This is a genomic window from Mesorhizobium sp. M8A.F.Ca.ET.165.01.1.1 (genome assembly GCF_004792065.1).
In the GTDB taxonomy this organism is placed as follows: domain Bacteria; phylum Pseudomonadota; class Alphaproteobacteria; order Rhizobiales; family Rhizobiaceae; genus Mesorhizobium.
Genome location: NZ_SRTH01000002.1, coordinates 450370 through 506032 on the forward strand (window position 1 = coordinate 450370; position 55663 = coordinate 506032).

The following is a 55663-nucleotide window of genomic DNA, read 5'->3' on the forward strand; positions in this document are numbered from 1 at the left end:
GCATGAAGGTGATCGACCTGGGTGCCGCCCCCGGCGGCTGGTGCCAGGTCGCGGCCGCGCGCACGAAATCGACGGCCGAAAACCCGCATGTCATCGGCATCGATTATCTGGAAATGGACGCCGTGCCCGGTGCGCCGGTGCTGCTGATGGATTTTCTCGATCCGCAGGCTCCGCAAAAGCTGGCCGAGGCGCTGGGCGGAGACCCGGATGTCGTGCTGTCCGACATGGCGGCACCGACAACCGGCCACAAGCGGACCGACCATATCCGTACCATGCATCTGTGCGAGGTGGCGGCCGATTTCGCGCTGTCGGTCCTGAAGCCCGGCGGCCATTTCCTGGCCAAGACCTTCCAGGGCGGCGCCGAAAACGAACTGCTCTCGATGCTCAAGAAGAATTTCCGCTCCGTCCACCACGTCAAGCCACCAGCCTCGCGCGATGAGTCGGTGGAGCTTTATCTCTTGGCCAAGGATTTTAAGGGGCGAGAGGCTGGTCCGCCGTCAGGCGGATCGGAACGTCCAGTGGACGTTCCGAAGGGCTCGAGCGCCCGGAGCCATGGCGAAGGGCCGGGGGACGCAGACGGCTGAGTTGGCCGCTTCACTCTCCAGGCGATCTCACCGGTTCCAGCGTCTTGGGCGTCGTCAGCCGGCCATGGCCTGACACGGCGTTGCCGGCATCGGGTGCCAGCCGCATGAACGACAGTGACGCCGCCGCCGATACCGCCGCCACGATGAAGAAGGCGGTATGGAAATCGCCCAGCGTCAGCGGGCCGCCATGGATCGAGGTCGAGACTTCCAGAACACCGCCGGCGAGCGCCACGCCGAGCGCGATCGAGAGCTGCTGGAACACCGCCGTGATCGGCGTCGCCTTGCTGGTATCCTCCGCCGAAACCTCGGCATAGGAGAGCGCGTTGACGCCGGTGAAGAACATCGAACGGATGAAGCCGCCAACCAGCAAAATGGCCAGCATCAGCGCGTAAGGCGTTTCGGGGGTGAAGAGGCCGTAGATGGCGATCGATGCGGCAGCGACCAGCGAGCCGACGATCAGCACGCGGCGGAAGCCGACCACGCGGAAGATCAGCGCGGTGACGAATTTCATGCCGATGGCGCCGATCGCGGAGACGAAGGTGATCATGCCGGACTGGAATGGGGTCAGCCCGAAACCGATCTGGAACATCAGCGGCAACAGGAACGGCACCGCTCCGATGCCGATGCGAAACAGGCTGCCGCCAAGCACCGACGAGCGGAACACCTGGTTGCGGAACAGCTCAAGCGCCAGCAGCGGATTTCTGGCGCGGCGCGCATGCATCAGGTAGAGCGCGCCCGACAGCAGCCCCACCGCGACCGTGATGAAGCCGGTGGCCGGCGGCAGATAAGGCAGGCTGACCACCGACAGGCCGAACACGACGCCGGATGCGGCAAGCCCGCTCAACACGAAGCCGATGAAATCGAGCGGCGGCGTCTCGGTTGCTTCGGTTTCCGGCAGGAAGCGTGTGGCCAGCCAGATGCCGATCAGGCCGATCGGCACGTTGATCAGGAAGATCCAGTGCCACGTAAAATAGGTGGTGATAAAGCCACCGATCGGCGGACCGACCAGCGGGCCGACGAGTGCTGGAACGGTCAGCCAGGACATGGCGGCGACCAGGTCGCTCTTGGGCGTGGCGCGCACCAGCACCAGGCGCCCGACCGGGGTCATCATGGCGCCCCCAATGCCTTGCAGGAAGCGCGACACCACGAAGGCCGGCAGCGAACCGGACAGCGCGCAGGCAACCGAACCGGCAATGAACACCGCGATCGCCGCACGAAAGATGTTCTTGGCGCCGAAGCGGTCGGCCATCCAGCCGCTGATCGGAATGAAGATCGCCAGCGACACCAGATAGGCGGTCAGCGCCAGTTTGAGCGCGATCGGGCTGGTATGGATGTCGATGGCGATCGCCGGCAGCGATGTCGCGATGACGGTCGAATCCATGTTTTCCATGAAAAGAGCGACCGCCAGTATGAGCGGAATGGTGCGGTTCACAAAAACGCGTCCGGGCTTGATTCCAGATGTTGCCGACCTTGCCGGCACGCAGGGCGGGTATCACGGCTGGACACCGATGTCGCATTAATTTGCTGTCACTTTTGTGCGATCGCAACCAGGGGTGGCGTTGCCGGGCTCGTCGTGATCCTGTTGTGCAACGCAATGATCGGCTTTTCATCCGTCCCGGGACGTGTTACCAGCCACCGCCAATCCTGAAAGGGAATAACGAGTCGGCGCTGCCCATTCCGGTCCAGCGCTTTTTCGCATTCAAAGGGCTGGCTATGGCAAAAATCATCGAAACGTCCACCGGCGCACTGGCGCTGACCTTTGACGACGTGCTTTTACAGCCCGGTCATTCCGAAGTGATGCCCGGCCAGACCGACATCCGCACCCGCATCGCCGGCGACATCGACCTCAACGTGCCGATCCTGTCGGCGGCGATGGACACGGTCACCGAGGCAAGGCTTGCCATCGCCATGGCGCAGGCCGGCGGCATCGGCGTCATCCACCGCAATTTCTCGCCCGCCGAACAGGCGGAGCAGGTGCGGCAGGTCAAGAAATTCGAATCCGGCATGGTGGTGAACCCGGTCACCATCGGTCCCGACGCCACGCTCGCCGACGCGCTGTCACTGATGCGCACCTACTCGATCTCGGGCATTCCGGTGGTCGAGAATGGCGGCGCCGGCGGCCACAAGACCGGCCGGCTGGTGGGCATCCTGACCAACCGCGACGTGCGCTTCGCTTCCGATCCTGCGCAAAAGGTCTACGAATTGATGACCCGGGAGAACCTGATCACGGTCAAGGAGAATGTCGACCAGGACGAGGCCAAGCGGCTCCTGCACCAGCACCGCATCGAGAAGCTGGTCGTGGTCGACAAGGCGGGCAATTGCGTTGGGCTGATCACCGTCAAGGACATCGAGAAGTCGCAGCTCAACCCGCATGCCACCAAGGATGCGCAGGGGCGACTGCGCGCCGCGGCCGCCACCAGCGTCGGCGATGACGGCTTCGAACGCGCCGAGCGTCTTATCGAGGCGGGCGTCGACCTTTTGGTGATCGACACCGCGCATGGCCACTCGCAGCGCGTGCTGGACGCGGTGACGCGGGCCAAGAAGCTTTCCAATTCCGTGCGCATCCTGGCCGGCAACGTCGCCACCGCCGAAGGCACGCAGGCGCTGATCGACGCCGGCGCCGACGCCGTCAAGGTCGGCATCGGTCCGGGCTCCATCTGCACCACCCGCATCGTGGCCGGGGTCGGCGTTCCCCAGCTTTCGGCCATCATGTCGGCGGTCGAGACGGCGCATAAATCCGGCGCCTCGGTGATTGCCGACGGCGGTATCAAATATTCCGGCGATCTCGCCAAGGCACTCGCCGCCGGCGCCAGCGCCGCCATGATCGGCTCGCTGCTTGCCGGGACCGACGAAAGTCCGGGCGAGGTGTATCTGCACCAGGGCCGCTCCTTCAAGGCCTATCGCGGCATGGGCTCGGTCGGCGCAATGGCGCGGGGCTCCGCCGATCGCTACTTCCAGGCCGAGGTGCGCGACACGCTGAAACTGGTGCCGGAAGGCATTGAAGGGCAGGTTCCCTACAAAGGACCTGTGTCTGGCGTGCTGCACCAGCTTGCAGGCGGGCTGAAAGCCGCTATGGGTTATGTTGGTGGCCGCGACCTTGCCGATTTCCGCGACCGCGCCACCTTTGTGCGCATATCCAACGCCGGACTTCGTGAGAGCCACGCCCATGACGTCACGATTACCCGCGAAAGCCCCAACTATCCCGGCGGAGCCTGATTCTTCCGGGCTTTGGCGCAACTTGGCCGCCATGGTGCTGCGCCTGTCGCGCCATGTCGGAGCGCTCTGCTTTCTCTCGGCAGCGGTTTTCATCGCCATGACCGGGATGGAGTTCTTCTATTTCCGCCAGTTGAGCGGGGGCTTGGCCTCGCTCGACATGCGCTATTTCGGATTCACGCCCGACGAAGGCATGGCCTGGCTGACGGCGCTTGGCCGGCGCGGCAGCGAGATCATCCTGGTCTGGCATTACCTGACCTTCGATCTTTTGTTTCCTGCGCTGTTGTCGCTGACGCTAGTCAGCCTGATCGTGGTAACTGGCCGGCGCTTGAAGGCTTTCCGTGTGCTGCCGGGGCAGATGCAGGCGATCTTCGCCTTGGTCCTGGTGCTGCCCTACACGCTCGCCGACTATGTCCAGAATATCGCCGTGGCGCGGCTTCTGTCCGATTTCCTCTATGCCAACCCGGACTCGCTGTCTTTCGCCTCGGCGCTGATCGTCACCAAATTCGCGCTTCTCGCCCTCCCGGTCATCGTCATTGCCGCTTTCTGGCTGGCGGGCCAAAGACGTCAGAACTGAAGCCGAAAAGGGCAGGGGCCACTTCATGAACCAGACCACCATCTTCTGGCCGGTCCTGGCGCATGTGCTGCTGATCTACATCGTCTACTGCGTCCTAGGCCGTCGCCGAGACGGTGCGGTCAAGTCAGGCGAAGCCAAGACCGGCCAATACAAAGTGCGTTCGACCGAGCCGGCGTCCAGCGTCACGGTCGCCGCCAATCTCAACAACCAGTTCGAATTGCCGGTTCTTTTCTACGTGCTGTGCCTGGCGCTGCACGTCACCAACGGCGTCAATTACCTGACCCTGGCGCTGATGTGGATCTTTGTCGCCTCGCGCTACTTCCACGCCTGGGTTCACCTGACCAGCAACGATCTGCGCCTGCGCAGGCGGTCTTTCTTTCTCGGTGCGGTCATTATCCTGTTGGGCTGGATCTGGTTCGCTCTTCACCTGCTCCAGGTGGTTTGAGCAGAAGCGGCGTTGGCGCTCTTCTCCCGAGGCGGAAGAAGAGAGGCCGATTTCTACAGATCGAACACGGCTATCTTGCGCTTGTCGAACTTGATGCCGATCTCACCGCGCACCAGCTTCAGCGCCTGTTCGCCGAACACGGCGCGCCGCCATCCCTGCAGTGCCGGCACATCGGCGTCCTCGCCCTCGGCGGCGATGCGATCGATATCGTCGCTGGACGCCAATACTTTCGAGGCCACGCCCTGTTTTTCGGCGACGATCCTGAGCAGCACTTTCAAGAGTTCCGCGGCCGCATTCGAGCCTTCGGGCGGCTGGAAGTTTTTCGGCAGTTTCGGCATCTGCTCCTTGGGCAAGGCGAGCGCCGTGTTGACCGCGCCGAGCAGTGCGGTCGCCGTCGAGGAGCGTTCCCAGCCCTTTGGCGTGGTACGGAGTTTGGCAAGGGCCGCCGCATCGCGCGGCCCTTGTTGCGCGATCTCGTAGATCGCGTCGTCCTTGAGCACGCGGCCGCGCGGCACGTCGCGCTCGCGCGCCTCGCGTTCGCGCCATGCCGCCACGGTCTGCACGATCGCCAGTTCCTGTGGTTTGCGCAGTCGCATCTTCAGCCGCTTCCAGGCATCCTCGGGGTGCGGATCGTAGGTCTCGCGCGAGGTCAGGACGTCCATCTCCTCATTCAGCCAGTGAGCGCGGTTTTCCCGCGCCAGCTCGGCGTTGAGGTGCTGATAGACCTCGATCAGATGGGTAACGTCGGCCAGCGCATAGTCGAGCTGCTTGTCGGACAGCGGCCGATGGCGCCAGTCGGTGAAGCGCGACGACTTGTCGAGCCGCGCCCCGGTGATGCGCTGCACGAGTTGATCGTAGGAAACGCTGTCTCCGAAGCCGCAGACCATCGCCGCCACCTGGGTGTCGAACACCGGGTGCGGAACGAGATCGCCGAGATGGACGATGATTTCGATGTCTTGCCGGGCGGCGTGGAAGACTTTGACCACCGCCTCGTTGGCCATCAACTTGAAGAACGGAGCCAGGTCGATGTCTGATGACAGCGGATCGATCAGCGCCGTCACGCCGGGCGCGGCCATCTGGATCAGGCATAGGATTGGCCAGAAGGTCGTTTCGCGGATGAATTCGGTGTCGACGGTGACGAAATCCGACTTTTCGAAAGCGGCGAGAACGGTCTCGAGTTCTTTCTGGGTGGTGATGACGTGCATCAAATCGCTTTTGGCAGGAGTAGGGTCTTCCTAGATTTCAGCCGGGAAGGCTTTCGTCAAGCTGTGCTGCCACCGTCACGGCCCTTCCGGACTGTCTGGATCACTATTTCTCCTGGCCAGACGCGCGAAAATGGTCGAGGTGCGCAACAGCGCGGTGAAGCGGCTGCGCTTGCCGGCCGGCACGCCGGACCGGGCCTGCATGCGGTAGAGGATAACGGCGATGAACACCGCGTAGACCACGGCACTGAAGACAAACAGCGCGCTTGGCCCGAAATACTGCATCGCCGTCGAGGCCGCGAAAGGGCCGCCAATAGCGCCGAAGGAATAGAACAGCATCAGGGCTGCATTGATCAGCACGAACTCGCCGGCATCCGCGCGATCATTGGAATGCGCCGCCGACAGTGAATAGAGCGGCATGGCGAAACAGCCGAAGATGAAGACGGCGATGAAGTTGAGCAGCGGATTGCTGCCGGCAATGAACACCAGCGCCAGTGCCGAAAGCATCGCGCAGCAAGTCGTCATCAGCAGCACCCGCCGCCGGTCCCAGCGGTCGGAGAGATAACCGAGTGGATACTGGATGATCGCGCCGCCGAAAATGCCGACGCTGACGAAAGTGACGACGTCGGCGACCGACATGCCGATCTGCTCGGCATAGACCGGCGACAAGGTGCGAAACGCGCTGTTGGTGACGCCGACGGCGATGCAGCCGAAGCAGCCAAGCGGCGAAATCCGCCAGACGCGTGCCAGATCGAGCTTGACCTCTTCCGGCGGCGTCGGGTTGGAACGGTCGCCAAGCGAGACCGGCACCAGCGACAGCGTGATCATGATCGACATGATGGCGAAGATGCTGAAGCCGCCGGCACCGAAGACCGGAATCAGGAACTGGGCTGATGTCACCGATCCGGTATCGACCATCCGGTAGATGGCCAGCACACGGGCGCGGTCGTGGTTGGTGACGCCTGAATTCAGCCAGCTTTCGACGATGGTGAACAATCCGGCGAAACAGAAGCCGCCGGCAAAGCGCACCGCGCACCACATCACCGGATCGAGGACCAGTACCAGGAGCAAGGTGCCGACCGAGGCGATCGCCGCCAGCGCCGAGAACGCCCTGATATGGCCGACCGCCTTCATGATGCGGGTGATGGCCAGGCAGCCGAGCAGGAAGCCGGCGAAATAGAAGGTGCCCATAAGACCGATGTCGGACGCCGAAAACCCTTCCTGCGCGCCGCGCAGCGCGATCAGCGTGCTCTGCAGCCCATTGCCGCCGAGCAGGATGCCTGCGGCGAGGAGGAGCGGAATCAGCGGGCGGATGGAGGACATGAAGCGGCGATCACGTATCGGTGATCCCTTCTTGAACCAAAGCGACCGTCAATGCCAGCGGACAATCCTTCGTTCTCGCGAAGGCGACCTGCCTTGGGCAGGCCGCGCCAGCGTCCGGTTGGACGGGTAGGCGAGCCGCCTATGCCTCGTTGGCCCGCGCCAGTGCCTCCTCCCGCGTCCCGCTGGAGCCTGCGCTTGCGGAGGTGGCGGAAGAAGATCGCCTGGCGCCAAGCGAGCCGACGGTCAGCAGGCTGAGTATGATGAATGGGATGCCGATGCCGAAGGCCGAGCGGATGCCCCAATGGTCCGAGACGAAGCCAAGCAGCGGCGGGCCGAGCAGGAAGGCAGTGAAGGAGATCTGTGACAATGCCGCTACGTTGATCGCCGCGGGGCGATCGTTTCGCTGCGCGGCGGCCGAAATCGCCAGCGGGAAGATGGCGCTGCTGCCAACGCCCAGAAGCGCGAAGCCGAGCATCGAGACAAATGGCGCGGGCGAGAAGAAGACCAGGAAAACGCCGGCGGCCATCGTCGCCAGGAGGACGCGCGCCACGCCGCTTGGCGAATGGCGGTCGACGAAGCTGTCGGCGAAGAAACGCGTCGTCGCCTGCGAGAATGCAAACAGCGCCACTGTGAAGCCGGCGACAAAGGGGCCGGATTCGAACACGGTGCGCATGTAGATTGCCGACCAGTCGATGCTGGCGCCTTCCAGCAGCATCGCCGAAAGCGTCACCGCGACGAGAACGAGAATCGGCAATGTCGGCCGGGCGAACATGGGCGCCTTGTCACTGGTAACGGCGAAGCGGGCAGGGGCCGGCTCGTAGCCGCCGAGAAAAATCGCCATCGAGATAGCCACTATGGGCACGACCAGCGCCAGATGGAGTTGCGGCGACAGGCCAAGATGCGCCATCGCGCCGCCGAACAGTCCGGCACCGAAGAAGCCCGCGCTCCAGAACGAATGAGCGCGGTTCATGATCCGGCGTTTGAGTTGGAATTCCGTCCTGTCGGCTTCGACATTCAGGATGATTTCGACGCTGCCGATCATCAGGCCGATGGGAAACAGCATCAGGAACAGTGCGACGGGTTCCGGCGCATGTACGGCGATGGCGTAGAGAAGCGCCAGCAGCGGAACCAGCGTGAGCAGCGCGCGGCGAAAGCCGATGCGCTCCAGGAGGGGCGTGGCCAGCGTCAGTGCGGTCAGGGTGCCGATCGGTGTCCCGATCAGGCTGAGCCCCAGCGTGCCGTCCGCGATGCCCATGGCATGCTTGATGTCGGGCAGTCGCGGGAAGATGTTGCCCATGGCGAACGAATAGGTCGCAAACCCAGCATAGACCCGGTGTTGAGGGGCAAGGTTGAGGCCAAAGCTCATCGCGGTGCTTTCAATGAAAAACGGGCGGCTGCCTTGTCCAGCAGCCAGACATGTCGACTTCTTGCATAAACGTGCAAAACATGCAAGAACGTGCAGAACAAGAAAACAGGGTTCGGCAATGCTCACCGATCAACGGCACCAGCTCATCCGTGACCGCCTTGCGGCGGAGGGGAGTGTCCTGGCCGGCGAACTGGCAAGCCGCTTCGGTGTTTCGGAAGACACCGTACGCCGCGACCTGAGGGAGCTGGCGAAGGCCGGTGAATGCCGTCGCGTTTACGGCGGTGCGGTCGCTTCCGCGCCCTTTGCAGCGGCAACGATCAGCCAGCGGGGCGGTCATGCGATCGAGGAGAAGGCGCGTCTGGCAAATGCGGCGGTGGCGGTGCTCTCCGCTGGACAAAGCCTGTTCATCGATGGCGGCACGACCAATGAGGCGATCGCCAGGGCCATCCCGCGCGACATCGAGCTGACCGTAGCCACCAATTCGCTTGGCGTCGCCTCGGTCCTGTCGGATCACCCCTTGGTCGAACTGATCGTGCTCGGCGGCAGGTATGTCCGCGACCTTGGCACCTGTGTCGGCGCCGATACGCTGGCCGCCGTGGCGCAGCTTGGCGCCGACCTGTTTTTCCTGGGATCCTGCGGCCTTGATGCCACGCGAGGCGTGACCGCCTTCGATTCGTCCGAGGCCGAGGTGAAGCGGGCCATGGCGGGAAATAGCGCCGGCATCCTCATTGCCGTCACCAATGACAAGCTGGCCACCACGGCGCCCTACCGCGTCGCTGCTGCCGGGTCGATCAGCCATCTCGTCGTCGAGAAGACCGCGCCCGCTGCCATCCTTGCCGATTTCGAACGTCAGGGCGCCCAAATCCACTTCGCGTGAACGGTCGAAGCCGCGAGCCTGTATGACCGCTTGCCTTGACAAATCCGGCCTCCCATGCGCTTTTCGCGCAAATTTTGAGGCCGGGCCGTAATGCTTCGGTCTGCCACCCAGCACCCCGGACTTTATCCATGACAATGCATCGTTACCGCAGCCATACCTGTGCCCAGTTGAGAAAGAGCGACGTCGGCAATTCCGTCCGGCTGTCGGGCTGGGTGCATCGCGTGCGCGACCATGGCGGCCTGCTCTTCATCGACCTGCGCGACCACTACGGCCTGACCCAGATCGTCGCCGATCCCGATTCGCCTGCCTTCAAGGTCGCCGAGACCGTGCGCGGCGAATGGGTGATCCGCGTCGACGGCGAGGTCAAGGCGCGCCTGCCGGAGACCACGAACGCCAATTTGCCGACCGGCGAGATCGAGATTTTCGCCCGCGAGATTGAGGTGCTGTCCGCCGCCAAGGAGTTGCCGCTGCCGGTGTTCGGCGAACCGGACTATCCCGAGGACATCCGTCTGAAATACCGCTTCCTCGATCTGCGCCGTGAGACGTTGCATCGGAACATCGTGGCGCGCACGAAAATCATCGCAGAGATGCGCAAGCGCATGGGCGAGGTCGGCTTCACCGAATTCTCGACGCCGATCCTCACTGCGTCGTCGCCGGAAGGTGCGCGCGACTTCCTGGTGCCGTCGCGCATCCATCCCGGCACTTTCTACGCGCTGCCGCAGGCGCCGCAGCAGTACAAGCAATTGATTATGGTGTCGGGCTTCGACCGCTATTTCCAGATCGCGCCCTGCTTCCGCGACGAGGATCCGCGCGCCGACCGTCTGCCCGGCGAATTCTACCAACTCGACCTCGAAATGAGCTTCGTCGAGCAGGACGACGTGCTGTCGACCATGGAACCTGTGATGCGCGGCGTCTTCGAGACCTTCGCCAACGGCAAGCCGGTAACGCAGAAGTTCCAGCGCATCCCTTATGATGTCGCCATGCGCAAATACGGTTCCGACAAGCCCGATTTGCGCAACCCGATCGAGATGCAGGCCGTCTCCGATCATTTTCGCGATTCCGGCTTCAAGGTATTCGCCAACATCCTGGCCAACGACCCGAAGGCGGAGGTTTGGGGCATTCCCGCCAAGACCGGCGGCAGCCGCGCCTTCTGCGACCGCATGAATAGCTGGGCGCAGGGCGAGGGCCAGCCGGGCCTGGGCTACATCTTCTGGCGCAAGGAGGGCGACAAGCTCGAAGGCGCCGGCCCGCTCGCCAAGAACATCGGCGAGGAACGCACGGAAGCGATCCGCCTGCAGCTCGGCCTTGCCGACGGCGACGCCGCCTTCTTCGTCGCCGGCGATCCGAAGAAGTTCGTTTCTTTCGCGGGCGCTGCGCGCACCCGTGCCGGCGAGGAACTCAATCTTGTCGATCGCGAACGCTTCGAATTGTGCTGGATCGTCGACTTCCCGTTCTTCGAATGGAATGAGGAGGAGAAGAAGATCGACTTCGCCCACAATCCGTTCTCCATGCCGCAAGGTGGCATCGATGCGCTCAACGGCGAGGACCTGCTCGGCATCAAGGCGTTCCAGTACGACATGGTCTGCAACGGTTTCGAGATCGCCAGCGGCGGTATCCGCAACCATTTGCCCGAAACCATGGTCAAGGCTTTCGAGACGGTCGGGTTGGACCGCGCCACGGTCGAGGAACGCTTTGGCGGCCTCTATCGCGCCTTCCAGTATGGCGCGCCGCCGCATGGCGGCATGGCGGCCGGTGTCGATCGCGTCGTCATGCTCCTGGTCGGTGCCAAGAACCTGCGCGAAATCACCATGTTCCCGATGAACCAGCAGGCCTATGATTTGTTGATGAACGCGCCGTCGGAAGCCTCTCCGCAGCAGCTTCGCGAACTGGCGCTACGCGTCGCGCCGACCAAGAAGGACTGACGGCAGCGTTGCGACTGCCGTTTCTCCCCGTCTCTATACGGGGAGAAATGTCCGGCAGGACAATGAGGGGCAGCGCGGACGCAGGCGATTGGCGAACGGCCTCAGCAGTTGACGCCTTCTGACAGGCAATCGGATCGGGCGTCGAATTGCAGTTGGCAGGGGGCGGCGCTGCCCCTCATCTGCCTGCCGGCACCTTCTCCCCGTATAATGACGGGGAGAAGGTAGCTAACTCCAATCAGTCCTCGTTCGCCTTGACGCTGACGCCGAGTGTCTTCGGCAGATCGAGCGGGTTGGACATGGCGCCCGCTATGATCAGCGCGAAGGGCACCGATGCCGGCGGCTCGGCCGAGATTTCGAGGCTCTTCGGATCGTCGAGATATTTGCTGACCGCCGCGGTCACCTGAGCCGTCAGTTCCGGATTGTTGAGCTGTGCCATGCCGAACGGCACGATCGCCTTGGCCTGGTTGGCGATGTCCTTGGCCGACATGCCTTGCTGCTTGCCGACATAGTCCAGCACCTTGCCGGTCAGCGAATCGTCGTCGAAGCGGATCGAGGCGCTGTTGAACGAAAGCTGCTGCAACAGGCCGAGCATGGCCATGCCTTGCGCTGAATTGTCGGCGCCTTCCGGCTGCGCGGCCATCTTCTTCTGCATTTCCTGCAGCGATTTGATGAAGTCGATCGTGTAGCCGCCAAGGTCGAAGGTCATGCCGAGCGTGCCGGCGTTCTCGACGGAGATGTCGTATTTCGACAGTTCCATCTTGCCGTCCGATGGCTGCCAGGTGCCGGCCATCTCGAGATTGCCCGAGATGTTCTGGTAGCCGAGCGCGTCGATGACTTCCTTGGACTTGGGATCGTCGACCAGCGAGAGATCGGCCGTGAACTTCTCGGTATTGGCGGTGAATTCCATCGCCTTGCCGTCGGCGGGCGGCGTGATCTCGATGGCAAGGCCGTCCATCGAGAAGGCGGTCTTGTCGGCGACCTTGACCGTCATGTTCGACAGTTCGGCGGATTTGTACATCATCAGCGAACCAAGCGGGCTGGTGGAGCCGTCGGCCGGTACCGTCATGTCGTGGATGACGAAGGGACTGAGATCGAGGGTGACGCCGTCCTTGCTGTGTTCGAAGGCCGAGGTCGACACGGTGCCGATATCATAGCCGCCATTGGCTTCGGTGACGTTCTCGAGCTTGACGTCGCCGATCGCCAGCGCTTCCTTTTCTGCGGCCGGTTTCACCGACACGCCCTGCAGCACCATGCTGGTGTTGTCGCCGGTCACGCCGGTCCAGGAGATGTCGACACCCTGTGCGGAGAGTGCTGCCTTCAGCCGGTCCGCGACCGCGGCATCCTGGGCAAGGGCCGCATTCAGCGGCAGTGTGAGCAAGAAAGTCGAAAGAGCGAATTTCCGGATAGTTGAGCGTTTGATTGTCATCGCAAGGTCCCTGAGAGTGTCCTGAAATTGTTTTTCAATTCTTTGCGCCATCACCATTCCGTGACGAACTGGACGGGAAAAAGGCGTGTTCCGGCACAATGGTCCAAAATCGCGGTGAAAGGCAAACCCGATCCGAGCGCTATTGGAGAATGCAGTGAATTTGGCATGAAGGTCGGGCCGCCAGCGTGCTTCGCAATAGATGCGGCATGTAACAGATTGATGTTGGACGGCAAGCTCGACCGTGCGGGTTCCTGTTGCAGAAACGAGCGCAAATCGATTGGTCGGGTGCGCGCCTCTTGCCGCGAATCACCCGCTCGGCTAGTCCCAGCCCATGGGAAAAAGGCTTTTGCCGCCTGACAATGGCGGTGGCGATCATATCGAACCGGTCGATCTGAAGAAGGCGCTGGAAGAGCGTTATCTGGCCTATGCGCTGTCGACCATCATGCACCGGGCGCTGCCGGACGTGCGTGACGGGCTGAAGCCGGTCCATCGCCGCATCATGCACGCCATGCGCCTGCTGCGCCTCAATCCCGACCAGGGTTTTGCCAAATGCGCCCGGATCGTCGGCGAGGTGATGGGCAAGTTCCACCCGCATGGCGACCAGTCGATCTATGATGCGCTGGTGCGGCTGGCGCAGGATTTTTCGATGCGCTACCCCCTGGTCGACGGCCAGGGCAATTTCGGCAACATCGACGGCGATAACGCGGCCGCCATGCGCTACACCGAAGCGCGCATGACCGACGTGGCGACCGAATTGCTTGCCGGCATCACCGAGGACGCGGTCGACTATCGGCCGACCTACAATGAAGAGGACGAGGAGCCGGTCGTGCTCCCCGGTGCCTTCCCCAATCTCTTGGCCAACGGCTCGTCCGGCATCGCGGTCGGCATGGCGACGTCGATCCCGCCGCACAACGCGGCCGAGCTTTGCGACGCCGCGCTGCACCTGATCGAGCATCGCGATGCGCCGGTGGCGAAGCTGATGGATTTCGTCCAGGGCCCGGATTTCCCGACCGGCGGCATCATCGTCGACAGCCGCGCTTCCATCCTCGAAGCCTACGAGACCGGCCGCGGCGGCTTTCGCGTGCGGTCGAAGTGGAGCCAGGAAGACCAGGGCAGGGGCACCTGGAGCATCGTCGTCACCGAAATCCCCTATGGCGTGCAGAAGGCCCGGCTGATCGAGAAGATCGCCGAGCTGTTGATGGCCCGCAAGCTGCCGCTGCTCGAGGATATCAGGGACGAAAGCGCCGAGGACATCCGCGTCGTGCTGGTGCCCAAGAGCCGTTCCGTCGACCCAGGCATCCTGATGGAATCGCTGTTCAAGCTGACCGAGCTCGAAAGCCGTTTCCCGCTCAACATGAATGTGCTGTCGCGCGGCAAGGTGCCCAATGTGCTCTCGCTGAAAGGCGTGCTGCAGGAATGGCTGGATCACCGCCGCGATGTCCTCATCCGTCGCTCGAAACATCGCCTCGGCGAGATCGAGAGGCGGTTGGAAATCCTCGCCGGCTACCTGATCGCCTATCTCAACATCGATGAGGTGATCAAGATCATCCGCGAGGAGGATGAGCCCAAACAGGTCATGATGGCCCGCTGGTCGCTCACCGACACCCAGGCCGAAGCGATCCTCAACATGCGGCTGCGCGCTTTGCGCAAGCTTGAGGAATTCGAGATCCGCAAGGAATTCGATGGGCTGACCGCCGAGAAGAAGCAGATCGAGGCGCTGCTGGCGTCCGACGCCAAGCAGTGGTCGACGATCAAGTGGGAAGTCACCCAGGTTCGCGACAAATTCGGCCCGGAGACCGAGCTCGGCAAGCGCCGCACCCAGTTCGCCGATGCGCCAGAGCACGACCTGACCGACATCGCCCACGCCATGATCGAGCGCGAGCCGGTCACCGTGGTGGTTTCGGAAAAGGGCTGGCTGCGGGCGATGAAGGGGCATCTGGCCGATCTCTCGACGCTGACCTTCAAGGAGGGCGACAGCCTCAAGCTCGCCTTCCATGCCCAGACGACCGACAAGGTGCTGGTCTTCACCACCGGCGGCAAGTTCTACACGATCGGCGCCGACCGGCTGCCGGGCGGCCGTGGCCATGGCGAGCCGATCCGCATCATCGTCGACATGGACAATGACCAGGACATCGTCACCGCCTTCGTCCACGATCCCAAACGCAAGCTGCTGCTCGCCTCGTTCGACGCCAACGGCTTCATCGTTCCGGAGGAAGAGGTGGTCGCCAACACCCGCAAGGGCAAGCAGGTGATGAACGTCAAGGCCCCCGACGAAGCCAAGCGCTGCGTGCCGGTCGTCGGCGATCATCTCGCTATCGTCGGCGAGAACCGCAAGATGCTGGTGTTCGCGCTCTCGGAAATTCCGGAGATGGGCCGCGGCAAGGGTGTGCGGCTGCAGAAATACAAGGACGGCGGCCTTCTCGACCTCAAGCCGTTCTCGATGGAGACCGGTCTTTCCTGGCAGGATTCAGCCGACCGTACTTTCACCCGGTCGCGCGAGGAACTGGCCGAGTGGATCGGCGCGAGGGCATCGGCAGGGCGTATGGTGCCGAAAGGTTTCCCGAGGACTGGGAAGTTCGGTTGAAGCTGCCGATCCCTCGTGGGGGAGATTGGCAGCTTCACCAACACCGTTTGGACTATCGTCACGATTGCTGCACTATATCGGCGCATAACTGACCGGATGGTCGGGGAGAACAGCGCGTTTGAAGGAAGCAAAGATCCAGAAACCGGAACGGCAGCAGCGCCTGTTCGGGCTGTCGACGCCGCTCCGTTCGGCTGTCATCCCGCCGCTGTCGGCGGCGCGCTGGTTGTTGGTGCTGATCGTCGCCGCCGGCGTCTATTTCTTCCACGGTTTCCTGTTCCCGGTGCTGGCGGCGCTCGTCATCGCCTTCGCCAGCTGGCCGCTCTACCGTCGCCTGCTGGTCGGCGTTGGCGGCAACCGCACCATCGCCGCCACATTTGCCATCCTGTTCATCCTCGCCTTCCTGGTCATACCGATCGCGCTCGCCGGCACCTATGCCATCAACGAGGTGCGCGAATGGGTCGGCTGGGCGATCGAGACCAACCGCCACGGTGCGGTGACGCCGCACTGGATCGCCACCATGCCTGTCGTGGGTGAGTGGCTCAACGAGCAGTGGACGACCAATCTCGGCCATCCCGGCGGCATCGGCGAACTGATCCAGCTGGTCAGCGGCGCGAATATCGGCAGCATCTACCGAGGCGCGCTCGCCGCCGGCGGCAGCGCTTTCAGCCTCTTTCTGACGCTGCTGTTCATGATGATCGCCCTGTTTTTCGCCTATCGTGATGGCGAGAATTTCGCCGGCCAGATCGACCGCCTCGGCGAACGCATCCTGCCGACCCGCTGGGAGCGGATCTCGCGCGTCGTGCCGGCGACCATTTCCTCGACCGTGACCGGCATGACCGTGATTGCCATCGGCGAGGGCCTGGTGCTGGGTGTCGCCTACTGGCTGGCCGGGGTGCCGTCACCTGTGACGCTGGGCGCGCTGACCGGCGTGATGGCGCTCATCCCCGGCGGGGCGCCGCTGTCCTTCACGCTGGTGTCGATCTACCTCGCGGCCAGCGGCTCGCCGATGGCCGGCCTGGCGCTGTTCATATGGGGGACGGTCGAGCTGTTCATTGTCGACAAGACCTTGCGGCCGAAGCTCGTCGGCGGACCGATAAAACTGCCCTTCCTGCCGACCTTTTTCGGCCTGATCGGCGGCGTCAAGACCATGGGTTTTCTCGGCCTGTTCATCGGTCCGGTCCTGATGGCGCTGCTGGTCGCGATCTGGCGCGAGTGGCTGCGCGAGGTGGAACTGGCCGATGAGACGGCGGCCGGATCGGCCGCCGAGATCGAGGCCGGTCGGCGGATCGAGGTCCTGCCCGAACCAGGCGCCGCGAAGAAAGCCAGCGCCTGACCTCGAACCCTACGCCGGATGATGCACCGCAAGGTCGCCGCGACGCTTACGTCCATCATGCAGCTGCCAGAGCGAATGGGCGACCAGCGTGACGATCAGGATGCCGCCGCCGATCAGGCTGTTGCGGGTCGGCGTCTCGGCGAAGATCATCCACACCCAGATCGGCGCCAGCACCGTTTCGAGCAGGTAGAACATCGCCACTTCCGGTCCTGAAATGTACTTCGGCCCGGCGGCGAGGCAGAAGAACGAGATCGGCATGATGACGGCGCCGTTGAAGATGATCCACCATGGCGCGTTCACGTGGAAGCCTTCGCCTGTCACCATGAAGGCGGCCAGCCCAAGCGGCAGAAGGACGCCGATGAGCGAGGTGAATCCCATATCCTTGCCGCTGGCGCGCGAGATGGTGATGGCGACCGCGATGAAGAAGGCCGAGCAGAGCGCCATGAAGTCGCCGAACAGCTTGCCGGTGCCGACCGAACCGCCGACGATGACCAGCACGCCGAGGATCATCACCAGCATGGCCACGATGGTCACCGTCCGCGGTTTTTCCCGCAGGAATATCCACGACAGAAGCGCCGCGAACACGGTGTTGAAGGCGAGGATGAACACCAGATCGGCGGTCGAGGTGTGGTAGACCGCGGTGACGAAGGTGATCGAGGTCAGCCCATAGCATATCGCCACGATCAGCCCGTCCCAACCGGGGATGAGCGGCGGTGCATTGCGGCTCAGCGCGCGCCAGACCGACCAGATGATCATCGCGGCGATGAAAGTGGTTCCGGTGCGCAGCAAAAGGATCGTCCACGCGCCGCCATCCGCAAGGCGGATCAACGGTATGTCGACAGTCAGTATCAGTCCGCCGATGGCGGTTATCAAAAGGCCCTTCTGGTGATCGTGGTGAGAGGACATGCAGGAACTTTCGCAATTGAATTGCAGGCGGTGGCCGATCGGCGCAAGCGCGCACTCTCTCCAACCGAGCGGCTGAAAGACCAGCATCCCCTGCCTTGAAACAGTTTAAGCGTGGATCGTGGGAAAACTCAGCGTCAGACCGCTTCGTTTGTATAGCGCTCCCAGCCTTTCGGGCCGAGATGCTCCTGCGGCATGAAGCGCATCTTATAGTTCATCTTGCGCGAACCATTGACCCAGTAGCCAAGGTAGACATGGGGCAGTCCCATCGCCTTGGCACGGGCGATATGGTCGAGGATCATGAACGTGCCGAGTGAGCGGCTTTCGAAATCGGGATTGAAATAGGAATAGACCATCGACAGGCCGTCGGCCATCTTGTCGGTGAGCGCCACCGCGATGAGTTCGCCCTGACCCTTGCCGGTGATGAAGGTATCGGGCCCGCGCCGCCGGTATTCGATCACCTTGGTGTCGACATGCGTATCCTCGACCATCATGGCGTAGTCGAGCACTGTCATGTCGGACATGCCGCCGCGGCGGTGGCGGGCATCGAGATAGCCGCGAAACAGCGAATATTGTTCGGTTGAGGGCTCGGCATTGTGCATCGCGCCGACGAGATCGGAATTGTGCTGCAGCACGCGCTTCATGTTGCGGCTGGCGGTGAACTCCTGGGCCAGGATGCGCACGGATACACAGGCGCGGCAGGTTTCGCAGGCTGGCCTGTAGGCGATGTTCTGCGAGCGCCGGAAGCCGCCTTGCGTAAGCAGGTCGTTCATTTCCGAGGCCTTGTCGCCGACCAGATGTGTGAACACCTTCCGCTCGAACTGGCCGTCGAGGTAGGGGCACGGCGACGGCGCGGTCAGGAAGAACTGCGGCGACTGGGTCGGATGCTGCGTCATCGAGCCTTGGAAACACTCCTTCGAATCGCTCTACCTTTGGCTCGGGCGGCGAAAAATTCAACAGGATTGTGAAGGTGTGGTTGCCTGAACACCTTCACATTTGCGCTCAAGGGGCTGCGACTTCTCTTGAGGGCCGGTTTTTAGCGGCCGGTGCGGCTGACCACGGTGCCGAGCAAAAGATCGTGCAGCGTGCGCTTGCGGTCCGAGAATAGCGTCACCAGCAGGACCAGCGGCGACAGGATGACGTTGCCGGCCCAGAACAATACGGAATGGACGACCGCGGTGAGGCCGTCGATCGGCCTGCCGTCGAGACGATCGAGGCGGATGCCCATCATCTTCATGCCCGTGGTGGCCTGGTCGGCGCTGCCCAGCGTGTTCCAGATGTAGAGGATGGCGACTGCCGGCACCAGGACGCCGAACAGCATCCAGCCAAGACCGAGGGTCAAAAGCCCGAGGAAGAACACCAGGATGGCGAACGGAATGGTGAGCAGGGCAACCATGATATAGTCGAGCACGAAGGCCAGGATGCGCCTTGTGCGCACGCCTTCATAAGCCCTGACATCGTCGAGCCGGGTGTTGATGATTTCGCCGTCGAGAACGCGAGCGTTCATGTCATTTCCTCGTAACAGGGTCCGACATAGGGTGCGGACCGCTCGATGATGAAATGGTGAAGGCTCGCCGCAGAATCAAGATTGGGCCATTCGCCGGCTCGCACGGCGGAGCCAGACGGCCGACAGTCCGAATCGGTTGAATTCGCGGCGCGGATGGCGTTAGCTTGTTGCGGCGCAACAAAATGGGCGCCGAGGGACGGGGACATATGGATTACGACATGCTGGTCATCGGCAGCGGCCCCTCGGGCCGCCGCGCGGCGGTGCAATCGGCCAAACTCGGCAAATCGGTGCTGGTGGTCGACCGCGGCCGGCGTCTTGGCGGCGTCTCGGTGCACACCGGCACCATTCCCTCGAAAACGCTGCGCGAAACGGTGCTCAATCTCTCGGGCTGGCGCGAGCGCGGCTTCTATGGACGCGGCTACCGGGTCAAGCAGGACATCTCGGTCGGCGACCTGATCGAGCGCCTGCACAAGACGCTCGACCACGAGGTCGAGGTGCTGCAACACCAGTTCATGCGCAACACGGTCAAAAGTGCGCGCGCGGCGGTAAAATTTCTCGGCCCCAACAAGGTCAGCCTGACATCGGACAATGGCGACTATAGCGAAGTCGGCTTCGCCAATGCGCTGATCGCCGTCGGCACCAGGCCGCATCGGCCGCGCGACGTGCCCTTCGACAAGACCCGTGTCTTCGACAGCGACGAGATGCTCGAACTCGACCGGCTGCCGCGCACGCTGACGGTGATCGGCGCCGGCGTCATCGGCGTCGAATACGCCACGATCTTTTCCGCGCTCGACGTACCGGTGACGCTGGTCGAGCCGCGCAACTCCATCCTCGATTTTGTCGACCGCGAGATCGTCGACGATTTCATCCACCAGATGCGCGACCGTGGCATGACCATAAGGCTGGGCAGCGCGGTCAAGGAAATCCGCTCCAAGCCGGAAGCCGCCGAGGTGGAGCTGGCCGATGGCCGCACCATCCGCTCCGAGGTCGTGCTCTATGCCGCCGGCCGCACCGGCAATGTCGGCAGCCTTGGCCTCGACGTGGTCGGCATCGAGGCCGACTCCAGGGGCCGCATCAAGGTCGATCCGCAGACGTTTCAGACCAGCGTGCCCAATATCTACGCCGCCGGCGACGTCATCGGCTTTCCGAGCCTTGCCTCCACCTCGATGGAGCAGGGCCGGGTGGCTGCCTGTCATGCCTTCGGCGTGTCATTGCCGCCGCCGCCGGAGACGTTCCCCTATGGCATCTACGCGGTGCCGGAGATTTCCACCGTCGGCCAGTCCGAGGAGCAAGTGCGCGAGAGCGGCGCCGCCTATGAGGTCGGCGTCGCGCGCTTTCGCGAGACATCGCGCGGCCACATCATGGGCGTCAACACCGGCTTCCTGAAGCTGCTGTTCTCGATCGAGACGCGGCGCCTGCTCGGCGCGCACATCGTCGGCGAGGGCGCCACCGAACTCATTCACATCGGCCAGGCGGTGATCAATCTCGGCGGCACGGTCGACTTCTTCGTCAACAACACCTTCAACTACCCAACGCTGGCCGAGGCCTACAAGATCGCCGGGCTGGATGCCTGGAACCGGATGGGGAGGGGGTAGGCTCCCGCCATCTGGGCGAGCAAAGCCAGCATCACGTCGGCTGATGGCATCGGCAGCACCGCCTGCCCTGATTGCCTATCGCGATGGCGCGCGCGTCCACGCCGATCCCGGCAGCCATCGCCCGACGATCGCGGCGTCCGGCTCGCCGATTTCGTGGCCCGATGGAACAATCCGGGCGTCGATCTCGGTGCCGTGCCGGCTGAGCAGCGTCACCAGCGCCGGCGCGAAAGACCCGTAGGTCTCGTCGGCGGCTCCGGCAATGATCAGCGTTCGCGTTCCCGCAAGGTCCGTCGCCGGGACCTCGTCGAGCACGGGCATCGGCCTCAACAGCGCAGCGCTGCGGACGATGCCGGGATGGAGCAGCATCAGGCTCGAAACCAGATTGGCGCCGTTCGAATAGCCAAGGAATGTCGCGTGATCGAGATCAAGCCCATGGCGCGCGACGGCTTCGTTTGCGAAGGCCGCGAAGGCGGTGGTTTCGAAATGGATGCTTTCCTGGTCGAAAGTGGTCGGCGTGATTCGCTCGAACCAGCGAAAACCGTCCTCCTGGGGGACACGGCCACGCACCGCGATCAGGACGGCATCGGGCGCCAAGCGTCTCGCCAGCGCCACCATGCTTGTCTCGCCGACGCCCGATCCATGCAGCAGGAACAGGCATTCACGGCTCTTTTCGCCGGGGCGGAGGAGGCGATACGGAAAGGTCAGATCCAGCGTTAGCGGGCCGCTGTCGACATTGTCGCCGGTCATCTCGCATCCCTTTGATTATATGAGGTTCCGCTCAATTTGCCGGCTTCAAAACGCAATATTTTCATGCTCCGCGAAAGTTGATCGAACCAGGCGCATTCCAGCCCGTTTCTGCGCCGATACACTCCGGTGGGAGGAATCGAAGCGGTGCGTCGGGGGTCGCATTGCTGGACATGAACAACCAGCTTTGAGGCCTTTTGTCGATGACTACCCCTGTTTTGCCGGATCGCAATTTGCGTATCCCCGAACGCGACACGCGTATCGATGTACTGCGCGCGCTGGCCCTGCTCACGATCTTCATCGACCATGTGCCGGGCACGGCTTTCGAGGCGCTGACCTACAAGAATTTCGGTTTCTCGGACGCGGCCGAGGCATTCGTGCTGATTTCCGGCATCTCGGTCGCGCTCGCCTACGGCACGAAGTTCCGCCCGGGTGGCCGGCTTCTCGCGACCTTGAAGATGTGGCGGCGGGCGGGCGTGCTCTATGTCGCCCATATCGTCACGACGATGGTGGTGATGGCCCTGTTCTGCGCCGTGGCGGTGTTTGCCAAGCGGCCGGAACTGGTGAAGCTGATCAACATCGAGCCGCTGATGAAGAACCCGCCGCAAGTGCTGGTCGGCATCGTCACGCTCGGCCACCAGCTCGGCTACAACAACATCCTGCCGGTCTATGCGGCGCTGCTTTTGATGGCGCCGGCCTTTGTCCTGTTCGTCAGCTACCGGCCCGTCGCGGCCCTTGTCGCATCCGGCACGTTGTGGCTCGTTGCAGGAATCTGGCAGATCGCGCCGCCCAATTATCCCGAGCCCGGTTTCTGGTTCCTCAACCCGCTGTCCTGGCAGTTCCTGTTCAACATCGGCCTTGTCGCCATGCTGCATGTCAGGCGCGGCGGTGTCATTCCGGTCAACCGCTGGCTGGTCGGCGCGGCCGCCGCCTATGTGCTGGCGGCGCTGGTCTGGGTGCACAGCCCGCTCTGGGGGCAGATAACCTGGTTCAACCTGCCGGTGGTGATCGGCGGCTTCGACAAGACCTTCCTGTCGCTGCCGCGGCTGCTGCACATCCTGGCGGTCAGCTACCTCGTCGTCGCTCTGCCGGCGCTCTCCAGCCTGTTCCGCACCAGCCCTGATCATCCGCTGGCGATACTGGGCAAACGATCGCTGCCGGTCTTCATCGCCGGCACGGTGATCGCAATGGTCGCTCAGGTGATGAAGCTGATCAATCCAGGCGGGTTCGTCTATGACAGCCTGCTGATATCGGCCGGCATCGCCATGCAGTTCGCGCTCGCCTTCTATCTCGAATGGCTGTCGACCATCGGCGGCTCGGCCAAGGCCCGCACGGCCCAAAAGGATCCCGCGCCGGTCCGTGCGCCTTTGGGCCTCTCCGCCATGGCAAGAGCCAACCGATAGGCGGTTCGGCGGCGGTTCAAGCGCGGGGCGGACCCGACGAGCCCCGCACGATCAGTTCGACCGGCAGTTGATGCCTGCTGACCGGCCCATCGCTCTCCAGGATCGCCCTGACGGCAAGGCGGCCTATCTCGGCAATCGGCTGGGCGATCGTGGTCAATGGCGGCTTGGACACCGCTGCTTCCGGAACATCGTCGAACCCGACGACGGAAACATCGTCGGGCACGTTGAGCCCGCGTGCGCTCAGCCATTCGAGCGCCACCAGGGCCATTCTGTCCGACATGGCAAGGATGGCGGTGGGCGGCGCGTCGGAGGCGAAGATGGTTTCGAGCCCCGCCTTCGTGCTCGCCACGTCGTTGGCGGTCTCGTAGACGGGCACTTTGGATATATCGACGCCAACCCGCGAAAGCTCCCGGAGATAGCCCGTGAGGCGGTTGCGCGTCCCTGCATAGGTAGCGGCCCGTACCTGTTCGGCCGAAACAATGCCCGTCCTGTCGTCGGCGAAGGGCAGCGCAAGGACGGCGAAGCGGCGATGTCCAAGATCGGTGAGATGGCGGGCCGCCATGCCGGCGCCGGCGATGTTGTCGACACCGATCGCGGCGACCGACCCGTCCTCGGAATCGAGGTCGAGCGCGACGAAGGGCAGCTTGCGCTCGCGTGCCAGTTCCACCAGGCGCGAACCGCCCTCGATGCAGAAGACGATGAAGCCGTCGACCAGCGCGCTCTGGATGTTCCAGGCAAGCTGTTCGTTGTTGGCGGCCGAGACCAGTGAGATGCCGGCTCCGGTTGCATCGCAAGCCTGTGAGATGCCCGCCATCATGACGCGCGCAAACGGATCGTCGAAGAAGTAGGAGAGGGGCTCTGCGGTGGCAACGCCAATGGCGTTGACCTTGCCGGCCCGCAGCAGCCGGCCCTTTGGATCGGGGCCGCCATACCCCATGGCCTCGGCGGCTGCGCGAACCCGTTCGCGAACTTCCTCGCGCACGATCTCGGGCCGGCTGAATACATTGGACGCGGTGCCGTGCGAAACCCCGGCGGCCTTGGCGATATCGGCCAGCCGGACGGGTCGTCGATTGCCTGCGGTAAGTGACGCCATTTGCGCGGGTCTCCTGACATGCATTTAGCACGTTCTTGGGCCGCATCTAGCACTTTCGTTGGATCGATTCAAATTTTGCTTGACCGTCGCCAATGAAAGGCCTATCTTTGAATCGATCCAAATTGGCGGATTTAGCCTGTTGATTGACCTCGGAGGGAATGATGCATCCCATCAACTATCTGTTCGAAGACATCTACCGCAACGACTGGAATATCGGGTCGGCGACAAACAGCCAGAAGCGCCGCGACAGAACCAGTCCGTGGATTCGCGACTTGCGCTTCCTCGTAGGGCGCAAGCGGAGCTGATCGGCATTGCCCTTTTTGTGCTTGCGATTGGATCGATTCAATTGGAAGGAGAAAAACATGCACCCCATCCAGCATCTGTTCGAAGACATTTACCGCAACTACTGGGGTATCTCGCCCGCCGCCGAGCGGCCAGAGTCCAGATGTCTGAAGAGGCCGGCCGCGCGCAATCGTGATCTGCTGATCCGACCCGAACGTCGGCGCTGATCCTGCTGGCTTGAATCTCAGGAACGTGGGCGAGCCAGGGCAGAAATTGCTATTGCCAGCCAGCCGACGATGAGCAAGGTGCCGCCGATTGGCGCCGACATCGGAAACAGTCTCGATCCCAGGAAATCGCGGGCGAGAAGATCGCCCGCGAAAAGCACGAGACCGACGAGCAGGACCAGGCTGGCCATTCGCAGCCAGCGGTTCGCGCCGACAAGGCCAATGGCGAGAAACACCGGCGCATGCATCAGAAGGAACGAGGCGGCCGTGCCGGTGAAGGCGCCGCCACGGTGCGCCGCCGCTGCCGACAGCGCCACGCCCGCGGCGCCGACGAGGCCGCCGGCAAGCACGAGGAGGCGGCTGCCGTTTGGATCGGCGAGGTTCATGGTCGGCGTGCTCCTTCTTTTTGCAGGTCGGCCAAGGGTCAGGGCTTGCCCGCTTCCAGCGCCATATGCCGCGTCCGCCGCGACTGGACAATCCAGTTGTAGACGGCACCGAGGGCCATCAGCACCGATGTGCCGAGAAACACCGACGGCATGCCGAAATGGCCGCCGACAAAACCGCCGGCCAGCGGTCCCGCGACCTGCCCGACATACTGCGCCGAGATCGCCAGGCCAAGCACGTTGCCGCCAACGCCGTCGGGGATATTGTGCCTGATGACACTGGTGATGCAGGGCAGGAGACCGCCCAACGCCAGGCCCATCAGGAAACGCAGGCCGATAAGCTGCCAGCTGTTGGTGACAAAAGCCTGCGGGATGAGCAGCAGCGCCGAGACGGCCAGCGCTCCCACGACAACGTTCCAGTGTCCGATCCGGTCCGCGAGCTTCCCGAGCCAGGATGCCGACAGGATGGTGCCGAGCGCGGCCGCCGACATCACAACGCCGGCGACGAGCGTCACCCGGCCCTGGTCCTCGATGAGCTGCTGCACATAGACGGTGATGATCGGCTCGATCGACATTGTGGCGAAGGCGAGCAGCATGCCGGTGGTCAGCATGGCCACGACCGGGCGCTTGTCCGGGATCTGAGACCAGCCGCTTTTCGGCTTTGCCGCCGGCGCGGCCTCGGCCGGCCTTGGGCGCGGGCTCTCCTTGATGAGGAACGTCGTCGCCAGGAAGGCGAGGAAGATCACGCCGCCCGACAACAGGAAGGTGGCGCGAATGCCGATTACCGGCGGCAGCACGCCGCCGAGCAGCGGGCCGACCAGCGAGCCCGCCGTGATACCCGCCGACAGGACGCCAAGCGCCCAGCCGGAGCGCTCCTTCGGCGTCTGCATGGCCACCAATATGGTTGAACCCGAGGAATAGCCGCCGGCGAAGCCGATCAGCAGGCGCAGCAGAACCAATTGCCAGACCGTCTCGACCATGCCCGTCAGCGACATGCAGATCGCCATGCCGAAGGAGGCGCGGACCAGCATCACCTTGCGGCCGTAGCGGTCGCCCAGGCGTCCCCACAGCGGCGCGACCATTGCCGCGGCGAAGAAGGTGGCCCCATAGGCGATGCCGGACCACTGCACGATGGCCGCATGACCCTGTGCGCCGAGCTGTTCGACATAGAGTGGCAGGAACGGCAAGAGCAGGGTCATGGCGATGAGCGTGCTGAACGAGCCCGCGAAACAGACGGCAAGATTGCGCCGCCAGTGAATGTTGTAGCCGCTCTGCCGCGTGTCTTCCTGTGTCATGTCCTGCCTGCCCGGTGTCGGCGCTTGTTGCGGATACCATTTTGGGATACCAATCTGGTATCCGTCATGAACTTCAAGCCCGCCGCTGTCAATGCGGCTTCGGAAAGGACGCGCGATGTCGCAGATGCAGAATGTCGAACGGCAGCTTCGCGAGATGATCCTGGCTCTCGAGGTCGGGCCGGGAGAGCGGCTGACCGAACGCTGGATCGAAGGCCGTTTCGGCGCCTCGCGCACGCCGGTCAGGGCGGCACTTCTGCGGCTGGAGACCGAGGGCCTGGTCGGCAGGGACGGGCGCGGCTGGACGGTCTCGCCCATCAACCTGGCCGAGCTCGAGCAGATCGCGGTCTATCGCGAGGCGGTCGAGGTCGCCGCGCTGCGGCTGACGTGCGGGCAAGCCGACAAGAGCGCGATCGATGTCATCGAGGCGATGCTCGATTCCTGCGACGAAAATACCAAGCGCGAGGAATGGCATCGTGTCGGCATGGATTTTCACATCGAGCTGGCGCGGCTCTCCGGCAACGAATTCCTGTTCCGGGCGGTTCGTGACGCCATGACGCGGCTGTCGCGCGCCCGCTGGCTGGAAGTGCGTGACGAAACGGCCCTTGGCCGTGCCTGGCTCGAACATCGCGCCATCCTTGCCGCGACACGCCTTGGCCAGGCCGATGAAGCCACGCGGCTGCTGTCGGCCCACATCGTCGGCAGCCGTAACCGGTTGGTGACGTCGCTTGCCAACGACCGACGTGGCCTTCGCGCCAGGGGATTTGCCGTCGTCGCCGCCTAGTGCGGTCGATGCAGGGCAGCATTCGCCGGAAAACAGGCCGCATCTGACGCGAAGCGCACTTTCGGCCTCGCTTCAAGCAAGCCGATGGCGTAAGAGCGGCAATGGAAAACAATCGGTTTGAAACACCCGTGACCGTCAAGTCCGTCACGGCGGGAAGCACTCAGCTCTTGCGTTCGGCAAGGGAAGCTTCCGATTACCTGCTCAACAGCTGGCCCGGCAAGCGCAGCGCCAAGCATCGTGCGGCGCTGCAGGCCTGCCACGACGCACTCGCCGGCGACAAGCCGGCGATGAATGCCCGACGCGCTTTCATCGCCGCGGCGCGGGAGGTGGATGTTTTCATCAGTGACAAGGCGCCAGCCTGACATAGGCTGATACCGACAATTCGGATTGAGGCACGGCCCGCATTCGCGGGCCGCATGCCGTTACTCCTCGGTTTCGGTCTCGGTCTCGGTCTCGGTCTCGGGCTTCGAACGTTCGCGGGCGGCAACCTTGGCCGCCAGCTTTTCAGCCTTCTTGGCCGCTTTCTGGCGGTCACGCTCCTTGCGTTCCTGATCGTAGTTGGGTGCTCGCGCCATATCGGCTCCTTTTATCACTGCCTTGCGGCCCTGAACCTGCCTAGGAGCATTAGCCGTCAAACACAACAGCTGAAGCGACAATGCTGGATGCTTGCTGGAAGAGATGCGGGGGCTTGCCAGATGGGCGCCACAATGATGTAGGAAATGCGGGGCGCCAATGAATTGAGAGCTGCCTGTTTGTTTTGATCAAGTGACCGATGGCCACAATTTCGCGGACCGCCGCAAGAGTTTTCTATTATGCGAGAAACGTCGTGCGCGATGTCGCTCCGCAAACGCTGTTTCGCGCAAGGCTGGCCGGCCGGCTCGAAAGGGCGAGGCTTTCCGGTGAGGCGGCACGCCGCAGGCTGAATTACTACAACAAGCTGCAGGATTGTTTCGCGCCAAGCGCCAATGCCAAGCGCATCAGCAAGCTGCCGTTCACGCCGACCATGTACTATTACGACCTGAAGGAATTCGCCCGCTATTTCGATCCGGATTTGTTCATCGACCTCGAATTCGGCGACGTCAGGAACGTGCCTAGGGTGCCCGCTATCGTCAAGGATCGGCCAATCTGCGATGACGACCGGAACGCCGTCATCATGAAGCTCGACAAGTTTCGTCACTTCCAGATGCCGGCTGACGCTATTGCGTTCGCCGACAAGCTGCCGACCGTGGTCTGGCGCGGCGATCTCAACAACCCGATCAGGACAAGATTCCTCAAGGCAGTGCGCGACCTGCCGTTCTGCGATGCCGGCTCGCACAAGCCGAACGCGCCGGCCGAATACGCCAAGCCTTTTCTCAGCATCAGCCAGCACCAGCGCTACCGCTACATCGTCTCGCTCGAAGGCAATGATGTAGCGACCAACCTCAAATGGATCATGAACTCGAAGTCACTTTGCCTGATGCCACCGCCGACTTATGAGACATGGTTCGCGGAGCGGCAGCTCGAAGCCAATGTGCACTATGTGCCGCTCGAGGCGGATTTCTCGAACCTTGCGGACCATGTGGCCTATTTCGAGCGGAATCCGGCCAAGGCGGAGCGCATCATCGCCGCCGCGAATGCCTATTGCCGGACATTCGACGACGAGCGGACCGAACAGGCGATCTCTCTGCTGGTGCTCTACAAATACTTCGTGCTCTCGGGCCAGATCAAACCTGATGCCGAGGTGTGGCGCTACATAACGGGCTAGTTGCCGGGCACCTCGTCTCGGCCGGCTGCCACGTGTTCGGGCAGCGCTGGATTGCGTGGCCCAATCATGCGATCATGCCGAGGGAACCGTCCCGGCCGTCATTTGTTTAATCGCGTTTATCTCTGATCAAAAGAACGATGGCCACCATAAAACGAACGACCGCAAAGGTCTTTTACTACGCGCGAAACGTGATCCGCGATATCGCACCCCAGGCGATCTTCCGACGACGGTTGGCGGGCCGCCTGGAACAGGCCAGGCTCTCGGATGAGGCCGTGCGCCGACGGCTGAATCACTACAACAAGCTGCAGGACGCTTTTACGCCAAGCGCGGATGCCGTGCGTATCGACCAGCTGCCTTTTGAACCGAGCATGTACTATTACGACTTGAAGGAATTTGCCCGCTATTTCGATCCGTCACTGCTCATCGACCTGAAGTTCGGCGACGTAAAAGGCGTGCCCGAGCTGCCGACGCTCGTCAAGGACCGGCCGATCCGCGCCGACAACGGCAACGCCGTCGTCATGAAGTTCAATAAGTTCCGCCATTTTCACATGCCCACCGACGCCGTCGTCTTCACCGACAAACGCCCGGCTGTGGTCTGGCGCGGCGACCTCAACAATCCGATCCGGACACGGTTCCTGGATGTCGCGCGCGACTTGCCGTTCTGCGACGTCGGTTCGCACAAGCGCAATGCACCGGCTGCGTACAGCAAGCCCTTCCTCAGCATCAGCCAGCACCTGCGCTATCGCTACATCGTCTCGTTGGAGGGCAATGACGTGGCGACCAACCTCAAATGGATCATGAACTCCAACTCGCTCTGTCTGATGCCGCCGCCGACCTACGAGACATGGTTTGGCGAGAGCCAGCTCGAGGCTGGAGTCCACTATGCGCCGCTCGACCCGGACTTCTCCAATCTCCGTGAAAAGGTAGATTATTTCGAACGGCATCCGGCCGCGGCGGAGCGCATCATCGCCACGGCCAATGCCTACTGCCGCAAATTTTCCAATGAACGGGACGAGCAGGCGATCTCCCTGCTCGTCCTCTACAAATATTTCGTGCTCGGCGGCCAGATCGAACCCGATCCCGAACTCTGGCGGTTCATCGAGAGCTAGCCCTCGCTCTCGACCTGACGCTGATCAGATATCGCTGCGGTCGAGAACCAGATCGGCGGGGCCGAAGCGATCCTTCGCTGTCAGTTGCTGATGCCAGTAGGGGTAGAGCAGGGGCGGCCGGCTTACGGCGTCGAGACGCTGGCGTTCCTCGGTGCCTAGCACCAGGGCGGCGGCCGCGAGATTGTCCTTCAGCTGGACGTCATTGCGGGCGCCGATCACCAGCGAGGAGACGGCAGGGCGGCCGAGCAGCCAGGCGAGCGCCACCTGTGCCGCCGAAACACCACGATCCCTGCCGATCTCGACCAGCACATCGACGATCCGCCACAGCCGGTCCTCGTCGCGGATCGGCGGCTCGGACCAGCCGGCGAGCTGGCGGGCGGTCGGGCTGTCGCGGCGGTATTTACCCGACAGCAGGCCGCCGGCGAGCGGGCTCCAGACCAGCACGCCCAGCCCCTGGTCGACCGAGATCGGCAGCAGTTCGTACTCGGCCTCGCGCGCTTCCAGCGTATAGTGGATCTGCTGGGTGACGAAGCGTTGCTGGTGGCGGCTGTCGCTGATGGAAAGCGCCTTCATCACCTGCCAGCCCGAATAGTTGGAGCAGCCGATGTAGCGCACCTTGCCCTGGCTGACCAAAGTGTCGAGCGCGGCAACGGTTTCCTCGAGCGGGGTGAGGCCGTCCCACTGGTGGACGAAATAGATGTCGATGACATCGGTCTTCAATCGCTTCAGGCTTCTCTCGCATTCACGGATCAGATGATGGCGCGACAGGCCCTCGTCGTTCGGGCCCTTGCCGATCCGCATCCGGGCCTTGGACGCGATCAGCACGTCGTTCTTGCGCTTGCCGCCGAGCGCTTCGCCTATGATCTCTTCCGACAGGCCGTTCGAATAGACATTCGCGGTGTCGATGAGGTTGATGCCGGCGTCGATGCACATGTCGATCATCCGCTTTGCTTCGGCGAGATCGCTGTTGCCGACCGCGGCGAAAGGCCCGGCGCCGCCGAAGGTCATTGTGCCAAGCGTCAGTGTCGAAACCTTCAGGCCGGAACGGCCAAGGGTGCGGTATTCCATGTCAGATCCTCACGATTTTGTTGAAGAGGCGTGCCGCCAAGGGGCAGGCCTGGAACGCGACCGGGGATTTGTAGGACAATTCGGTCGGCTTGTCGCCATGCGATGACGCCGATCGATCATGCGTCGCGAAATTTGCACCGGCGGCAAATCGCGCCCGGGCTGCAATAAAACCGTCACCGCCGGCCTATATTGAAGTCGGCTCAGGTGTTTCCATTCCCGGCCGCTGGCAGCAATTTGGGGACGCCCCAGGGAACCGACAGGCTTGCAAGCGGAGCAGTTGATATGACCGAGCTAAGACAGAATTCCCCTGCCAAGGACTGGCTTGAAGCTGAACTCGCCGACACGCTCGACGAAGATTATGAACTCGAATTGTCGGAACCGGCGCTGTCGATGGAGATCGCCAAGATCTACAAGAACTCGCATCCGCCTTCGATCGATCGCATGCAGTATTTTCGCGACTTGATCACCCTTCAGTCCGAATTGATCAAGCTGCAGTCCTGGGTCGCCTATCACAAGAAGAAACTGGTGGTGATTTTCGAGGGCCGCGATTCCGCCGGCAAGGGTGGCGTCATCAAGCGTATCACCCAGCGGCTCAATCCGCGTATCTGTCGCGTCGTGGCGCTTCCGGCGCCGACCGAACGCGAGAAGTCGCAATGGTATTTCCAGCGCTATGTCCCGCATTTGCCCGCAGGCGGCGAGATCGTGCTGTTCGACCGCTCCTGGTATAACCGCTCCGGCGTCGAGCGGGTGATGGGCTTCGCCAGCCCCGATCAGGTCGAGGAGTTTTTCCACGACGTGCCGGAGTTCGAGCGCATGCTGGTGCGCTCCGGCGTCACCGTGGTCAAATACTGGTTCTCGATCACCGATGAGGAACAGCAGATGCGCTTCCTGATGCGCATCCACGATCCGATGAAGCAGTGGAAACTGTCGCCGATGGACCTACAGTCGCGGGTGCGCTGGGAGCAGTACACCAAGGCCAAGGAAGAAACCTTCGCCCGCACCAACATTCCCGAAGCGCCCTGGTACATCGTCGAGGGCAACGACAAGAAGCGGGCACGCCTGAACTGCATCGACCATCTGCTCAAGCAGCTGCCATATGAAGAGGTGCCGCACGAGGAGATCACGCTGCCGGAGCGCGTTTTCAACCCGGAATACGAACGCCAGGTCCTGCCGCGCGAGCTTTACGTGCCGGAGAAATATTGAGTGACCCTTCCTTCTCCCCGTCACTATACGGGGAGAAGGTGCCGGCAGGCGGATGAGGGGCGGCGCCGAGCTTAAGCCCGATTGATAACCACGTGCGTGGCCAGCGCCGTCGCCACCTGTTCGGTGCACGCGTAGCCAAGCTTGGGCATGTCAAGGCCGGCAAAAAGGTTCTCGCCCCGGCCAAGCAGCACAGGCGAAATCGCCAGGTGCATCTCGTCGATCAGCCTCTCCTGGAGATACTGGCGGATCGTATCGACGCCGCCGCCGACCCGCACGTCCTTGCCGCCAGCCGCCGATCTCGCCTGCTCGAGCGCCGAATGGATGCCGTCGGTGACGAAGTGAAAGGTGGTGCCGCCTTCCATTGTGATCGATCCCCGCCTGTGGTGCGTCAGCACGAAAACCGGCACATGGTAGGGCGGGTTGTCGCCCCACCAGCCCTTCCACTTGTCGTCAGGCCATTCTCCGCGGATCGGCCCGAACATGTTGCGACCCAGGATCCAGGCGCCGACATTCTCGAAGCTGCGCGCCGCGAACGCCTCGTTGGTATCGGTGGTGCCGCCATCTTGTCCGAGCACCATCTTGCGGAAGGTGCGGGTGTCGACAAACCACTTGTGCAAGGATCCTCCGCCGATGCCGAGCGGATTTTGCAGATCCTGATCAGGACCGGCGCCATAGCCGTCGAGCGAGAGGGTAAACGCGTTGACACGAAGTTTTGACATGAAGACCTCCTCGATAACCAGTTGTAATTTGCAAGTGGTTTTCTTTTAGCAAACTGATTGCGAATTGCAAGCGGTATTTTCGGATCGAAAGTATGTATCCGGACCTTTGCCGCCAGGCGATGTCGGGACTGTTTTTAGCGGTCGGCCCGGACGGCCAGTGACGGCCGCCCAGGCCGCCGCGATATCAGCTCATTCGCCCGTCAGTTCCATGAAGCGGATGTGGTTGCTGAACGGGTCGATGACCTCCACCGTCAGCCGGCCGTCTTCATGCTCCAGGCCGGGATTCATGTAGCGGTACTCCTTGCCGGCAAGCTCTTTGTGGAAGTCGCGGATGCCTGTCATATAAACGACCATGTTGCCGCCAGGCGTCGCGTCGCCCGCATGTTCGGACAGGTGCAGTGCAAGGTTGCCACGCGAGACTTGGGTATAGAGAGGGGAACTTTCCCCATAGCGGTGCTCCCAGTCCACGGTGAAGCCGAGGAAGCCTAGGTAGAATTCGTGCGCCTTGGCGACGTCGAAGATGCGAACGATCGGCGCGGTTCGCTCGAAGACGATCTTGTCTTGGCCGGCAGGCGGCGCTTCGATCTTCGCCGACAGAATATTCCAGCTCGCCAGTCCAAACTGGCGCGCGACGATCTCCAGGGCGTCACTGTGGCTGATCGTCAGGTCGCGGGCGGCAAGCGCCTCCCGCATGGCTTTCGCCATGGTCTTGGCATCGCGATAGGCAAGCATGTCCGTTTCCTCGGGTCACGGCGAAGCCTTCGTCAGTGCCCGCATTGCCGACGCCTTCGCCCGACGGTGAAACGGGTCAGGGAGCATCCTCTGAAGGCGTTCGCCATACCTCTTTGTCCGAGGTGCGGGCTGCCGGCCGCCTCCGGCCGTGCGACTATCATAGCCGCGGCTGCCGGTTTTTGTCAGCGGGAATTCGAAGGAACCGCCGACCGATCGAAAGAGTGGTGACACCTACTGAAAGGCATTGCCCGGGAAGTCGGGGCTAGCCCTTCAGCATCACAGCCACTTCGGGCGCGAAATAGGTCAGGATGCCATCGCAGCCGGCACGCTTGAAGGCGAGCAGCGATTCCAGCATCGCCTTCTCGCCATCGATCCAGCCATTTGCACCCGCCGCCTTGATCATCGAATATTCGCCCGACACCTGGTAGGCGAAGGTCGGCATCTGGAATTCGTCCTTCAGCCGGCGGATGATGTCGAGATAGGGCAGGCCGGGCTTGACCATCAGCATGTCGGCGCCCTCCGCGATGTCCTGTTCGGCCTCGCGCACCGCCTCGTCCGAATTCGCGTGGTCGATATAGTAGGTCTTCTTGTCGCCCTTGAGCAGGCCGGCGGTGCCGACCGCCTCGCGATAGGGGCCGTAGAAGGCCGAGGCGAATTTGGTGGCGTAGGACATGATCGCCACGTCCTGAAAACCGTTGGCGTCGAGCGCGTCGCGGATGGCGCCGATACGGCCGTCCATCATGTCCGAAGGCGCGATGATGTCGGCACCGGCCGCCGCCTGGATGACGGCAGCCGCCGCGACCTGTTCCACGGTTTCGTCATTGACGATGATGCCGTCGCGCAGGATGCCGTCATGGCCATGGCTGGTGAACGGGTCGAGCGCGGCATCGGTGATGATGCCGATCTCGGGCACCGCGTCCTTTATCGCGCGGGTGGCGCGGTTGATGATGTTTTCCGGGTCGAGGATGTGCGAGCCTGTCTGGTCGCGCAGGCCGAGATCGACATTGGGGAAAGTGGCTAGTGCCGGAATGCCGAGCTTGGCAGCGCGTTCGGCTTCCTTGACGGCAAGGTCGACCGAAAGGCGGAAAACGCCGGGCATGGCGGCGATCGGTTCGCGGACATTTCTGCCCTCGACGACGAAGATCGGCCAGATCAGGTCGTCGACCGAAAGCCGGTTCTCCTGCACGAGCCTGCGCGACCAGTCGGCCTTGCGCATGCGGCGCAGGCGGCGGCTGCCGGTGACGTCGTCGACGCTGCGCGCGCCGGCAGGTTTTGCTGGGGTGAATTTGTTCATGGCCAAAACTCCGGATCGACGGCTTTTACCACGAGCCCCTGGTGCTGACCAATGCGACACGTTTGTGCCAGGGGTCAAAGCTGCCACAGCGCTGTCCCACCACGCCTATTGGGTCAGGGCTGCCCATTACCCGAAAGGATCTGCGCCGCGCCTCCGATGGCGACACGGAACGCCTCGTCGAAGCTGACCCCACGCACCTGCCAACGATAGGTCTTGCCGTGATCGGCCAGCCGCCAATCGGCGATCCAGCCGAATTCCTTGTCGCTCCATACGATGCTGCCGGCGAGCGCTCTGGCGCCACCGGCCTGTTTGGCCAGCCGATCGAGCCTTGCCATGCCGGCCGCGCGCAACGCTTCTTCGCTCAGGTCCCCAAGCTGCGCGGCCTTCGGAAAGACGACATGCATCAGTGTTGGACCGGTGGCATTGACGAAGGATTCGCGCATCGTCTCGCCACGCTTTTCCTCGGCCGTCAGTGCGAAATGCTGAGCGCCCTGTTCGGTCGTGAGAAAGACGGTGAGCGTCGGCCGCTCGCCAAGCCAGGGTTTGCTGCCGAGCGACGCCAGCACCTTGTCGATCACATCAGGCTTGTAGAGGCAGGTGAGGTCATGCGGCCGGTCATGCGTGCCTTGCTCGTCATGGATCGGAATGCCTTCCAGCCGGTCGCGGTACCGGAACGAGTCGACAAAGCTGCCGGCCTTGTCGCGCAGCGCGTCCATTTCGCGTCTGGCAAGCAGCCGCTGATCGCCCGAAACACGGACGAGGACCTTGTCGAGGCAAGTCCTGAAGCCGAGCTGACGGTTTTCTTCACCCTGGCCGGTGACGATGGTCTGCGATTGGTAAAGATCGCCGAGGTCGGTTGCCTTGGCGGGGACATTGCTTGCCCACGACGCAGACAGGCAACTCAGTACAAGGACAAGGCGCAAAAACTGCGGCATATGGCTCACTATCCGGCTCTTAGCCTGTCGTAATGGCTGCCAACGTCTAGCATCGGCCACCGCGTGCCGCCAAGACCGCGGCCGACAGGCTGCTGCCATTGACGCACCCATGCGCCGCCTTTAGCACTTCAGTCCCGCAGGCGCGGGGACAAGGATTCTCTGGCGATGGATTTTGGTGGAGGCGACGAAATTCGCTTCGAAAGGATGGGCAGGGCCGGCGTCGTCACGCTGACGCGGCCGCAGGCACTCAATGCCGTCACCCATCGCATGGTCAAGGCGCTGGACAAGGCCTTGCGTTCCTGGGAGCGCGACGACGGCGTGGACGTCGTCGCCGTCAAGGCCGAGGGCAGGGCGTTTTCGGCTGGAGGCGACATCCTGCACATCTACGAAGCCGGCCGGGCCGGAAAGCCGCCGGTCGAGTTCTTCGCCGACGAGTATCGGCTCAACGCCTATATCGCTCGTTTCAAGAAACCCTATGTCGCCCTCATCGATGGCATCGTCATGGGCGGCGGAGTCGGCATTTCCTTTCACGGCTCGCATCGGGTGATGACCGAAAATGCGCAGTTCGCGATGCCTGAGGTCGGCATCGGCTTTTTCCCCGATGTCGGCGCCAGTCATCTGCTGCCCGATCTCGGTGGTTCCTTCGGCATGTACCTGGCGCTGACAGGCAACCGCATCCGCTATGGCGATGCCCTGTGGTCGGGGCTGGCCACCCACACCATCAAGACCGAAGACCAGGCAAGCTTCCTCGACCGGCTGGCGCTGACGGGCGATCCGGAATCGGTGCTGCGCGGTTTCTTTGTCCCAGCCAAGCGGGAGACGGACAGGCCGATCCTGGAGGCGATCGCCCGTCATTTCGCCCAGCCGTCGCTGCCGGATCTCATCGACAGCCTGGATCGCGCCGGCAAGGACGAGTTCGCAGCCAAAACTCTGGCGACGATCCGCATGCGCTCGCCGACCAGCCTTCGCGTCGCCTGGCGGCAGATCAGCGCCGGGCAGACATTGTCGATGGACGACTGCATGAGGATGGAGTTCCGCATCCTGAACCGCATGCTGGCCGGCCACGATTTCTACGAAGGCATCCGTGCCGCCATCATCGACAAGGGCTCGAAGCCGCAATGGCGGCCGGCAAAGATCGATGCGGTCGCCGAGGCGGACGTCGAGGCCTATTTCGCTCCGCTCGGCGATCGGGAGCTTGGGCTGTGAGCGAGGCGACATCGAGACGCGTCGTCCTGCAGCCCTCGGCGGTCGAGGTGATCTTCGCCTGGTTCCAGCGCGTCATTGCAGGCTACTGCCTGATGTTCGGCGTCCTGTACTGGATCAAGCTGATCGGATTCTATCCGGGCTCGCTGTGGCGCTTCGACCTTATGCCGGTGCATTGGCAGGTGGCGGCGGTGATGCTCGCCGTGTTCTTTCCCTTCGCCGCGGCCGGCTTGTGGATGCTGGCGTCCTGGGGGCCGGTGATCTGGTTCATATGCGCGGTCACCGAGACGGTCATGTATGCCGGCTTTCCCGAGCTTTTCGGCCATCGTCTCCTGATCCTCGTCTCGCATGCCTGCGTGGCGCTGCTCTACATCGTCTTTCGCGTCGTCATCTACCTGCAGAAACGGCCGGCACGGCACTAAGCCATTGTGCGCGTTGGCGACTTGGCGATCGCCTCTATCCGGCCCCGCGGTCATTGCCTAAATCTTTAGGTTAATCATCCTTGCTCGGGTGACCGTTCGTTAAGCCTCTTCCGAAACCTCTTACCGGTAAGCTCTTGTTAGCCCTAGCGTTTAAGTCGAATTTTATGAGTATTCGATAGTGTCGCGATCAAGGTGAAAAACAAAAAATCACCAGGGCGACAAACGAGAGGCAAAGACAATGATCAATTCGCGTCCGGCGGCGAAGACCGCCAACGTTTCCGACGATCGCCGCGAGGCTATCCGTTCCCTGTACATGGAATCGCTGCAGCTGGTCGAGCGTCTGCACCGCCGTCTGCTTGATGTCATCAAGGACGAATTCGACCGCAACGGCCGTTCCGACATCAACGCCATCCAGGCGCTGCTGCTCTTCAACATCGGCAATTCCGAGCTGACCGCCGGCGAGCTGCGTTCGCGTGGCTACTATCTCGGCTCGAACGTCTCCTACAATCTGAAGAAGCTGGTCGATCTCGGCTTCATTAACCACCAGCGCTCGCGCATCGACCGCCGTTCGGTCCGCGTTTCGCTGACGCCGAAGGGCAATGAAGTGGCTGATGTGGTCGCCGGTCTCTATGAGCGTCATGTCGGCTCGATCGAACAGGTCGGCGGTATCAACACCGACGAGTTCAAGCAGATGAACCGCGCCCTGCAGCGCCTCGACCGCTTTTGGAACGACACGATTGCCTATCGGATGTAAGACCACCCAGGAAACCGAGCCGCGCCGCAGAAGCGCGGCCGAAACAGCGACCTCCAGTCAGGGCCGGTGCCGAAAAGCACCGGTCTTTTCTTTCTTGCGTCCGGCCAAAGCAAATTACGGGCCAAGGCCACGTTGCCGCCATATTCCAATGGAACCGAGAGTGGCAGTGATGCTGTGGTGAAGACCATGCGTCCACCCGCAACCGTGTCGCGCCTATGCCTTTGTCGCCGATGTGATACGGACCATGGTTGGCTAATTGTTAAGATTGCCGATTTTAGAGTGCGGGCGAGATCGCGCGATGATCGACGCAGCAAGTGATCGAACGCTACAAGAATGTCTGGAACGTCCATGAGAACCAGCCGCCGTTTTTTCCTTTCCGGAGCCTCCGTGCTCGCAGCCGCCATGGTGGCCGGCCGTGCGAATGCGCAGGATGTGATCGGGGATATCCTGAAATCCTCGGCCCGCGGCAACTGGGATGATCAGTTCGATGCCCGCGCCAGCGAAGGCGGCAAGGTGGCCTCGACGCTGCCGATCTTCAGCCCGCAGACCGTCGCCTTCACCGAGCAGGCGGTCGCGCAGTACCAGAACATCGTCTCGCAGGGCGGCTGGACGGACGTACCCGCGACCAAGAAGCTTCAGCTCGGCGTCGACGATCCGGACGTGGTGCCGCTTCGCAAGCGCCTGATGGTTGCTGGCGACCTGTCGCAGAGTGCCGGCATTTCGACGGCCTTCGATTCCTATGTCGATTCGGCGGTCAAGCGCTTCCAGTTGCGCCATGGCCTGCCGGCTGACGGCTCGATGGGCAAATACACCTACGCCGCGATGAACGTGTCGGCGCAGATCCGGCTTGGCCAGCTGCAGACCAATCTGCAGCGCCTGAAGGAGAAGGCCGGTACGCTGGGCAGCCGCTACGTGCTGGTCGACATTCCGGCCGCGCAGATCGAAGCGGTCGAGAACGACCGCGTCGTGCTTCGCCACACCGCGATCGTCGGCAAGATCGATCGCCAGACGCCGATCGTCAATTCCAAGATCAACGAGATCATCGTCAATCCGTACTGGAACGCACCGGTCTCGATCGTGCGCAAGGACATCATTCCGCTGATGCGGAAGAATCCCGATTATCTCAAGAACAGCCACATCCGCCTGTTCGCGCCCGATGGCAGTGAAGTCGATCCGATGAATGTCGACTGGTCGACGGACGATGCCGAAAAGTACCGTTTCCGCCAGGATCCCGGTTCGGAAAACGCCATGGCCTCGGTCAAGATCAATTTCCCGAGCCCGGACGGAGTCTACATGCATGACACGCCGCAGCAGAGCCTGTTCGGCAAGATGATGCGCTTCGATTCCTCGGGCTGCGTGCGCGTCCAGAACGTGCGCGATCTCGTCACCTGGATCCTGCGCGACACGCCCGGCTGGGATCGCCAGCATTTCGAGGCGGCTATCAAGACTGGTCAGAACACACCGATCCAGGTCACCAACCCGGTGCCGGTGCATTTCCTCTATCTCTCGGCATGGTCGACGGGACCTGGCGTCGTCCAGTTCCGCGACGACGTCTATGCGCTCGATGGCGCCAGCGAGCTGCAGATCACGTCTTCTCTCTAACTGGCTGATACTTTTGAAAAAAAGCCGCTCTCAGAGCGGCTTTTTTGTTGCGGACGCCGTCAGATCGAGCCTTCGACCGGCTGGACGAAGTTCCAGCCATTGGCCATGGTCGGCAAACAGCCGGAATCGTGCCATGGACGTCGCTCTCTTCATTCTCGTCGTGCTCGTCTTCGTGGCACTGTCCGGCGCGCTCGTCCGGCTGGTTCGGGTGCCGCTGCCGGTGCTGCAGATCGCCATCGGCGCGGCCCTTGCCTGGCCGGCCAGAGGCCTGCATGTCGAGATCGATCCCGAACTTTTCCTGCTGGTGTTCATCCCGCCGCTTCTGTTCGGTGACGCCTTCGCGGCGCCCAAACGTGAGCTCATCGGTTTGCGCGGACCGATCCTCGACCTCGCCATCGGGCTCGTCTTCTTCACCATTGTCGGCTTCGGCTATGCTTTGCACTGGCTGGTGCCGAGCATTCCGCTCGTCGTCGCTTTCGCGCTCGCCGCCGTGCTGTCGCCGACCGACGCCGTGGCGGTGTCCTCGATCGTTGACAGGAATGTGGTTCCGTCCCGACTGATGCATATATTGGAGGGCGAGTCGCTGCTCAACGACGCGTCGGGCCTGGTCATGTTCCGCTTTGCGGTGGCTGCGGCATTGACCGGCAGCTTCTCCCTCGCGGGAGCCTCGCTCAGCTTCCTCTATGCCGTCGCCGCCGGCATCCTGGCCGGCCTCGCGGCCCTGTTCATCGCCGCCAAGACGCTGCAACTGCTCAACCGCATCGGCGGCGTGCCGGCCGAGGCGCAGGTTCTCGTCATGATCCTGCTGCCTTTCGTTGCCTATCTCGGCGCCGAGCATGTCGGAGCTTCGGGCATCCTGGCGGCGGTGACCGCCGGCCTGCTGACCGGGGTCTCCGGCATGTACCGCCACCTCGGCGTGTCGGCGCGCATGCAGACCCTGTCGCTCTGGGCGACGCTCACTTTCGTCTTCAATGGCGCTCTGTTCATTCTGCTCGGCCTGCAGCTTCCCGACATCATCCGCAAGGTTCCGCCGGAATTGTCCAGCCGGCATTGGCTGATCGAGCCGGTGGCGACGGTGCTGATCCTGACGCTCTGCCTGATCGGGCTGCGCTTCCTGTGGATCTGGGTCGGCGACATCGCCCAGGCGATCGCGGCGCGCCTCGGCAAGCGCGAGGCCTCGCCGTTCGGATTTCGCGTCCGGCTCGCCGGCTCGGTAGCCGGCGTGCGCGGCGCCATCACATTGGCGGGCATCCTGTCATTGCCGCTGGCTTTGCAGGATGGCTCGCCCTTTCCGGCACGCGATGTGGTGATCTTCCTTGCCGCCGGCGTCATCATCTGCTCGCTCGTCATTGCCAGCTTTGCCTTGCCCAGGATCGCGCGGGGGCTGGTCGAGCCGGGCGAGGATCCGGCCGCCGCGGAGGAGCGCCGCGCGCGCGTCGGCGCCGCCAATGCGGCGATCGCCAGGATCGAGAGCATCGCCAACGAGCAAGGCGAGGGCGAGGCGGTCGAGGCCCGGCTCGCCGTCGCCGACAGCATCGTGGCAGGTTACCGTAGACGCATCGCGGCTTCCGACGAGGCCGCCGAGGCCCGCGCCGAGGCCCGCGAGGCCGGCAGGCTGGAGCTGGAACTCAGGGCGGCGGGCATCGAAGCCGAACGCTCCGCGCTGCGCGACATGTTCCGGAGCCAAGAGATCAATGATCACACGATGCGCGCGCTATTTTCCGAAATCACCTTGACCGAGGCCTTGCTGAAGCAGCGGCGGGACAGGAAATAGCGGTCCGCCCGATCGTTTGCCGCAAACCGGCCAGCAAATTTCGCGCCGCAAACGTGGCGAGGCTAAAACAACTGTGTTAATGGCCCGGCGAACGCAATGCATGTCGCCCGGAACCGTCCAGTGGTTTGGGACGACGGCATGCACGAATTTACCCTTCCAACCCCAGGGGAACTCAGGCCATGGCAACAGCAGCGGCGGCGTCGAACAGATTCGAATCCTTCTTCGAAACCACTTTGGAAGATGCCGATCCGGAGATCTTCGGCGCCATCCGCAACGAACTCGGTCGCCAGCGCCACGAGATCGAACTGATCGCCTCGGAAAACATCGTCTCGCGCGCCGTGCTCGAGGCGCAGGGCTCGATCATGACCAACAAATATGCCGAGGGCTATCCTGGCAAGCGCTACTATGGCGGCTGCCAGTTCGTCGACGTGGCTGAGGAACTGGCCATTGAGCGCGCCAAAAAGCTGTTTGGCTGCAATTTCGCCAACGTCCAGCCGAATTCCGGCAGCCAGATGAACCAGGCGGTGTTCCTGGCGCTGCTGCAGCCCGGCGACACCTTCATGGGCCTCGACCTCAATTCCGGTGGCCATCTCACTCACGGCTCGCCGGTCAACATGAGCGGCAAGTGGTTCAAGGTCGTCTCCTATGGCGTGCGCAAGGACGACCACCTGCTCGACATGGACGCGATCGAAAAGACCGCGCACGAGACCAAGCCGAAGCTGATCCTGGCCGGCGGCACCGCCTATTCGCGTGTCTGGGATTGGAAGCGTTTTCGCGAGATCGCGGACGCCGTCGGCGCCTATCTCATGGTCGACATGGCGCACATAGCGGGCCTCGTCGCTGGCGGCGTCCATCCCTCGCCCTTGCCGCACGCCCATGTGGTGACGACCACCACGCATAAATCGTTGCGTGGTCCGCGCGGCGGCATGATCCTGTGCAATGACGAGGATATCGCCAAGAAGATGAACTCGGCGGTGTTCCCCGGCCTGCAGGGCGGCCCGCTGATGCATGTCATCGCCGCCAAGGCAGTGGCCTTCGGCGAGGCGCTGAAGCCGAGCTTCAAGGTCTATGCCGAAAGCGTCGCCGCCAATGCCAAGGCGCTGGCTTCCAGCCTCAAGGAAACGGGTCTCGACATCGTCTCCGGCGGCACCGACAACCACCTGATGCTGGTTGACCTCAGGCCCAAGAACGCCACCGGCAAGCGCGCCGAGGCGGCCCTTGGCCGCGCTAACATCACCTGCAACAAGAACGGCATCCCCTTCGACCCGGAAAAGCCCTTCGTCACTTCGGGCGTGCGGCTGGGTACGCCGGCCGGCACCACGCGCGGCTTCGGCCAGGCCGAATTCCGTGAGATCGGCAAGCTGATCGCCGAGGTGCTGGATGGGCTCAAGGTCGCCAATTCCGACGAAGGCAATGCGGCGGTCGAAGCGGCGGTCAAGGCCAAGGTCGTTGCATTGACCGATCGGTTCCCGCTCTATCCCTATCTCGGTTGACCATCCTTATCTCGGTTGACCGGGCGCGAAGCGTCATCTTTTATCCACCGGCGGTGCGTCACCCCTGATCGGGTGACGCATGGAACTGGAGATTGATGATGCGCGATTTTTGTCTTGCCTCACTCAGCGCCTTCGGCTGGCTGGCTGCTTGCGGGCCTGCCTTGGCGCAGACGCAGCCCGCTCCGGACATGCCCGCCACCAGCACTTTCGGCCGTTGGACGACTATGGTCGATACGCTCGACACCGGCCAGGACGCGCACAAGACCTGCGCGGCCTCCACGGCATTCTTCGATGCGAGCGGCAATTCGGCCACGCTGACACTGTCGATCTCGACCGGCGATGCGCTGCCGCCCGATGCTTATCCGGCGATCTTGATCACCATCGACAACAAGACCCTGCCAACCGGCAAGAAGATCGCGGCGACTTTCGGCGATCCCGGTGTCAAGGTTTCGGCCACGGTCTACTCCAACGATGGCGTCATCGGCCGCCCCAGCTGGACGGTCGACAATCAGGCTAAGACCAGTCTCGCGCTGCTGCGTGCCATGCGCCAGGCCACCTCGCTCGACGTGACCTTCGGCAAGCAGGCTGTCGCCAGCATTCCGATGGACGGCTTCACCAAGGCCTACCGCAATCTCGGAACGTCCTGCGGCTTCCCAACCAAGGATGTGGCGCCGTGAAGCGGACGACCGGATCGGCATAGGCGCTGCTCATGGATATCGTCTGGAAAGGCGTGGTCGGCGGACTGCGGCCCTGATCGTCTGGGCGTCCAAGCGGGGCAATGTCCTGCCCGGCATCCTGCCGCTGGCGCCGACCTTTGCCGTCATCGCGTTGCTCGCCGTCGGCGCCAAGGGTGATCCGGGCGGGTTCCGCGATGCCTGCCTTGCCGGAATGAAGACGATTCCGGCCTATCTCGCCTTCCTCGGCGCCTGCTGGCTGTTCATCGACAAGGTCGACTATAGCCTGGCTGTTGCCGGCGGCATTGCCGTCTGGCTGCTTGCCGCGCTGGCAATCTTCCTCGCGCCTCGCTATCTCTGAGGCGCGGCAGGCGATCGAAGAAACAGAACTGCTTCAATCCGCACCGGAAAGGCTCTAAGCCTTTCACCTCACCAGATTCGCGAACCCAAGGCTCTCCATGCGCTGTCCCTATTGCCAGTCCGAAGATACGCAGGTGAAGGATTCGCGTCCCGCCGAGGACGGCGCGGCGATCCGCCGGCGGCGTGTCTGCCCCGATTGCGGCGGCCGTTTCACCACGTTCGAGCGCGTGCAGTTGCGCGATCTCGTGGTGGTCAAGAAATCGGGGCGAAAAGTGCCGTTCGACCGCGACAAGCTGTTGCGCTCCGTCGAGATCGCGGTGCGCAAGCGCAACGTCGACCCCGAACGCATCGATCGCGCCGTGACCGGCATCGTGCGCCAGCTCGAAAGCTCGGGCGAGACGGAAGTGGCCTCGGGTGAGGTCGGCCGGCTGGTCATGGATGCACTGAAGTCGCTCGACGATGTCGCCTATGTGCGCTTCGCCTCGGTCTACCGCAATTTCCGTGAGGCCAAGGATTTCCACGAACTGCTCGGCGAGTTGAAGGGGGACGAGGACAAGAGCGAAGAGGACGCCGGCTGAGCATGGCAGCACCGCAACGCAGCGAGGCCGAACAAGCGGCCCTTGACCGCCGTTTCATGGCCGCGGCCTTGCGGCTGTCGCGCAAGCACGCCGGCCGCACCTCGACCAATCCATCCGTCGGCACGATCATCGTGCGTGACGACGGCTCAGGCCCGATGATCGTCGGTACCGGCGTGACCGCGATTGGTGGCCGGCCGCACGCCGAGACCGAGGCGCTGGCGGAGGCCGGCGAACTCGCGCGCGGCGCCACCGCCTATGTCACGCTGGAGCCTTGCGCCCATCACGGCCGCACGCCGCCTTGCGCCAATGCGCTGGTCAACGCCGGCGTTGCGCGCGTCGTGGGAGCTGCGAGCGATCCCGATCCGCGGGTCTCCGGCCAGGGCTATGCCATTCTGCGCGCCGCCGGCGTCGAAGTGGTTGAAAAGGTCCTGGCCGGCGAAGCGGCCGAACAAATGGCGGGCTATTTGATTCGCTCTCTGAAAAAACGCCCGGAAGTGATTCTGAAGATTGCGCTTTCCAGCGACGGCAAGATCGGCAGGGAAGGCGCCGGCCAGGTCGCGATAACAGGCGACATGGCGCGCCGCGAAGTCTACCTGATGCGCGCCGAGGCGGACGCCATTCTGGTCGGCATCGGCACGGCGCTGGAAGATGATCCGGCGCTGACAGTGCGTTTGCCCGGGCTGGAGAACCGTTCACCGGCGCGCATCGTCCTCGACCGCCAGATCAGGCTGCCGGAGGGGTCGAAGCTGGTGTCGGGCGTCGATCGCGTACCGCTTTACGTCGCGGCTTGCCTGGAGGCCGATCCGCAGCGCCGGGCGGCGCTCGAGCGCGCCGGCGTGCGCTTCATCGGCACGGAGACGCACGAGGGCGGCGTGGCATTGCCGGAACTGCTCGAGGATCTGGCGGCGCTCGGCATGGCAAGCGTGCTGGTCGAGGGCGGCGCCAAGGTGGCGAGCGCTTTCCTGGCCGACGGGCTGGTCGACCGCATCGTGCTGTTCCAGGGACCGGAAGCGATCGGCGGTGACGGCATTGCGTCGCCCATCGACGCCGACCATATCCCGGCAGGTTTTCGCAAGCTGCGCGAGATGCGGTTCGGCGAAGACGGCTACGCCGAATGGATCAGGGATTTTCAGGGATAGAGATCGATGTTTACCGGGATTGTCACCGATATCGGCACCGTGGCCGCCGTCAAGCCGCTGCGGGAAGGGGTGGGACTGCGCATCGACACCGCCTATGATCCCAAGACCATCGCCATTGGCGCCTCGATTTCCTGCGGTGGCGTCTGCCTGACGGTCACTGCCTTGCCCGACAGCGGGTCGAACGCGCGCTGGTTCGAGGTCGAGGCCTGGGAGGAGGCGCTCAGGCTGACGACGGCGGCGGATTGGAAATCGGGCACGAGGATCAATCTGGAGCGGGCGCTGAAGATCGGCGACGAGCTCGGCGGCCACATCGTTTCCGGCCATGTCGACGGTACCGCCGAGATCGTCGAGCGCAAGGATGAGGGCGACGCGGTGCGCTTCACGCTGGAAGCGCCACGCGATCTGGCGAAATTCATCGCGCCGAAAGGCTCCGTTGCGCTCGACGGCACCTCGCTCACCGTCAACAGGGTCGAGGGAACCCGTTTCGACGTGCTGTTGATCCACCACTCGCTGACCGTCACCACCTGGGGCGAGCGCAAGGCAGGCGACCGCGTCAATCTCGAGATCGACACCATGGCACGGTACGCGGCGCGCCTGGCGGAGGCCGCGAAAGAGGGGCTTTGAGCGGCAAATCTACGACGAGCTTGGGATCTCGTCAGTTCGAAGACTTACAAGGACCTGCTGTATGGTGATGTGCATCAGCGGATCCGGGCTTTCCTCAGCATATCGCGGCACGACGACTTGTATTTCGCGCAAGATGTCTGCCTGAAATACGCACGGCACGACGATCCAGACGTGCGAAACATTTCCATCACTGGGTTGGGTCATGTCGCGCATCCATGGCGCTATCGACATAGGTTCCGTCCGGGAACTGGTAAGCGATCTTCGGCACGCCGGGCGCGACCACGGTTCCATCGAAGATATGTTTAGCGACATCATGATCTTGGTCGCGCAGCAGGGACGGCGAGCGGCCCTGATGTTCCACGCCTGCGCGTGAGATAAATCTTGAAATTTACGGCCATTGGCCGTACATTGTCGCCAGGAGACGAAGATGACTTCACCCGCTTTGAATACACCTCGCAGCCGCGTCCGTAGCGAGCGTTTGGAAGCGCGCCTCACGGCCGATCAGAAAAATCTTATCGAGCAAGCAGCCGCACTTCAGGGCCGGACGGTGACGGATTTTGTGCTGACCAGCATCCAGGAAGCAGCCCGCCGAGCGATCGAGGAGCATCAGCGCCTCGATCTTTCCGTCCGCGATAGTCGCGCCTTCGTGGATGCTTTGATCAATCCGCAACCCGTGAATGATCGTCTGCGTGAGACGGTGCGCCACTATCGTCAAGCCACCGGTACCTAAAGGTGAGCAGTTCGGCCGAGGGGGCTCTTCGGGTCGAAGTGCTTGATCTGCAGCACGACAGGACATCTTTCGAGAGCGGCATAGAGGCGCTCGATCGGTATTTCAGGGTGCAGGCCGGGCAGGATGCGCGCAAGAACGTCGCGGCACCCTTTGTTCTTGTTTTGCCGGACGGGTGCGTGGCCGGGTATTACACGCTGTCCGCAACCGCCGTAGCCATCGGCGAATGGCCTGCCCAAACCGTTCGCAAGCTTCCCCGCTATCCGCTCATTCCGGCCACGTTGCTAGGACGCCTCGCTGTCGACAGGCGGCATCGGGGGCAGGGCTACGGCCGATATCTCCTGGCTGACGCTCTGTCCCGTTGCATCAGGAGCGAGATTGCTTCGTTCGCGATTGTCGTCGATGCCAAGGACGAAAATGCACGCGGTTTTTATCAACGCGAGAGTTTTCTGCCATTCCCGGATCAGCCGATGAAGTTCTTCCGGCCAATGACCGACATCGCAGAGCTGTTCAAATGAGGAAGTGACTGTGATGGAAAGCGGGAACTCCAAAGAGCAAGAGCGGCTCACGCGGGAAGCATTGGCCGATGTGAATGCCGGCCGTGTGGTGGATCACGAAGCCGTTCGTGCCTGGGCTGAAAGCCTTGGTACGGACTGCCCGGTCTCGACACCTTGCCCAAAGAGGCGATAGGCCTGACCCACCTCCCAGCAATCTTCCGCTTGCGATCAATCCGGCTTCGGCCTAAGTCACCGGCAACCCCCGGAGACTTCTATGGCTGGCATATCCCAACACGGCAAAGCCTTCATTCGCCCGAAGGCGAAAGCGCATTTGCTCATCATCGAGGCGCGCTTTCACGACGACCTTGCCGACGCGCTGCTCGACGGCGCGACGAATGCGCTCGAGGAAGCGGGCGCGACTTATGACGTCGTCACTGTTCCTGGTTCGCTCGAAATTCCCGCAGTGATCACCTTCGCGCTCGACGGCAGGGCCGAAGGCGGGACGGGCTATGACGGTTTTGTCGCGCTCGGCACCATTATCCGCGGCGATACCTATCATTTCGATATCGTCGCCAATGAATCCAGCCGTGCGCTCATGGACCTGTCCGTGCAGGACTCGGTCTGCATCGGCAACGGCATCCTGACCACCGAGAACGATGCGCAGGCGTGGACGCGGGCCAAGCGCTCGGAAGGCGACAAGGGTGGCTTTGCCGCGCGTGCGGCGCTGACCATGATCGCGCTGAAGGAACAATTGGGAGCGCGATCGTGAGCGAACCCGCTTCGCCAGGACAGCCCGCGGTGCGCCACGCCAACAAGCGCGGGGCTGCCCGTCTGGCCGCCGTGCAGGCGCTCTACCAGATGGATGTCGCCGGCAGTGGCGTGTTCGAGATCACCGCCGAGTACGAGGCGTTCCGCCTCGGCAAGGAAGTCGACGGTGCGCTCTACCGCGAGGCCGACGCGCAGTGGTTTCGCGCCATCCTGACCGGCGTCGTCGAGAACCAGAAGACCATTGATCCGATCATCCGCCAGGCGCTGACCGAGGACTGGCCGCTGTCGCGCCTCGATTCCACGCTGCGTGCCATTCTGCGTGCGGGCGTCTACGAGCTAATGAAGCGCGATGACGTGCCGGTCGCGGTCATCGTCACCGAATATGTCGATATCGCCAAGGCCTTCTACGAGGAAGACGAGCCGAAGCTGGTCAATGCCGTGCTCGACCGTGTGTCACGCCGCGTGCGTGGCGAGGGTCGCGGCAAGGACGCTTCGTGACCGCCATCGCCGTCGAGGCGGGCAAAGAGGCGCGGCGCACCGCGCTGATCCTCGCCGCCTCGCAGGCGATCATCGGCTCGGCGGCCCCCATCGCCATCTCCATGGGCGCATTGGCCGGGCAATATCTGCTCGGCGCCGACAAATCCCTGGCGACGGCGCCCATCACCGGCTTCAACCTCGGCGTGGCGCTCGGTGCCTTGCCGGCTGCGGCCATCATCCGTTGGCTGGGGCAGCGCGGCGGCTTCATGACCGGAACCGTCGTCACAGCGCTCGGCGGGCTGGTCGCCACCCTGGCATTGTTCCATGGCAGCTTCTGGCTGTTCGCGTTCGCGCTGCTCGTCATCGGCGTCGGCGGCGCCTTCGTCCAGCAATTCCGTTTTGCCGCGGCCGACAACGCGCCGCCGGCGTTCAAGGCGCGCGCCATCTCCTTCGTGCTCGCCGGTGGCATCATCACCGCCATTCTCGGGCCGCAGATCGTCATCTTCACCCGCGAATTGTTCGCGCCTGTCATGTTTGCCGGCTCTTTCGCCTCGATCCTGCCGCTGGCGGCGGTCGGCGCCATCATCCTGTCGTTCCTGCGCTTGCCGGCAAAGACCGCGAGCAAGGTGGACGTTGCCGACGGCGATGCCAGACCCCTTTCCGAAATCGTCACAAAGCCGCGTTTCGTCGCGGCGCTCTTCTGCGCGGTCGGCAGCTACGCGCTGATGAGTTTCGTCATGACCGGCGCGCCGCTCGCCATGGTTGGCTGTGGCCTGTCCGAGGACGATGCGACGCTGGGCATCTCCTGGCACGTCATGGCGATGTTCGGGCCCAGCTTCTTCACCGGCTCGCTGATCCATCGCTTCGGCGCCGAGCGCATTGTCGCCATCGGCCTGCTGTTGCTGATCGGCTGTGCCGTCGTTGCCTTGTCGGGCCTGGCGCTGTGGCAATTCTGGACAGCGCTGATCCTGCTCGGCCTCGGCTGGAATTTCGCCTTCATCGGCGCCACCGCCATGGTGGCGGCCAGCTACCACCCTTCCGAAAAGGGCAAGGTGCAGGGCTTCCACGACTTTGTCCTGTTCGGCTCAGTCGCCTGCGCGTCGCTGATGTCGGGTATGGTCTACAACGCCTGGGGCTGGACGATGCTCAACTGGATGATCTTTCCGGTCGCCGCGCTTTGCTTCGTGGCACTCGGCGCGCTGAAGATGAAGAGCTTACGGCCGGCTGACAGCTATGCGTCCGGCGGCAAAACCTGAAGCACCCGCGCAATGAACATGTGGAACTCAGCCATATAGTTGCGCAGGAAGTCCTCGGTGGATTCAACCGTCACCTCGCCCTCATCCGTGATCAGCCCAGGCGTGAACTGGATATAGGCTTCGGGCGCATTCATCTGCGGCGAGTTGCAGAAACTCAAAACGCTGCGCAGGCTTTGTTGCGCGACAGCGGTCGCGATGGCACCCGGCGATGTTCCGATGACGGCGGACGGTTTGCGCGCGAATGAATTCTTGCCGTAGGGGCGACTGGCCCAGTCGATTGCGTTCTTCAGTCCGCCAGGGATCGAGCGGTTGTACTCCGGGGTGACGAACAGCACGGCCTGGACCGAGGCGATCGCCTTTTTGAAAGCCTGGGCGGCGGGTGGGAAATTGGCGTCGTAGTCGTAACTGTAGAGCGGCAGATCCTTGAAGCCGATTTCCGTCATTTCGAGCTCGGGAGGGGCAAGTTGAACGAGAGCCTTCGCGAGCTTGCGGTTGATGGATTCCCGGGCAAGGCTGCCGATGAGATAACCGACCTTGTGTATGGCCATGACACGCTCTCCGTGTTTGCCCCCGCACCCCCGCGGCATTATCCACCGGATGGCGGCCGACCGCCAGCCCGCTGTCGCCGCCGGGCCGACATCGGCGCGTCCGGAACAAAAATATTGCGCCGATCCCCCTTCTTATGAAACCGTGTGCCCCGACTGGCCGTTGAAGCCATGCTCATATGCGGCCACCGCATTCCGGTTCACAGCAAGGGATTTTCACCATGTTCTCAGTCAAGGTTCTGGCCAGCGCGGCCATCGCGCTCGCCATCACGGCGGCTTCCGCGAGCGCTCAGGTCGTCGTCTCCTCGAAGATCGACACCGAGGGTGGCGTGCTTGGCAACATTATCCAGCTCGTTTTCAACGCCAACAACATCAAGACCACGGATCGCATCCAGCTGGGCGGCACGCCGGTGGTGCGCAAGGCGATCACCGCCGGCGAGATCGACATCTATCCCGAATACACCGGCAATGCCGCCTTCTTCTTCGAGAAGGCCGATGATCCCGCGTGGAAGGATGCCGCCAAGGCCTATGAGACGGCCAAGAAGCTCGACTACGACGCCAACAAGATCGTCTGGCTGTCGCCGGCGCCGGCCAACAACACCTGGGCGATCGCCCTGCGCAAGGAAGTGACCGACGAGAACAAGCTCGTCACGCTCTCGGACTTCGGCAAATATGTCGCCGGCGGCGGCAAGGTGGTGCTGGCGGCCTCCGCCGAGTTCGTCAATTCGGCGGCGGCCCTTCCAGCCTTCCAGACCACCTATGGCTTCACGCTGAAGCCTGACCAGCTGATCACCCTCTCGGGTGGCGATACGGCCGCGACCATCGCGGCGGCCGCCAACCAGACCAGCGGCGCCAATGCCGCCATGGTCTACGGCACCGATGGCGGCATCGGACCATCGGGCCTCGTCGTGTTGACCGACGACAAGGGCGTGCAGCCGGTCTACCAGCCGGCGCCGATCATCCGCGAATCCGTGCTGAAGGAGCATCCGGAGATCGAGACGCTGCTGAAGCCGGTCTTCGCCAAGCTCGATCTCGTCACCCTGCAGGAGCTCAATGGACGCGTGCAGGTGGGCGGCGAGCCGGTCAAGGGCGTCGCCGAGGACTTTTTGAAAAAGAACGGGTTTTTGAAGTAGCTACGCGTCGATAAGTGACGTCAGTGCGAGGCGCCTTATGAGCCCCCGTTTCGACAAGCTCGGCGTCGTCATCGCCGCGCTCGCTGCCTACGCCGCGTTTCTCGCACCGTTCGCCACCTTCCGCGCCAACCGCATCGTTCCCGGTCAGGCACGTTCGATCCTCGAGGCTCTGCCGGCAACGACCGGTCCGCTGCTTTTGGCGATCCTCGTCCTGGCCGGTTTTGTCGCCCTGCTCAGGACGCCGCTGATCTTGCGCCTTGCAGCCAGCGTCGTGGCGCTTGTCGCGCTGGCGCTGCTCATCGGCGTCGCCGGAACATACCTCACTCCGGCCGGCAACACCTTTGCCAGGGTCTCGCCGGCCTCCGGCTTCTGGATTCTCATCTTCGCCTTCACGCTTTTGCTCGCCGACGTGCTGACCCGGCTCAACCTGTCGCCTTGGGCGCGCGTCGGCGTGCTTGTCGTTGCGGCGCTAGCCATCGGCTTGCTGCTGATTTCGGGACGCTGGGACAGCCTCTCGATCCTCAAGGAGTATTCCAACCGCGCCGGCAGCTTTTGGGCCGAAGGCTCCAAACATGTGACCCTGGCGCTCGGCTCTCTGCTTGTCGCCGTGATCGTCGGCCTGCCGCTCGGCATCCTGTGCCACCGCGTCGAAAGCCTGCGGGCCGGCGCCCTCAACGTCTTGAACATCATACAGACCATTCCTTCGATCGCGCTGTTCGGCCTGCTGATCGCGCCGCTCGGCTGGGTCGCAACCCATGTGCCGGGCGCCGCCGCGCTCGGCATCAGGGGCATCGGCACGGCCCCCGCCTTCGTCGCGCTGTTTCTCTATTCGCTGCTGCCGGTGGTGGCCAACACCGTGGTCGGCCTTGCCGGCGTGCCGCGTGCCGCCAATGACGCGGCGCGGGGCATGGGCATGACCGATCGCCAGCGCCTGTTCGGTGTCGAGTTTCCGCTGGCCTTTCCGGTGATCCTGACCGGCATCCGCATTGTCCTGGTGCAGAATATCGGCCTTGCCACCATCGCCGCGCTGATCGGCGGCGGTGGTTTTGGCGTGTTCGTGTTCCAGGGCGTTGGCCAGACGGCGATGGACCTGGTGCTGCTCGGCGCAGTGCCGACCGTCGCGCTCGCCTTTGCCGCCGCCATCATCCTCGACGCGGTGATCGAAATGACCGCCACCAAGCGCAGGGTAGAAACGGCATGATCGAGATCGAAGGCATCACCAAGCGCTATGACGCGACGACGGTCGTCGACAACGTTTCAATGGTCATCGAGCCGCGCACCATCGCCGTCATTGTCGGCACCTCGGGTTCCGGCAAGACGACGCTGCTGCGTATGATCAACCGGCTGGTCGAACCGACGTCAGGCGTCATCAAGCTCGACGGCGCCGACAATCGATCGGTGCCCGGTTACGAACTGCGCCGCAGCATCGGCTACGCCATCCAGGGCCACGGCCTGTTTCCGCATCGCACCGTGGCGCAGAATATCGCCACCGTGCCGGTGCTGCTTGGCTGGGACAAGGCGCGCATCAAGGCCCGCGTGGATGAACTGATGACGCTCTACCAGCTCGACCCCCAGGAGTTCGGGCCGCGCTATCCGCACGAACTGTCCGGCGGTCAGCAGCAGCGCGTTGGCGTTGCCCGCGCACTCGCCGCCGAGCCCAACGTGCTTTTGATGGACGAGCCGTTCGGCGCGCTCGACCCGATCATCCGCACCAAGGCGCAAGAGGATCTGCTGGCGATCCAGAAGCGCTTCGGCACCACCATCATCCTCGTCACCCATGACATGGAGGAGGCCGTGCATATGGGCGACAGGATCGCGGTGATGGATGCCGGCAAGCTCGTGCAATATGCAAGGCCGGCGGAGATCCTGGCGAGGCCGGCCAACGCCTTTGTCGAGACGCTGGTTGGCGCCAGCGAAAGGCCATTCAGGCTGCTGTCGCTCGGGCGAGTGCGCGACGCCGTGGAGCAGGGCGGGGCCGAAGGCGAGGCGATCCCCGGCGACGCCAGCCAGCGTGACGCGCTCGCGGAACTTCTCTGGTCCGGCAGACCGGCGCTGCCGGTGAAGGGCGCCGACGGCAAGCCGCTCGGTCGCGTCACCGTGGATGGCCTGATCAAGCGGGCGGCGAGGCCGGCATGAAAGCCTGGCTGCCTCTGCTGCTCAGGCTTGCACTGGTGGTGTTGCTCGTTGCCTTCATCACCAGCCCGGGTTGGTTCGAGCCGTTGCTTAAGCCGCTGACCGAAAACAACGCGCCCGCGATCTACAATCAAGGCAGCCTGCTGACGCTGACGCTGCTGCATCTGCGCACCGTGCTGATCGCGACCGTCGCGGCCACCATCGTCGCTGTGGCGCTTGCCATCCTGGTGACCCGGCCTGCCGGCGCCGAATTCCTGCCGCTGTCGCGCAGCCTGGTCAACATCGGCCAGACCTTTCCGCCGGTGGCGGTGCTGGCGCTCGCCGTGCCGGCCGTCGGCTTCGGCGAGAAGCCGACGTTGATCGCTCTGTTTCTCTATGGCCTGCTGCCGATCTTCGAGAACGCGCTGACCGGGCTGACGACGCTGCCGGCCAATGTCGTCGAGGCGGCGCGTGGCGCCGGCATGACCGGCTGGCAAAGGCTCACCAAAGTCGAACTGCCGCTCAGCGCCCCGATCATCCTTGGCGGCATCAGGCTGTCGGTGGTGATCAGCCTCGCCACCGCCACCATCGGCTCCACCGTGGCCGCCAGGACGCTCGGCGAGGTGATCATCGCCGGCTTGCTGTCGAACAATCTGGCCTTCATCCTGCAGGGCGGTCTGATCGTCGCGGCGCTTGCCGTGCTGATCTATGACGGACTGTCGGCGGTCGAGCGCTACGCGGCGCGCAAGATGGGCAGGGAAGTGGAGTAGCTGTCAGCGCGGTTGGTGGCTGGGCAAAGTGGTCGAGAATTGCCGCCAGAGGCGCCGTCTTCCCAAGGCTCTTGCCATTGTCTTGAAAATTGCAACGCTTGTTCAACGAAAGTGAGTGCAAGGCGCAGGCTCAACAGCACCTGGCGAGGCAGGAAGATGGATTGGCTAGCAGGCCTCGGTCGCGGACTTTGGCGCTTCGGTCAAGCAAGGCCGGCGCGGCCAGTCGGCTTCCCGATAGCCGTCCTGTCGTTCGACAGGCCGGACTATCTGCGCCAGGTGCTCTACAGCCTTCGCCCGCAGATCGCGGAGCCGGACAGGGTGATACTGTTTCAGGACGGCGGCTGGAACCGCTGGAGCGGGCGCCAGAAGGGCAGCACCGAACTGATTGCGCGGTGCGTTGCCGCCTTTCGTCGGATTATCCCGTGGGGAGAGGTGGTCGAGGCGTCGGAAAACCTCGGCATCGCGCTGAACTACGAGCGCGCCGAGCGTCACCTGTTCGAGGATTTGCGGGCGGAAAAGGCGCTGTTTCTCGAGGATGATCTCGTTCTCTCGCCCAACTACCTCGGCGTTGTCGGGCAACTCCTCGATTTCGCCGAGCAAGACAAGCGCATCGCCTATGTCGCGGCCTACGGGGATCTCTGGGCCGGCCGGCGCAGCCAGCGGCGCCGGGCACACGACCTAATCCCGATGCACGAGAACTGGGGGGCCGCGCTAACGCGATCCGCCTGGCTGGCCGAGCGGCCTTTTCGCAAGCAGTATCTGGAACTGGTCGGCGATTGCGACTATTCCAAGCGTGATCACGAGGCGATCAAGACTTTCTATTCCAGCCGCGGCTGGAAGAATACGATCACCAGTCAAGATGCAGCCCGCTGGGTAGCCTGCGCCGAAC

58 protein-coding genes (2 of these 58 running past the window's edge) are annotated in these 55663 nt (G+C 63.2%); 38 read left to right on the plus strand and 20 right to left on the minus strand.

Features of this window, described 5'->3' with window-relative positions; translation table 11 throughout:
- On the plus strand, positions 1–584 hold the 3' portion of the coding sequence (locus EN808_RS06755) for an RlmE family RNA methyltransferase (RefSeq protein ID WP_135915417.1). It extends 214 nt beyond the left edge of the window; 584 of the gene's 798 nt are visible here — the last part of the coding sequence; its start codon lies off the left edge, out of view; it ends in the stop codon at positions 582–584.
- Positions 585–594: 10 nt separating this feature from the next.
- On the opposite strand, the gene EN808_RS06760 is transcribed toward EN808_RS06755, so the two are convergent.
- A complete protein-coding gene (locus EN808_RS06760) occupies positions 595–2016 on the minus strand; it encodes an MFS transporter (protein WP_135915418.1) in 1422 nt (473 codons plus the stop codon).
- Between the two features lie 281 nt (positions 2017–2297).
- On the opposite strand from EN808_RS06760, the gene guaB reads away from it, so the two are divergent.
- From guaB to EN808_RS06775, 3 genes are read left to right on the plus strand one after another with little or no spacing between them, the layout of a single operon-like run.
- Positions 2298–3800, plus strand: coding sequence for an IMP dehydrogenase (gene guaB / locus EN808_RS06765; RefSeq protein WP_127279866.1), 1503 nt, complete (start codon positions 2298–2300; stop codon positions 3798–3800).
- Positions 3801–3831: 31 nt separating this feature from the next.
- Positions 3832–4374 (plus strand): hypothetical protein, encoded by a 543-nt coding sequence (locus EN808_RS06770; protein WP_167531211.1) that lies wholly within the window; start codon positions 3832–3834, stop codon positions 4372–4374.
- Positions 4375–4399: 25 nt separating this feature from the next.
- The gene (locus EN808_RS06775) at positions 4400–4819 is read left to right on the plus strand and encodes an MAPEG family protein (protein ID WP_127869657.1); all 420 of its coding nucleotides are present in this window, start codon (positions 4400–4402) and stop codon (positions 4817–4819) included.
- A 53-nt stretch (positions 4820–4872) separates the two neighbouring features.
- Here the strand turns inward: EN808_RS06775 and rnd are convergent, their stop codons facing one another.
- From rnd to EN808_RS06790, 3 genes are all read right to left on the minus strand, one after another.
- On the minus strand, positions 4873–6024 hold the full coding sequence (gene rnd, locus EN808_RS06780) for a ribonuclease D (protein WP_127279863.1): 1152 nt from the start codon (positions 6022–6024) through the stop codon (positions 4873–4875).
- 75 nt (positions 6025–6099) lie between these two features.
- On the minus strand, positions 6100–7344 hold the full coding sequence (locus EN808_RS06785; protein ID WP_135863982.1) for an MFS transporter: 1245 nt from the start codon (positions 7342–7344) through the stop codon (positions 6100–6102).
- Between the two features lie 139 nt (positions 7345–7483).
- Positions 7484–8710: an MFS transporter gene (locus tag EN808_RS06790; protein WP_135863984.1), complete on the minus strand. Its 1227-nt coding sequence runs from the start codon at positions 8708–8710 to the stop codon at positions 7484–7486.
- 118 nt (positions 8711–8828) lie between these two features.
- Between EN808_RS06790 and EN808_RS06795 the strand changes: the two genes are divergently transcribed.
- Both EN808_RS06795 and aspS read left to right on the plus strand, forming a co-directional pair.
- Complete coding sequence (locus tag EN808_RS06795) at positions 8829–9587, plus strand: DeoR/GlpR family DNA-binding transcription regulator (protein ID WP_135863986.1); 759 nt, start codon at positions 8829–8831, stop codon at positions 9585–9587.
- Between the two features lie 134 nt (positions 9588–9721).
- Positions 9722–11509, plus strand: a complete 1788-nt coding sequence (gene aspS, locus EN808_RS06800; RefSeq protein ID WP_189521822.1) for an aspartate--tRNA ligase — start codon at positions 9722–9724, stop codon at positions 11507–11509.
- Positions 11510–11744: 235 nt separating this feature from the next.
- Here aspS and EN808_RS06805 read toward each other — a convergent pair whose 3' ends face one another.
- Positions 11745–12935: a hypothetical protein gene (locus tag EN808_RS06805; RefSeq protein ID WP_135915419.1), complete on the minus strand. Its 1191-nt coding sequence runs from the start codon at positions 12933–12935 to the stop codon at positions 11745–11747.
- A gap of 331 nt (positions 12936–13266) precedes the next feature.
- On the opposite strand from EN808_RS06805, the gene parC reads away from it, so the two are divergent.
- Both parC and EN808_RS06815 read left to right on the plus strand, forming a co-directional pair.
- Complete coding sequence (gene parC / locus EN808_RS06810; protein ID WP_135915420.1) at positions 13267–15519, plus strand: DNA topoisomerase IV subunit A; 2253 nt, start codon at positions 13267–13269, stop codon at positions 15517–15519.
- 118 nt (positions 15520–15637) lie between these two features.
- A complete protein-coding gene (locus tag EN808_RS06815) occupies positions 15638–16852 on the plus strand; it encodes an AI-2E family transporter (RefSeq protein WP_127869651.1) in 1215 nt (404 codons plus the stop codon).
- 9 nt (positions 16853–16861) lie between these two features.
- Here EN808_RS06815 and EN808_RS06820 read toward each other — a convergent pair whose 3' ends face one another.
- From EN808_RS06820 to EN808_RS06830, 3 genes are all read right to left on the minus strand, one after another.
- Positions 16862–17758 carry a DMT family transporter gene (locus EN808_RS06820; RefSeq protein WP_135863990.1) on the minus strand — a complete coding sequence of 299 codons (897 nt, stop codon included), beginning with the start codon at positions 17756–17758 and terminating at the stop codon, positions 16862–16864.
- A gap of 134 nt (positions 17759–17892) precedes the next feature.
- Positions 17893–18651, minus strand: coding sequence for an arginyltransferase (locus EN808_RS06825; protein ID WP_015318275.1), 759 nt, complete (start codon positions 18649–18651; stop codon positions 17893–17895).
- 140 nt (positions 18652–18791) lie between these two features.
- The gene (locus EN808_RS06830) at positions 18792–19262 is read right to left on the minus strand and encodes an RDD family protein (protein WP_127280407.1); all 471 of its coding nucleotides are present in this window, start codon (positions 19260–19262) and stop codon (positions 18792–18794) included.
- Between the two features lie 206 nt (positions 19263–19468).
- On the opposite strand from EN808_RS06830, the gene sthA reads away from it, so the two are divergent.
- Positions 19469–20857, plus strand: a complete 1389-nt coding sequence (gene sthA, locus EN808_RS06835; RefSeq protein ID WP_127869649.1) for a Si-specific NAD(P)(+) transhydrogenase — start codon at positions 19469–19471, stop codon at positions 20855–20857.
- Between the two features lie 75 nt (positions 20858–20932).
- Here sthA and EN808_RS06840 read toward each other — a convergent pair whose 3' ends face one another.
- The gene (locus tag EN808_RS06840; RefSeq protein ID WP_135863992.1) at positions 20933–21604 is read right to left on the minus strand and encodes an alpha/beta hydrolase; all 672 of its coding nucleotides are present in this window, start codon (positions 21602–21604) and stop codon (positions 20933–20935) included.
- A gap of 200 nt (positions 21605–21804) precedes the next feature.
- Here EN808_RS06840 and EN808_RS06845 point away from each other — a divergent pair, with 200 nt between their 5' ends.
- The gene (locus EN808_RS06845) at positions 21805–23004 is read left to right on the plus strand and encodes an OpgC family protein (RefSeq protein WP_135863994.1); all 1200 of its coding nucleotides are present in this window, start codon (positions 21805–21807) and stop codon (positions 23002–23004) included.
- 16 nt (positions 23005–23020) lie between these two features.
- Here EN808_RS06845 and EN808_RS06850 read toward each other — a convergent pair whose 3' ends face one another.
- Positions 23021–24097, minus strand: a complete 1077-nt coding sequence (locus tag EN808_RS06850; protein ID WP_135863997.1) for a substrate-binding domain-containing protein — start codon at positions 24095–24097, stop codon at positions 23021–23023.
- A gap of 161 nt (positions 24098–24258) precedes the next feature.
- Between EN808_RS06850 and EN808_RS36220 the strand changes: the two genes are divergently transcribed.
- Positions 24259–24402: a hypothetical protein gene (locus EN808_RS36220; protein ID WP_189343628.1), complete on the plus strand. Its 144-nt coding sequence runs from the start codon at positions 24259–24261 to the stop codon at positions 24400–24402.
- A gap of 57 nt (positions 24403–24459) precedes the next feature.
- Positions 24460–24606 (plus strand): hypothetical protein, encoded by a 147-nt coding sequence (locus EN808_RS36225; protein ID WP_189343629.1) that lies wholly within the window; start codon positions 24460–24462, stop codon positions 24604–24606.
- A gap of 17 nt (positions 24607–24623) precedes the next feature.
- On the opposite strand, the gene EN808_RS06855 is transcribed toward EN808_RS36225, so the two are convergent.
- Positions 24624–24989, minus strand: coding sequence for a DUF423 domain-containing protein (locus EN808_RS06855; RefSeq protein ID WP_135863999.1), 366 nt, complete (start codon positions 24987–24989; stop codon positions 24624–24626).
- Between the two features lie 38 nt (positions 24990–25027).
- Complete coding sequence (locus EN808_RS06860; protein WP_135864001.1) at positions 25028–26281, minus strand: MFS transporter; 1254 nt, start codon at positions 26279–26281, stop codon at positions 25028–25030.
- A gap of 115 nt (positions 26282–26396) precedes the next feature.
- Between EN808_RS06860 and EN808_RS06865 the strand changes: the two genes are divergently transcribed.
- Both EN808_RS06865 and EN808_RS06870 read left to right on the plus strand, forming a co-directional pair.
- A complete protein-coding gene (locus EN808_RS06865) occupies positions 26397–27062 on the plus strand; it encodes a GntR family transcriptional regulator (protein WP_135915421.1) in 666 nt (221 codons plus the stop codon).
- Between the two features lie 101 nt (positions 27063–27163).
- Entirely contained in the window at positions 27164–27424 is a 261-nt protein-coding gene (locus EN808_RS06870) for a DUF982 domain-containing protein (RefSeq protein WP_027146689.1), read from the plus strand.
- A gap of 60 nt (positions 27425–27484) precedes the next feature.
- On the opposite strand, the gene EN808_RS06875 is transcribed toward EN808_RS06870, so the two are convergent.
- On the minus strand, positions 27485–27637 hold the full coding sequence (locus tag EN808_RS06875) for a hypothetical protein (RefSeq protein ID WP_135864005.1): 153 nt from the start codon (positions 27635–27637) through the stop codon (positions 27485–27487).
- 197 nt (positions 27638–27834) lie between these two features.
- On the opposite strand from EN808_RS06875, the gene EN808_RS06880 reads away from it, so the two are divergent.
- Positions 27835–28806 (plus strand): glycosyl transferase family 90, encoded by a 972-nt coding sequence (locus EN808_RS06880; protein WP_135864007.1) that lies wholly within the window; start codon positions 27835–27837, stop codon positions 28804–28806.
- Between the two features lie 137 nt (positions 28807–28943).
- Positions 28944–29915 (plus strand): glycosyl transferase family 90, encoded by a 972-nt coding sequence (locus tag EN808_RS06885; RefSeq protein WP_135864009.1) that lies wholly within the window; start codon positions 28944–28946, stop codon positions 29913–29915.
- A gap of 24 nt (positions 29916–29939) precedes the next feature.
- Here EN808_RS06885 and EN808_RS06890 read toward each other — a convergent pair whose 3' ends face one another.
- Entirely contained in the window at positions 29940–30983 is a 1044-nt protein-coding gene (locus EN808_RS06890; RefSeq protein ID WP_135864011.1) for an aldo/keto reductase, read from the minus strand.
- 282 nt (positions 30984–31265) lie between these two features.
- On the opposite strand from EN808_RS06890, the gene ppk2 reads away from it, so the two are divergent.
- A complete protein-coding gene (gene ppk2, locus EN808_RS06895) occupies positions 31266–32186 on the plus strand; it encodes a polyphosphate kinase 2 (RefSeq protein WP_127280737.1) in 921 nt (306 codons plus the stop codon).
- A 71-nt stretch (positions 32187–32257) separates the two neighbouring features.
- On the opposite strand, the gene EN808_RS06900 is transcribed toward ppk2, so the two are convergent.
- The 4 genes from EN808_RS06900 to EN808_RS06915 form a co-directional block, all read right to left on the minus strand.
- On the minus strand, positions 32258–32905 hold the full coding sequence (locus EN808_RS06900; RefSeq protein WP_135915422.1) for a dihydrofolate reductase family protein: 648 nt from the start codon (positions 32903–32905) through the stop codon (positions 32258–32260).
- A 189-nt stretch (positions 32906–33094) separates the two neighbouring features.
- Positions 33095–33637, minus strand: coding sequence for a glyoxalase superfamily protein (locus tag EN808_RS06905; protein WP_135864016.1), 543 nt, complete (start codon positions 33635–33637; stop codon positions 33095–33097).
- 262 nt (positions 33638–33899) lie between these two features.
- Positions 33900–34931: a porphobilinogen synthase gene (gene hemB / locus EN808_RS06910; protein WP_127280910.1), complete on the minus strand. Its 1032-nt coding sequence runs from the start codon at positions 34929–34931 to the stop codon at positions 33900–33902.
- A 113-nt stretch (positions 34932–35044) separates the two neighbouring features.
- On the minus strand, positions 35045–35866 hold the full coding sequence (locus EN808_RS06915) for a DUF2066 domain-containing protein (RefSeq protein WP_135915423.1): 822 nt from the start codon (positions 35864–35866) through the stop codon (positions 35045–35047).
- A gap of 165 nt (positions 35867–36031) precedes the next feature.
- On the opposite strand from EN808_RS06915, the gene EN808_RS06920 reads away from it, so the two are divergent.
- The 11 genes from EN808_RS06920 to EN808_RS06970 all read left to right on the plus strand — a co-directional run bounded on the left by EN808_RS06920 (position 36032) and on the right by EN808_RS06970 (position 46489).
- Positions 36032–37072 carry an enoyl-CoA hydratase/isomerase family protein gene (locus EN808_RS06920; protein WP_135915424.1) on the plus strand — a complete coding sequence of 347 codons (1041 nt, stop codon included), beginning with the start codon at positions 36032–36034 and terminating at the stop codon, positions 37070–37072.
- Complete coding sequence (locus tag EN808_RS06925) at positions 37069–37491, plus strand: DUF6163 family protein (RefSeq protein ID WP_127279281.1); 423 nt, start codon at positions 37069–37071, stop codon at positions 37489–37491. The genes EN808_RS06920 and EN808_RS06925 overlap by 4 nt, the downstream gene beginning before the upstream one ends.
- A 238-nt stretch (positions 37492–37729) precedes the next feature.
- Positions 37730–38245: a winged helix DNA-binding protein gene (locus EN808_RS06930; protein WP_013896002.1), complete on the plus strand. Its 516-nt coding sequence runs from the start codon at positions 37730–37732 to the stop codon at positions 38243–38245.
- A gap of 348 nt (positions 38246–38593) precedes the next feature.
- Complete coding sequence (locus EN808_RS06935) at positions 38594–39847, plus strand: murein L,D-transpeptidase (protein ID WP_127869635.1); 1254 nt, start codon at positions 38594–38596, stop codon at positions 39845–39847.
- Between the two features lie 133 nt (positions 39848–39980).
- Entirely contained in the window at positions 39981–41621 is a 1641-nt protein-coding gene (locus EN808_RS06940) for a Na+/H+ antiporter (protein WP_127279283.1), read from the plus strand.
- Positions 41622–41800: 179 nt separating this feature from the next.
- Positions 41801–43114: a serine hydroxymethyltransferase gene (gene glyA, locus EN808_RS06945; protein WP_127279284.1), complete on the plus strand. Its 1314-nt coding sequence runs from the start codon at positions 41801–41803 to the stop codon at positions 43112–43114.
- 98 nt (positions 43115–43212) lie between these two features.
- Positions 43213–43791: a hypothetical protein gene (locus EN808_RS06950; RefSeq protein WP_135864024.1), complete on the plus strand. Its 579-nt coding sequence runs from the start codon at positions 43213–43215 to the stop codon at positions 43789–43791.
- On the plus strand, positions 43778–44149 hold the full coding sequence (locus EN808_RS06955; RefSeq protein WP_245525040.1) for a GlpM family protein: 372 nt from the start codon (positions 43778–43780) through the stop codon (positions 44147–44149). Before EN808_RS06950 ends, EN808_RS06955 begins: the two co-directional genes overlap by 14 nt.
- 97 nt (positions 44150–44246) lie before the next feature.
- Complete coding sequence (gene nrdR, locus EN808_RS06960; RefSeq protein ID WP_127281280.1) at positions 44247–44726, plus strand: transcriptional regulator NrdR; 480 nt, start codon at positions 44247–44249, stop codon at positions 44724–44726.
- A gap of 2 nt (positions 44727–44728) precedes the next feature.
- Positions 44729–45865, plus strand: coding sequence for a bifunctional diaminohydroxyphosphoribosylaminopyrimidine deaminase/5-amino-6-(5-phosphoribosylamino)uracil reductase RibD (gene ribD / locus EN808_RS06965; protein ID WP_135915425.1), 1137 nt, complete (start codon positions 44729–44731; stop codon positions 45863–45865).
- A 6-nt stretch (positions 45866–45871) separates the two neighbouring features.
- Positions 45872–46489, plus strand: coding sequence for a riboflavin synthase (locus tag EN808_RS06970; RefSeq protein WP_135915426.1), 618 nt, complete (start codon positions 45872–45874; stop codon positions 46487–46489).
- Positions 46490–46676: 187 nt separating this feature from the next.
- On the opposite strand, the gene EN808_RS36230 is transcribed toward EN808_RS06970, so the two are convergent.
- Complete coding sequence (locus EN808_RS36230) at positions 46677–46850, minus strand: hypothetical protein (RefSeq protein WP_189343630.1); 174 nt, start codon at positions 46848–46850, stop codon at positions 46677–46679.
- A gap of 66 nt (positions 46851–46916) precedes the next feature.
- Here EN808_RS36230 and EN808_RS06975 point away from each other — a divergent pair, with 66 nt between their 5' ends.
- The 5 genes from EN808_RS06975 (at position 46917) to EN808_RS06995 (ending at position 50214) form a co-directional block, all read left to right on the plus strand.
- The gene (locus tag EN808_RS06975; RefSeq protein ID WP_135915427.1) at positions 46917–47219 is read left to right on the plus strand and encodes a DUF1778 domain-containing protein; all 303 of its coding nucleotides are present in this window, start codon (positions 46917–46919) and stop codon (positions 47217–47219) included.
- Between the two features lie 2 nt (positions 47220–47221).
- Positions 47222–47734, plus strand: coding sequence for a GNAT family N-acetyltransferase (locus tag EN808_RS06980; RefSeq protein ID WP_135915428.1), 513 nt, complete (start codon positions 47222–47224; stop codon positions 47732–47734).
- A gap of 253 nt (positions 47735–47987) precedes the next feature.
- Positions 47988–48482, plus strand: coding sequence for a 6,7-dimethyl-8-ribityllumazine synthase (gene ribH / locus EN808_RS06985; protein ID WP_127281215.1), 495 nt, complete (start codon positions 47988–47990; stop codon positions 48480–48482).
- Complete coding sequence (nusB, locus tag EN808_RS06990) at positions 48479–48979, plus strand: transcription antitermination factor NusB (protein ID WP_135915429.1); 501 nt, start codon at positions 48479–48481, stop codon at positions 48977–48979. Before ribH ends, nusB begins: the two co-directional genes overlap by 4 nt.
- The gene (locus EN808_RS06995; protein WP_135864032.1) at positions 48976–50214 is read left to right on the plus strand and encodes an MFS transporter; all 1239 of its coding nucleotides are present in this window, start codon (positions 48976–48978) and stop codon (positions 50212–50214) included. Before nusB ends, EN808_RS06995 begins: the two co-directional genes overlap by 4 nt.
- Here the strand turns inward: EN808_RS06995 and EN808_RS07000 are convergent.
- Complete coding sequence (locus tag EN808_RS07000; protein ID WP_127279854.1) at positions 50190–50762, minus strand: NADPH-dependent FMN reductase; 573 nt, start codon at positions 50760–50762, stop codon at positions 50190–50192. The genes EN808_RS06995 and EN808_RS07000 overlap by 25 nt on opposite strands.
- 218 nt (positions 50763–50980) lie before the next feature.
- Between EN808_RS07000 and EN808_RS07005 the strand changes: the two genes are divergently transcribed.
- The 5 genes from EN808_RS07005 to EN808_RS07025 form a co-directional block, all read left to right on the plus strand.
- Entirely contained in the window at positions 50981–51892 is a 912-nt protein-coding gene (locus tag EN808_RS07005; protein WP_127279855.1) for an ABC transporter substrate-binding protein, read from the plus strand.
- A 37-nt stretch (positions 51893–51929) separates the two neighbouring features.
- On the plus strand, positions 51930–53093 hold the full coding sequence (locus EN808_RS07010; RefSeq protein ID WP_127279856.1) for an ABC transporter permease: 1164 nt from the start codon (positions 51930–51932) through the stop codon (positions 53091–53093).
- Positions 53090–54028: an ABC transporter ATP-binding protein gene (locus EN808_RS07015; RefSeq protein ID WP_127279857.1), complete on the plus strand. Its 939-nt coding sequence runs from the start codon at positions 53090–53092 to the stop codon at positions 54026–54028. The genes EN808_RS07010 and EN808_RS07015 overlap by 4 nt, the downstream gene beginning before the upstream one ends.
- Positions 54025–54774: an ABC transporter permease gene (locus EN808_RS07020; protein WP_135915430.1), complete on the plus strand. Its 750-nt coding sequence runs from the start codon at positions 54025–54027 to the stop codon at positions 54772–54774. The genes EN808_RS07015 and EN808_RS07020 overlap by 4 nt, the downstream gene beginning before the upstream one ends.
- Positions 54775–54930: 156 nt before the next feature.
- Positions 54931–55663, plus strand: the 5' portion of a protein-coding gene (locus EN808_RS07025) for a glycosyltransferase family A protein (protein WP_135915431.1). The gene runs 236 nt beyond the window's last position; 733 of the gene's 969 nt are visible here — the first part of the coding sequence; the start codon lies at positions 54931–54933; its stop codon lies beyond the right edge, outside the window.

Bases quoted from the DNA above. Each gene is read 5' to 3' on its own strand.
- guaB (WP_127279866.1), top strand. From the start codon at position 2,298: ATGGCAAAAATCATCGAAACGTCCACCGGCGCACTGGCGCTGACCTTT.
- EN808_RS06770 (WP_167531211.1), top strand. From the start codon at position 3,832: ATGGTGCTGCGCCTGTCGCGCCATGTCGGAGCGCTCTGCTTTCTCTCG.
- EN808_RS06775 (WP_127869657.1), top strand. From the start codon at position 4,400: ATGAACCAGACCACCATCTTCTGGCCGGTCCTGGCGCATGTGCTGCTG.
- rnd (WP_127279863.1), bottom strand. From the start codon at position 6,024: ATGCACGTCATCACCACCCAGAAAGAACTCGAGACCGTTCTCGCCGCT.
- EN808_RS06785 (WP_135863982.1), bottom strand. From the start codon at position 7,344: ATGTCCTCCATCCGCCCGCTGATTCCGCTCCTCCTCGCCGCAGGCATC.
- EN808_RS06790 (WP_135863984.1), bottom strand. From the start codon at position 8,710: ATGAGCTTTGGCCTCAACCTTGCCCCTCAACACCGGGTCTATGCTGGG.
- EN808_RS06795 (WP_135863986.1), top strand. From the start codon at position 8,829: ATGCTCACCGATCAACGGCACCAGCTCATCCGTGACCGCCTTGCGGCG.
- aspS (WP_189521822.1), top strand. From the start codon at position 9,722: ATGCATCGTTACCGCAGCCATACCTGTGCCCAGTTGAGAAAGAGCGAC.
- EN808_RS06805 (WP_135915419.1), bottom strand. From the start codon at position 12,935: ATGACAATCAAACGCTCAACTATCCGGAAATTCGCTCTTTCGACTTTC.
- parC (WP_135915420.1), top strand. From the start codon at position 13,267: ATGGGAAAAAGGCTTTTGCCGCCTGACAATGGCGGTGGCGATCATATC.
- EN808_RS06820 (WP_135863990.1), bottom strand. From the start codon at position 17,758: ATGTCCTCTCACCACGATCACCAGAAGGGCCTTTTGATAACCGCCATC.
- EN808_RS06825 (WP_015318275.1), bottom strand. From the start codon at position 18,651: ATGACGCAGCATCCGACCCAGTCGCCGCAGTTCTTCCTGACCGCGCCG.
- EN808_RS06830 (WP_127280407.1), bottom strand. From the start codon at position 19,262: ATGAACGCTCGCGTTCTCGACGGCGAAATCATCAACACCCGGCTCGAC.
- sthA (WP_127869649.1), top strand. From the start codon at position 19,469: ATGGATTACGACATGCTGGTCATCGGCAGCGGCCCCTCGGGCCGCCGC.
- EN808_RS06840 (WP_135863992.1), bottom strand. From the start codon at position 21,604: ATGACCGGCGACAATGTCGACAGCGGCCCGCTAACGCTGGATCTGACC.
- EN808_RS06845 (WP_135863994.1), top strand. From the start codon at position 21,805: ATGACTACCCCTGTTTTGCCGGATCGCAATTTGCGTATCCCCGAACGC.
- EN808_RS06850 (WP_135863997.1), bottom strand. From the start codon at position 24,097: ATGGCGTCACTTACCGCAGGCAATCGACGACCCGTCCGGCTGGCCGAT.
- EN808_RS36220 (WP_189343628.1), top strand. From the start codon at position 24,259: ATGCATCCCATCAACTATCTGTTCGAAGACATCTACCGCAACGACTGG.
- EN808_RS36225 (WP_189343629.1), top strand. From the start codon at position 24,460: ATGCACCCCATCCAGCATCTGTTCGAAGACATTTACCGCAACTACTGG.
- EN808_RS06855 (WP_135863999.1), bottom strand. From the start codon at position 24,989: ATGAACCTCGCCGATCCAAACGGCAGCCGCCTCCTCGTGCTTGCCGGC.
- EN808_RS06860 (WP_135864001.1), bottom strand. From the start codon at position 26,281: ATGACACAGGAAGACACGCGGCAGAGCGGCTACAACATTCACTGGCGG.
- EN808_RS06865 (WP_135915421.1), top strand. From the start codon at position 26,397: ATGTCGCAGATGCAGAATGTCGAACGGCAGCTTCGCGAGATGATCCTG.
- EN808_RS06870 (WP_027146689.1), top strand. From the start codon at position 27,164: ATGGAAAACAATCGGTTTGAAACACCCGTGACCGTCAAGTCCGTCACG.
- EN808_RS06875 (WP_135864005.1), bottom strand. From the start codon at position 27,637: ATGGCGCGAGCACCCAACTACGATCAGGAACGCAAGGAGCGTGACCGC.
- EN808_RS06880 (WP_135864007.1), top strand. From the start codon at position 27,835: ATGGCCACAATTTCGCGGACCGCCGCAAGAGTTTTCTATTATGCGAGA.
- EN808_RS06885 (WP_135864009.1), top strand. From the start codon at position 28,944: ATGGCCACCATAAAACGAACGACCGCAAAGGTCTTTTACTACGCGCGA.
- EN808_RS06890 (WP_135864011.1), bottom strand. From the start codon at position 30,983: ATGGAATACCGCACCCTTGGCCGTTCCGGCCTGAAGGTTTCGACACTG.
- ppk2 (WP_127280737.1), top strand. From the start codon at position 31,266: ATGACCGAGCTAAGACAGAATTCCCCTGCCAAGGACTGGCTTGAAGCT.
- EN808_RS06900 (WP_135915422.1), bottom strand. From the start codon at position 32,905: ATGTCAAAACTTCGTGTCAACGCGTTTACCCTCTCGCTCGACGGCTAT.
- EN808_RS06905 (WP_135864016.1), bottom strand. From the start codon at position 33,637: ATGCTTGCCTATCGCGATGCCAAGACCATGGCGAAAGCCATGCGGGAG.
- hemB (WP_127280910.1), bottom strand. From the start codon at position 34,931: ATGAACAAATTCACCCCAGCAAAACCTGCCGGCGCGCGCAGCGTCGAC.
- EN808_RS06915 (WP_135915423.1), bottom strand. From the start codon at position 35,866: ATGCCGCAGTTTTTGCGCCTTGTCCTTGTACTGAGTTGCCTGTCTGCG.
- EN808_RS06920 (WP_135915424.1), top strand. From the start codon at position 36,032: ATGGATTTTGGTGGAGGCGACGAAATTCGCTTCGAAAGGATGGGCAGG.
- EN808_RS06930 (WP_013896002.1), top strand. From the start codon at position 37,730: ATGATCAATTCGCGTCCGGCGGCGAAGACCGCCAACGTTTCCGACGAT.
- EN808_RS06935 (WP_127869635.1), top strand. From the start codon at position 38,594: ATGAGAACCAGCCGCCGTTTTTTCCTTTCCGGAGCCTCCGTGCTCGCA.
- EN808_RS06940 (WP_127279283.1), top strand. From the start codon at position 39,981: ATGGACGTCGCTCTCTTCATTCTCGTCGTGCTCGTCTTCGTGGCACTG.
- glyA (WP_127279284.1), top strand. From the start codon at position 41,801: ATGGCAACAGCAGCGGCGGCGTCGAACAGATTCGAATCCTTCTTCGAA.
- EN808_RS06950 (WP_135864024.1), top strand. From the start codon at position 43,213: ATGCGCGATTTTTGTCTTGCCTCACTCAGCGCCTTCGGCTGGCTGGCT.
- EN808_RS06955 (WP_245525040.1), top strand. From the start codon at position 43,778: ATGTGGCGCCGTGAAGCGGACGACCGGATCGGCATAGGCGCTGCTCAT.
- nrdR (WP_127281280.1), top strand. From the start codon at position 44,247: ATGCGCTGTCCCTATTGCCAGTCCGAAGATACGCAGGTGAAGGATTCG.
- ribD (WP_135915425.1), top strand. From the start codon at position 44,729: ATGGCAGCACCGCAACGCAGCGAGGCCGAACAAGCGGCCCTTGACCGC.
- EN808_RS06970 (WP_135915426.1), top strand. From the start codon at position 45,872: ATGTTTACCGGGATTGTCACCGATATCGGCACCGTGGCCGCCGTCAAG.
- EN808_RS06975 (WP_135915427.1), top strand. From the start codon at position 46,917: ATGACTTCACCCGCTTTGAATACACCTCGCAGCCGCGTCCGTAGCGAG.
- ribH (WP_127281215.1), top strand. From the start codon at position 47,988: ATGGCTGGCATATCCCAACACGGCAAAGCCTTCATTCGCCCGAAGGCG.
- EN808_RS07000 (WP_127279854.1), bottom strand. From the start codon at position 50,762: ATGGCCATACACAAGGTCGGTTATCTCATCGGCAGCCTTGCCCGGGAA.
- EN808_RS07005 (WP_127279855.1), top strand. From the start codon at position 50,981: ATGTTCTCAGTCAAGGTTCTGGCCAGCGCGGCCATCGCGCTCGCCATC.
- EN808_RS07010 (WP_127279856.1), top strand. From the start codon at position 51,930: ATGAGCCCCCGTTTCGACAAGCTCGGCGTCGTCATCGCCGCGCTCGCT.
- EN808_RS07015 (WP_127279857.1), top strand. From the start codon at position 53,090: ATGATCGAGATCGAAGGCATCACCAAGCGCTATGACGCGACGACGGTC.
- EN808_RS07020 (WP_135915430.1), top strand. From the start codon at position 54,025: ATGAAAGCCTGGCTGCCTCTGCTGCTCAGGCTTGCACTGGTGGTGTTG.